Genomic DNA, 55,033 nt, shown 5'->3' with positions numbered 1-55,033 from the left:
CGGCCACCACCTCGGCGAGTCCCCCCGCGTACAGTAGCACCCGCGACAGGGAGGAGAGTTCGTCCTGCAGGTAGATCGACTTGAAGTACTGCCTGGCGACGTCGACGTCCTGGAACCGGTCGACGAGCCGATCGAGCGAGTCCATCACCGGCTCCGGGAGCTCCTCGCCGTGGGCCGACCGGAGCTGTCGGATGCGGTTGATCTGCCGGGCGTAGTTCGTCGCCAGCGTCACCGAGAGCACGTCGAACGTACCCGTCCCCGACCGTTTCAGGAGGTCGTCGACGTGGTCCATGTGTTCGGTGACGTTGTCGACGAGCTCCTCGATCTCCTCGCGTGCCGCCTGCGGGGTCCCGTCGAAGGTGAGGCCGCCGAGGCACTGGGCCTCCTGCCGGGTGTTCTCGACCAGCAGCCGGAGGAACGCCAGCGGCTCCACCGGCGCGATTCGCCCGGCTGCGTCCTCGACCTCGTTCCGGTACTCGATCACGTGTTCGATCTGCGAACGGAGTTCCCCGGGCGTCTGCAGCTCCTGCGAGAGCAGCAGCTGGTTGATCGAGACGACGACGGTGACGAGCGTGAGGTTCCCGCTCACGAACCCGCCGAACAGGTAGGACAGTCCGCCGGACCGCTGCAGGGGAACGACGCCGGCGAGTTCGAGCAGCGCGAAGGTGACGAGCGGGATCATCGAGCCGCCGACGGCGACGTGAAGCCGGTCGCCGTCGAGGAGGAGCCAATCGATCCACCGTCGCTCCGCGTCCGGGGGTTCGGGAACGGCCAGACTGTCATCGTCCCCGGTTCCGTTCCGTTCACGGGTTCCAGTTTCGTCCCCGTCCGCCCCCTGCCCGGGCGCGGTCGACGTGAATTCGGCCGGCGCTGCCGCCGTGTCCCGATCGGTCGTCGGTCCGCCCATCGGCACGGCGCTTGGCAATCGACGAGTGAAAGCCCGACGGCTGATGGCGAAAGTCGCTTTTGGGACCGGGCGAGCGGTCGCCAGCCGGGACCCGAGCGCCGCACGGCCGGACGTGCCGCCTAAAAACCCTTAAACGCGTTCGGCCGGAACGTGGATGCATGAGCACCCAACACGTGAAGGTCCCGCAGGACCGCATCGGCGCGGTCATCGGCGAGGGGGGTGAGACGATGCGCGAGATCGAGGACCGCGCGGAGGTGCGCCTCGACATCGACTCGGAGTCCGGGTCCGTCGCCATCGACGCCGTGGGCGACCCCGTCACGGGCATGGTCGCGCCGGACATCGTCCGGGCGATCGGCCGGGGCTTCACCCCCGAGTCGGCGCTCTCGCTGCTCGATCACGACCTCCGCCGGTTCGACCTCGTCGACCTCGCCGCGAAGACCCGCAACAAGAACGACCTCCAGCGGCAGAAGGGACGACTCATCGGCGAGAACGGCCGCACCCGGCAGCTGATGGAGGAGCTCTCCGGCGCGGAGGTCGTCATCAAGGGATCGACGCTCGGCGTCATCGGTCAGCCCGAGGAGGTCGAGGCGGTCCGCCGCGCGACCGGGATGATCCTCGACGGCGCCCCGCACGGCGCCGTCTACTCGTTCCTCGAGCGCAAGCACAACGAGCTCCACGGCGTTCCGGACCTGTCGCCGGAACCCGAGGAGACACGGTAACCCCTCGGACGCTCCGGCGGTTCGGGGCGCACGTTCTCCGTCCGATTAACTGGTCGAACAGCGACCGCTACTGCTGGTCGAACGAGAGCCACCCTTCTCTCGGACTCGTTCGGCTCACCCTCGAAATACCCTCGAAAAGCCGCCCTCCACGCACGCGAGGCTCGCGGTTCTATCGTCCACCAATCACTTCTGCCGCCCACCACTCACCACCAGAACCCCCCGTTGGGAGCCAGCGACGCCGCTCGCGAAACCGTATATAAATACTCGCGTGTTAGCCAATAGCATACGGCGGAATCGAGGTGTGTGAGGGAGGTTGTCAGCACCTAGCCGAAGGACTTATATAGAACTCCGAACAATCAGAGCATGTCATGTCTCAGCGCCAGCGGATGGGCAACCAGCCCATGATCGTACTCTCGGAGGACAGCCAGCGGACGTCCGGAAAGGACGCGCAGTCGATGAACATCACGGCCGGCAAGGCCGTCGCCGAGTCCGTCCGGACGACGCTCGGCCCGAAAGGGATGGACAAGATGCTCGTGGACTCCTCGGGCGGTGTCGTCGTCACGAACGACGGCGTGACCATCCTGAAGGAGATGGACATCGACCACCCCGCAGCGAACATGATCGTCGAGGTGTCCGAGACCCAGGAGGACGAGGTCGGCGACGGCACCACGACGGCCGTGGTCATCGCGGGCGAACTCCTCGACCAGGCCGAGGAGCTCATCGACTCGGACGTCCACGCGACCACCATCGCGCAGGGGTACCGACAGGCCTCCCAGAAGGCCAGCGAACTCCTCGAGGAGAAGGCGATCGACGTCTCCGCGGAGGACCGCGAGACGCTCGAACAGATCGCCGCCACGGCGATGACGGGCAAGGGCGCCGAGTCCGCCCGCGACACGCTCGCGAAGCTCGTCGTCGACGCCGTGCTCGCCGTCCGCGACGAGGACGGCGTGGACACCGACAACGTCTCCGTCGAGACGGTCGTCGGCGGCGCCATCGGCAACTCGGAGCTCGTCGAGGGCGTCATCGTCGACAAGGAGCGCGTCGACGACAACATGCCCTACCTCGTCGAGGACGCCAACGTCGCGCTGTACGACGGCGCCCTCGAGGTGAAGGAGACGGAGATCGACGCCGAGGTCAACGTCACCGACCCCGACCAGCTCCAGCAGTTCCTCGATCAGGAGGAGAAGCAGCTCCGCGAGATGGTCGACCAGCTCGTCGACGTCGGCGCCGACGTCGTGTTCGTCGGTGACGGCATCGACGACATGGCCCAGCACTACCTCGCCCAGGAGGGCATCCTGGCGGTCCGCCGCGCGAAGGACTCCGACATGAAGCGGCTCGCCCGCGCGACCGGCGGCCGCGTCGTCGCCAACCTCGACGACATCGAGGAGGGCGACCTCGGCTTCGCCGGCTCCGTCGGCCAGAAGGACATCGGCGGCGACGAGCGCATCTTCGTCGAGGACGTCGAGGACGCCAAGTCCGTCACGCTCATCCTCCGCGGCGGCACCGAGCACGTCGTCGACGAGGTCGAGCGCGCCATCGAGGACTCGCTCGGCGTGGTCCGCACGACGCTCCTCGACGGGCAGGTCCTGCCGGGCGGCGGTGCCCCCGAGACCGAGCTCGCACTCGAACTCCGCGACTTCGCCGACTCGGTCGGCGGCCGCGAGCAGCTCGCCGTCGAGGCGTTCGCCGACGCGCTGGAGGTCATCCCGCGCACGCTCGCCGAGAACGCCGGCCTCGACCCGATCGACTCGCTGGTTGACCTGCGCGCGAAGCACGACGGCGGTCAGTTCGACGCCGGCCTCGACGCCTACACCGGCGACGTGGTCGCCATGGAGGAGGACGGCGTCGTCGAGCCCCTCCGCGTGAAGACGCAGGCCATCGAGTCCGCGACCGAGGCGGCCGTCATGCTCCTCCGCATCGACGACGTCATCGCGGCCGGCGACCTGAAGGGCGGCGGCTCCGACGACGGCGGCGACGAGGAGATGCCGCCGGGCGGCGGCGGCATGGGCGGCATGGGCGGCATGGGCGGCATGGGCGGCGCGATGTAAGCGTCGGCCAAGGCCACACACACCCACCGCACACCGTCGCACCGCCTCGCCGAACGAACCCGCGACTTCTTTCGACGCGCTCCGAACCGCTCAGAACAACCCGCCGAGCCACAGCGTCGCCAGCGCCGACAGGACGAACAGGCCGGTCGCGACCACCATCGTCCGCGACGGGCCGCCCGTCACGGCGTCGCTCCCGCCCGTCAACTCCGCCCGGACACCCAGCGCGGTTCGGCGCTCCGCGCCACCGTTCCGGTCGCCACCTTGCGCCCGTGTTCCCTCGATGTACGTCCCGACGAGCACCGACGCGGCGACCATCGAGACGAACAGCACCGCGAGCCCCGCGTCGATACCGGCGAGCCGGGCCGCCCCGGCAGTCGCCACGAGCACGACGACGGGGTAGGCGACGCCGTAGCGGACGTACGCGAGGGCGTCCCGACGCTCCATGCCGGCGGGTCGGACGAGCGCCCTGAAAGCGGTTTCCGTTCCCGACCCGGCGGGCTTTTCCCCGCCTCGTTACGAGGCGGTGGTATGAACGAGTACTGCCGCGCCGATGCGGCCGCGGTCGCGCGAAAGCACCGGGCGGCGCTCGACGCGCTCGCGGCGGATCTGGGTGAAGGGACCGGGTCCGCCTCGGCCACCGACCTCGGCGGCGGTGTGGATGCCGCCTCGGCCACCGACCTCGGAGACGGGGCAGACGGTCAGCTGGTCCGCCCGGACGACTCCACGTCCGACGACGGGACGCCCGCCTACGACGAGGCCCGAACGGTCTGGAACGGCCTGGTCGACCGTTTCCCCGCGGCGGTCGCGTACGCCCGCGACGCGGCCGACGTCGCTCGAATCCTCCGGACCGCGCGCGAGACCGGACTGGGCGTCGCGGTCCGGTCGGGCGCCCACTCGGTCGCGGGGACCTCGGTCTGCGACGGCGGCATCGTGCTCGACTGCGGGGCGATGAACCGCGTGGCGGTCGACGCCGACGCCGGGACCGCCGTCGTGGGCCCGGGCGCGACCTGGGCCGATCTCGACGGAGCTACCGCGGCCGCCTCGCCCACTGACCTCGACGCCGCGACGGCCGCCCACGGGTTCGCGACCCCCGGCGGCGTCGTCTCCGACACCGGCGTCGCCGGGCTCGTCCTCGGCGGCGGAACCGGGTGGCTCACCCGCGAGGCGGGGCTGGCCTGCGACCGCCTGACCCGCGCGGAGGTCGTGACCGCCGCGGGCGAGTGCGTGACCGCGACAGCCGACAGGAACCCGGACCTGTTCCGGGCGCTGCGCGGGGGCGGCGGGAACTTCGGCGTCGTCGTCTCGTTCGCGTTCGACCTCGTGCCGATCCCCGACGAACTCGCGGTCGCGGAGACGTGGTACCCGCTCGCGGAGGCGCCGGGACTGCTCGCCGCGTACCGCGACCTGCTCGCCGACGCGCCGCCGTCGACGACCGTCTCGCCGTACGTCTCGCGCGTCCCGGAGGGGCCGGCGTATCCCGACGCGGTCGCGGGCGACCCTGGGCTCTGTCTCCTGGGTGTCTCCACCGCGCCGGCCGACCGGGGAGCGAACGACCTGCGAGCGTACCGAGACCTGGGCGAACCGCTGGCCGACAGGACGACCCGACCCTCCTACCCGGAACTCCAGTCGATGCTCGACGACGACTCGCCGGCGGGGGACCGCTACTACTGGAAGTCGATCGCGGTCGACCGACTCGCCGACGACGTGATCGCGACGTTCCTCGACCGTGCCCGCGCCGCGCCGGGGGAACGGGACACGGCGCTGATCTGGCCGCTCGGCGGCGCGGTAGCGGAGCTGGCTCCCGACGAGACCGCCTTCCCGCGCCGGGACGCCGCCGCGGTGGTGAACTTCGAGGCGGCGTGGTCGGACCCCGAAGCGGACGACGAGCACGTCGACTGGGCCCGCGACAGCGTCGCGGCGATCCGCGACCTCGGCGGGGAGGGGGAACTGCCCAACTTCGCGGGGAACGAGACCGACGACGCGGCCGCGCGGGCGGTGTTCCGCGACAACTACGGCTGGCTCCGGGACGCGAAGACCGAGTGGGACCCCGAGAACGTGTTCGGACCGTCCGGGCGGCTCTCACCCTGGTAATCGCACCCGGTATTCGCACTTCGTCGTGCGGTTCGAGCCGGACCTCAACACGGTACCACGACCGACGGTGCTCGCACCGAACCGCTCCTACCCGAGCACGTCGTCGTGGTCGGCGATGACCCCGTCGACGCCGACGGCCGCCAGCCGCGACGCCTCCGCGGCCGTCTTCACCGGCCAGACGTTCACGTCGAGTCCCCGACCGTGGGCGGTCTCCACGAGGTCCGCGTTCACGAGGCCCTTCGGCGGGTGGAGGGCGTCGCAGTCGAGAGACAGCGCCTGCTCGACCGGGTCGTCGACGGTCGTGAGGAAGAGGAACGCGAGCGGGAGGTCGCTCCTCGCGTCGACGACGCGGAGCGCCTCCGGCCGGAACGAGGAGACGAGGACGTCGTGCGGGGCCGCCTCGGCGATCTCCGCCGCGGCGGCGGCGACGTCGACGGTCTTGAGTTCGACGTTGACGCCGACGGTCGCGGACACCGCCTCGAAGACGTCGGCCAGGAGCGGGACCCCCTCGCCGGAGCCCAGCACGTCGCAGTCCGTGAGTACGTCGTACGACGTCTCCGCGACGGTACCCCGGCGGTCCGTAAGGCGGTCGAGTTCTGCGTCGTGGAAGACGACAACCTCGCCCGACCCGCACCGCCGGACGTCGAGTTCGATCATGGCCGCCGTTCGGGCCGCCGCGCGGAAGGCGCCCAGCGTGTTCTCGGCGTTGTCGCCGGCGAACCCGCGGTGGGCGATGAGTATCGGCACGGCCGGGACTTCGCTTCCGTGAGCAAAACCGTACGGGGCTCGGTCGCTCCGTGAGCGGCATTCGAGACTGCCGCCGGGAGACCTCCGTCGCAAGAGCTAATCCTCCGCTCTCTGGATTGTAGGGGGTGACGAACAACTTCGAATCGCGCTTCGGGCGAGTGAGTGTTCGGTGACCGATATCGAGGGGGCGATCCTCGACCTCGACGGGACGGTGTACAGGGGAGACGCCCTGATTCCCGGCGTCGAGGCGGCGATCGCCGCCCTCCGCGAACGGGACGTCGACGTGCTGTTCTTCTCGAACAAGGCCATCGAACGGCCCGCGGCCTACCGCGAGAAACTCGCCGGGCTCGGGGTGCCGGTCGACGACGACCGGATCGTCACCTCGGCCACCGTGACCGCGGCGTACCTCCGCGAGCACCACCCCGGCGAGTCCGTGTTCCTCGTCGGCGAGGCGCCGCTGGCCGAGGAACTCTCCGAGGCCGGGGTGCCCGTCGGCCCGCCCGCGGAGGCGGCGGTCGTCGTTGCCTCCATGGACCGCACGTTCGACTACGAGGTCCTGACGGACGCGATGGTCGCGCTCGAGGACGCCGACGCGTTCTACGCGACGAACCCCGACCGGACGTGTCCGGTCGAGGGCGGGGAGATCCCCGACGCGGCCGGGATGATCGGCGCGATCGAGGGCGTCACCGGCCGGGAACTCGACCGCGTCCTCGGGAAGCCGTCGTCGGTCGCCGTCGAGACGGCGATGGACCGCCTCGGCGTCGCCCCCGAGCGGTGCCTGATGGTCGGCGACAGGCTGGAGACGGACGTGCTGATGGGGAACCGGGCCGGGATGCGGACCGCCCTCGTCCTCTCGGGGGTCACCGACGCCGAGGACCTCCGGGAGGCCCGGACGGCGCCGGGACGGACCGACGAAACCCCCTCCCCGGACCACGTCATCGACTCGCTCGCGGACGTGCTCTCCGTGCTGTAGGGTTCGCTCAGAGTTCGAACGGTTCCTCGCCGGGTGCGAGGTGTGCCTCCAGCACGTCGGGATCCAGCGAGAGCCCCAGCCCGGGGGATTCGGGGACGGGGATCTCCCCGTTCTCGATGAGCGGGTCGCCCGTGTGCAGGTCGTCCCACCAGTCGACCTCCCGGGCGTGCCACTCGAGCGCGAACGCGTTCGGAACGGTGGCGCAGGCGTGGACGCTCGCCATCGTCCCGACCGGGCTCGAGATGTTGTGCGGCGCGACCGGCGTGTTGTAGGCGTCCGCGAGCGTGGCGATCTTGCGGAACTCCTGCAGGCCGCCGCACTTCTGGATGTCGGGGGCGACGAGGTCGACGGCCCCCTCGGTGAGGTACGGCAGGAACCCCTCGACCCTGACGAGGTTCTCGCCGGTCAGGATGGGCGTGGTCGTGCTCTCGGTCACCCTCCGGTGGGCCGCGACGGTGTCCGGGGGGACCGGGTCCTCCAGCCACGCGACGTCGAAGGGTTCGAGTTTCCCCGCGAGCCGCGACGCGGAGGGAACCCCGTAGTTCCAGTGGAGGTCGAAGCCGAGGGTCGGGTCGGAGCCGATCGCCTCGCGAACCGCCTCCACGATCGCCACCTTGTGCTCGATCGCCGAGTTGGAGAGCCGCCTCGTCGCCGTGTCCGCCCCGTCGACCCTCACGTCCAGGTCGAACTTGAGCGCCGAGAACCCCTCGTCGACGACCGTCTCGGCGACCTCCGCGTACGCCTCCGGCGAGTACATCTCCCGGGGGTCGGACGAGGACATCCCCGACAGCGCCTCGCCGGCGTGACAGTCCGCGTAGATTTGCACGGCGTCGCGATACTTCCCGCCGAGCAACTGGTAGACGGGGAGCCCCGTGAGCTTCCCCACGACGTCGAACAGCGCGGTCTCGATGCCGCTGACGGCCGCCTGGGAGTACCCCTTCGTGCCGCCGAGCCCCGAGACGAGCTGGGTCATGTGTTCGACGAGGCGGTCGAGGTCGAACGGGTTCTGCCCGACCAGCCCCGGTCCCAGGAACTCGACGTACTCGCCGGCCGGGCCGGTGAACGCCTCGCCGAGCCCGTACTCGCCCGCGTCGGTGCTGACCTTGATCAGGTTCCACGGGAAGTTCCCCGCGACCCCGACGCACTCCACGTCGGTTATCTCGACGTCGCGGCTCTCGGTCCGCCGCCGACCGCCCTCGCTCAGATCACGCCAGCCGACGCCCGCGTTCATGTCCGCGACGAGCGGCTGGTACTTGTTCCGGCTCAAGACGCGTCGGGAGACGGATTCCGGGACGGTAAGCGTTGCCTCGGTCCCCTCCCCCTCGACCGTCCGCGGACGGAGGGTTCTGCTGAAGGCCTCGTCGGTATCGGCGGGACGACGAGACGGATCGGATCGTGGGGAACCAGGGGGCTCGAGGGCTGTCGGCTACGACTCCCGCAGGTAGAGGACGACGAGGACGACGATGAGCGCGACCTGGACCACCTTGTCGACGATGCCCAGCGCCGAGAGGTCGGGGGCGTTCACCACGTACCAGACGACGATCTGACCCGCCGTGAACGGGATTCCGAGGAAGTAGAGCAGCCGACGGCGGTAGTTCGCCAGCACGCCGAGGCAGCCGGCCAGGAAGCCAACGCCGGCGGCGATGAAGCTCCATCCCATCGGCTCGGTGACGAACGAGAACCCGAGGAACAGGTGCAACACGCCGGTGATCGCTGCGAGGACGATACCCGCCCAGTGGAGCGAGCCCACCGTGTCGAGTTCGAGGAAGCCGTTCCCGCGTGTCGCGCTCATGGGAGACACTCGACGGACTCGTACTTAATCCATGTGCCGGGGTCGGCGAGAACAGCGCCCTCGACCCCGAAGGAGGGTTCCTCCGGTCACAGCCGGTCCGCGACGAGCGCCCTGATCCGCCGGTGGAACCGGTCGCGTCCGAACCGGTCGCGCGGAAGCGACGGCTCCCGTCCCGTCTCGATGGCGCGCGAGACCGTCGCCGCGGCGTCGGGAACGGACGAGAAGAGGTGCTCCTCCGCGCCGTCGAGGACGTCGCGCTGGCCGCCCGAGTCCGGCGCGAAGGCGAGCGTGCCCGCGGCGACGTACTCGGCGACGGTCATCCCGAAGTGCTCGTCCGGCTTCGTGGAGAGCCCGTACCGGTGCGTGGTCAACAGGGATTCGAGCCGGTTTCGGGAAACGTCCGTCTCCAGCGAGACGTACTCGCGGGCGTCGGCCGCCGCCGCGACCCGGTCGACGTACGAGCGGTACGCCGGCGCGGCCGTTCCGACCACGTGCAGGTGGACGTCGTGGCCGCGCTCCCGGACCGCGTCGACGATCCGGACGGCGTCGAGCGTCCGCTTGTCCGGGGCGATCCGGCCGGCCGCGACGACGCCGTGCTCGCGCTCGGCCCAGTCCAGTCCGCCCCCTATCGGGTCGACGGGCGGGTGGAGGACGGTCGGCTCCCGCCCGTAGCGCTCGGCGACCGCCTCGGCCGTCCAGGACGAGTTCGTGACGAGCGTGGCGTCGGCCGGAAGCCGACGGTCGCCGAGGCCGGCCAGGCGGGTCCACAGGGGGTCGAGCCGCCCGGCGTCGTCGTCGTCGACGGCCCGGCCGTTGAACTGCGGGTAGTGGACGTACTGGACCGACGGACGGGAGAAGTCGAACTCGTTGGCGGTGCTGACGAGGAGATCGACCCCCTGGGCGTGCCGGCGGACAAAGCAGTCGAGCAGGACGCTCCGCGGGGCCAGCAGCGGTCCGGCATGGTCGGCGACGAGTTCGAGCGCCGGCCCGAGGAACTCGCTGCCGGGCGGCGTCCGGACCGGGACCGCCGCCGCGGTGTCGAACATCCCGTTGAGCGTCGACAGCGGCGGATGCGAGAGCGTGAACAGGGTGACGTCGTGGACGTCCTGGAGCGCCTCGCAGACGTGGAGACAGACCGCGTCGGCGCCGCTCCGCAGGTCGAGCGTGTTGTGCACGACGGCCACCCGCGCCATATCGGTCGGAGGGTGCGCGGCGACAAAACTGCGTGGTCCCTCCACCCGCCAGTCAGCGTGGTCCCGGTCCCGCGTCCGCCGACCCGCCCGGTCCTGCCGTCCGTCGCCCCCCGACCGTGTGCATCAGTGGCACAACAACTTTCCTCGACCGGTCCGGGGTTCCACGTATGGACTGCGCGTTCGTGGGTGCGGGCGCCGTCGCCCGCGAGTACGCCGCCGGACTGCCGGACAGCCCCCTCCGGCTGACGGCCGTCTGCGACCTCGACCTCGACCGCGCGACCGCGCTCGCCGACGAACACGGCGCGGCGGCCTACGCGGACCTCGGGACGATGCTCGAGGCCGAACCCGCCCCCCTGCTCGTCAACCTCACGAGCCACGAGGCGCACGCTGGCGTGACCCGAACCGCGCTCCAGGCGGACCGCCACGTGTTCAGCCAGAAGCCGCTGGCGATGGACGCCGACGCCGCCGCGGAGCTGGTCGCGCTCGCCGAGGACCGGGCGCTGGCGCTCGGCTGTGCACCGACGACACCGGGGAACCCCGCGCAGCGCCGGGTCGCCGCGGCGCTCGCCGACGGCCGCCTCGGTCCCGTTCGGCTGGCGTACGCGCACGCCCACGTCGGACGGGTCACCGAGTGGCACGACGACCCGACGTCGTTCCTCCGGGTCGGGCCGCTGTACGACGGCGCGGTGTACCCGCTGACGCTGCTGGTCGCCTGGTTCGGTCCGATGGAGCGCGTCCGGAGCGCCGACGCCGTGTCGCCGTGGCCCGAACGGGAGGAGCGTCGACCGGAGCGGCCGAGCCACGTCGAGGCGACCCTGGCGTTCGCGGACGGGCCGACGGTGCGCCTGACCGCGAGTCTCTACGCGCCCCACCGGAGCCGCGAGTTCAACTCGCTCGAACTCCACGGCGACGACGGCTCGCTGTACCTCGCCGACTGCGGGGCGATGGCGGACGGGCGCGACCTCGTCCGGTTCGCCCGGTCCGGGCACGAGTACACGTCGATGCCGCCAGGGTACCCCGCCGAGGAGGGGTCGTTCCTCGCCGGCCCGGAGCGGCTCGCCGCCGGAATCGAGCGGGGGCGACCGTCGGTGCGGACGGGACGACGCGCCGCACACGTCGTCGCGACGTGCGCCGCCATCGAAACCCTCGCCACCGAGAACGCCCCCGCCGAGCGCGTCGCCGAGGGGGAACCGTCCGTCCGGATCGACGACGCCGGAACCGAGGCGGAGCCGCGATACGCGCCGGACTTCCGACCGACGTCGACGGGGGTCCCCGACGCCGCGATCCGGCTCCCGCGGGTCGGGTTCGGCTGTGCGCGCTACCGCGACGGGGAGTACGTCGAGCGGGCGGACTCCATCGCGGCCGCGCTCGACGCGGGCTACCGGCTCCTCGACTCCGCGGAACTGTACGGCAACGAGCAGCGCATCGGGGAGATTCTCGCCGCGCCGGGGACGCCGCGCCGTTCGGCGTTGCACCTCACCAGCAAGGTGTGGAACACGAACCACGAGCACGTCGCGGAGGCCTGCGGGACGACGCTCGCCGCGCTCGGCGTGGGGACGCTCGACTCGTACCTGCTCCACTGGCCCGACGCGTGGGAGTACCAGGGTCCGCTGACGGACCTCGCGTCGCTCCCGGCCGACGAGCAGGAGCGGCTGACGTTCCCCCGCGACGAGGACGGGGACGTCCGCGAGGGCGACGTGACCCTGGCGGAGACGTGGCGGTCGATGGAGCGGTTGGTCGATCGCGGCCTGACCCGCGCCATCGGGATCTGCAACGTCCCGCTCGACAGGCTGGAACGACTCGTCGGGACGGCCCGGATCCCGCCGGCGATCGTCCAGGTCGAACACCACCCCCGCGAACCGCGCGAGGCGCTCCGGTCGTTCTGTCACGACCGGGGCATCCGGCTGCTCGCGCACACCCCCCTCGACTCGGGCGACCTGCTGGACGACGACGCGGTCCGGGCGGTCGCCGACGACGCCGGCGTGACGCCCGCGCAGGCGGTGCTGGCGTGGTCGATCCGGCGCGGCGTCGTCCCGATCCCGTCGAGCATCGACCGGGACCACCTGGTCGACAACCTCGCCGCGGGGGGGCTCGACCTCGATCCCGACCTGCTCGCCCGCCTCGACGCCCTCGGGACGTCGGCGGAGGAAGGGGACGAACCGTGAGCGAAGCGACCGGCCTCTCGATCGGCAGGCGGTGCCGCGTCGAGGTCGCGCTCGCCGCGCTGGTCGGGGCGATCGGGTTGCTCGTCGGACTGCACCTGGCCGGGCGGTACCTGACGATGGGGACCGCGCTGCGGTGGACGACGGTGTCGGGGATGGTGGTCGGCTTCGAACTCGGCTACCTCTGGACGCACCTCGACGCGGGCCGCGTCGAACGCGCCGGCGACCGGGTCCGCCGGTCGCTCGGCGTCGCCAACGTCGTGACGCTGACGCGGGGCGGACTGTACGCCGTCGTCGCCGGCTTCGTGGTCGTCCCGCCCCACGAGCCGCTGCTGTGGGTCCCCGCGGCGAGTTACGGCGCCGGTGCCGCCCTCGACTGGTTCGACGGCGTCGTCGCCCGAGAACTCGGCCGGACGACCGAGTTGGGCACGAGACTCGACCTCGCCTTCGACACGCTGGGGTTCGTCGTCGCGCCGCTGGTGGCGGTCGTGTGGGGGCGCCTGCCCGTCTGGTACCTCTCGCTGTCGGCCGCCCGCTACGTGTTCAAGGCCGGCGTTGCGTGGCGTCGACGCCGCGGCCACCCCGTGTTCGCGCTGCCGGAGAGCAGGGTGCGCCGCCCGCTCGCCGCGTTCCAGATGGTCTTCATCACCGTGGCCCTGGCGCCGGTGCTCCCGGCGGGAGTCCTCCGGGTCGCGGCGGCCGTCGCCCTGCTCCCGTCGCTTCTCGTGTTCCTCAGGGACTACCTCGTCGTGTCCGGCCGGCTCGACGGGCGAAACGCCCAATAACGACCGCGGTGACCACTCCATGACCGAACGTCTCGCCATGACCGTCCAGATCACGCTCGTCGGACCGGACGACGACCGACGGCTCGCCGTCCGAGGTGCCGTCGGGGGGGACGACTGAGATGGGCGACCGGGCGCGGACGCTGTTCTTCGACTCGCCCGGGGAGGTGTCGCTCAGGGAACGGTCGATCCCGGAGCCGGGTCCGGAGGAGGTCCTGGTCGAGACGCGGGTCTCGGCGATCAGCGCCGGCACGGAACTGCTCGTCTACCGGGGCGACGTGCCCGAGGAGCTGTCGGTCGGGCCGACGCTCGCGGCGTTCGAGGACGGTGCCGAGGAGTTCTCGTACCCGCTGGCGTACGGCTACGCGGCCGTCGGGACGGTGACGGACCGCGGCGACGACGTCGACGAGGCGTGGGAGGGGCGGACGGTCTTCGCGTTCAACCCCCACGAGAGCCACTTCCTCGCCAGCCCGGACGCGCTGGTCCCCGTCCCGGCGTCGCTCTCGGCCGAGGCGGCCACGCTGCTCCCGACGGCCGAGACGGCGACGTCGCTCGTGCTCGACGCCGCGCCTCGCGTCGGCGAGCGCGCGGTCGTCCACGGCGCCGGCGTCGTGGGGCTGTTCACGACGACGTTGCTCGCCGAGTTCCCGCTCGCGGAACTGGCGGTCGTCGACCCGCTCGCGGACCGGCGGGCGGTCGCCGAGCGCCTGGGCGCCGACACGACGCTGCACCCCGACGAGGTCGGCGAACTCGGCGATCGGCGGGCCGCCGACGAGAATGAGGGGATGGACCTCGCGGTCGAGATCTCGGGCGAACCGGCCGCGCTGGACGACGCGATCGACGCCGTCGGCTACGACGGTCGCGTCGTCGTCGGGTCGTGGTACGGGACGAAGCGGACCGACCTGAACCTCGGCGGGCGGTTCCACCGGAGCCGGATCGACCTGCAGTCGAGCCAGGTGAGCACCATCGCGCCGGAACTGCGCGGGCGCTGGACGTCCGACCGGCGCCTCGACCGCGCGCTCGACGTCCTCGAGGGGGTCCCGGTCGAGGAGGTCGTCACCCACCGCGTTCCCTTCGCGGACGCGCCGACCGCGTACGAACTGCTGGCGGACCAATCCGACGGCTCGCCGCTCCAGGTGCTGTTGACGTACGACTGAGCCGCCCCGAGTTGGATTACCCACGAGTGCTCGGATTCCTCGTTCGGTTCCGGGGCAGGCGACTCGTCGGGATGCCCGATCGTACCAGCTTCCCCGGCTTTCCGGGGGAAACTCCATACCCTCCGCGTCCCTAGTGAGTGTATGAGCACCAACAACAGAACGACCGTCGAGGACGTGATGTCCACTCCCCTGGAGACGATCTCGAAGGACGCTTCGGTAATGGAGGCAGCCCAGCGGATGCGCGAGAAGGAGATCAGCGCGCTGATCGTCCTCACCTCGCCGCGCTCGATCATCAGCAGTACCGACGTGCTCGACGCCGTCGCCGACGGCCGGGACACCTCGGAACTGCAGGTCTCCGACGTGATGACCACGGACGTCGAGACCGCCGCGCCGGAACTCTACATGGAGGAGGCCGCCGCGATGATGGCCACCTACGGCATCAAACACCTCCCGGTCGTCGACGACGACTACGTCGGGATGATCTCCTCGACTGACGTCACCGCCCACCTCTCGTAAGCGTCGACGCGAGCAGAGACGCCCCCGTCCCCGCACCAACCCCACCCTGATTGTTAATACCAATCGCGGCCGTGAATCGGGTGTGTACGAACTCTCCGTCTCCCGCGACTTCGTCGCCCAGCACTTCCTGACGGTGCCGGACCCGGGACCGGAGGGAGCGGTCCACAGTCACCACTACGAGGCCGAGGTGCGCTTCGCCGGCCCGGAACTCGACGAGTACGGCTACCTGGTCGACATCGACGCCGTCGACGCGGTGCTCGACGACCTCGAATCGCGCTACCGCGACGCGCTGTTGAACGACCTCCCGGAGTTCGAGGGGAACCCGAGCGTCGAGCGGTTCGCCCGTGTCTTCGGCGACCGGGTTGCGAGTCGCCTCGACGCCCCCGCGCCCGAGCGGCTCACGACGCGGATGTGGGAGGACGACGTCGCGTGGGCCAGCCACGAGCGTCGGCTCTGAGATGGCGGGCGAGCACGCCCGGGTCAGGTACCTCGACGCGAAGCGCACCGTCGACGAGCGGGCGTTCGACCGGCGCGTCCGCGAGCGACTGCGGTCGGCGCTGCCGCCGGCCCCGTCGGTGTTCGACGCGGGCGCCGGAACCGGCGTCACCGTCCCGCGTCTGCTGGATTGGGGCGTCGACGCCGGGCGCTATCGCGGCGTGGAGCGGTCGGCGGAGCTCGTCGAGCACGCCCGCGAGGCCCGCGCGGCGGAGCTCGAACGGGCGGGCTACGACCCCGACCCGACCGAGTCGGGCTTTCGTGTCGCCGACCTGGAGGTCGCCTTCGAGCGGGGGGACGCGCTCGAGGCGGCCCGGACAGCGGACGCCGACCTCGTCGTCGCGCAGGCGTTCGTGGACCTCGTGTCGCTCCCGGAGGCTGTCGACGCCTTCGAGGCGGCGCTCGCCCCGGGCGGCCTCGCGTACTTCCCCATCACGTTCGACGGCGGCACTATCTTCCAGCCGGACCACCCCGACGACGACGCCGTCGAGCGTGCGTACCACCGTTCCATCGACGATCGGCCGGGTCGCGACAGCCGGGCGGGCAGGCACCTGCTCGACTTGCTCCGACGCGCCGACGGGGACCTCCTGGCAGTCGGCGCCTCCGACTGGATCGTCCGCCCGCACGATGGGTCGTATCCGGCGGACGAGGCGTACTTCCTGGAGTGCATTCTCGGGTTCGTCGCGGACGCGCTCGCGGACGCCGATGTCGACGCGGAGGGGTGGGTCGAGACGCGTCGGGAGCAGCTCGCGGCGGGCGAGTTGAGCTACGTCGCCCACGGGTACGACCTCCTCTACCGCGCCCCATGATGGCGCCCACGCACGTCGCGGTCAGCCTCGCGCTCGCGCTCCCGGTCGCCCTCGTCGCTCCCGAGTTCTCGACCGCCGCGGTCGTCGGCGCGGTCCTCGGCGGCACGGCGCCGGACCTCGACCTGCTGGTCGGCCAGCACCGGCGAACGCTCCACTTCCCGGTGCTCCTCTGGCCGGTCGCAGTCCTCGCGGGCGTCGCTGCGCTCCTCGCCCCGTCCGCGCTCTCCGTCGGCGCGGCACTCGCCGTTGTCGCCGCGGCGGTCCACAGTGCGAGCGACGTGCTCGGCGCCGGCGAGGAACTCCGGCCCTGGGAGCGGACCAACCCGAACGCGGTGTACGACCACGCCCGCGGCCGGTGGCTCGCCGCGCGGTACGTCGTCCGGTACGACGGTGCGCCCGAGGACCTCGCGCTCACGGTCCTGTTCGCGGCGCCGGTCGCGCTCCTGCTGACGGGCCCGCCGCGGTGGCTCGCCGTGGGCGTGATCGCGGTCGCGATCCCGTACGCCGTCCTGCGGAAACGGCTCCCGAAGTACTTCGCGAGGATCGTGTGATCGGCGACGGATCGTCGGTATCCGGCGAGGGAGGTCGTTTACCGCGGTCAACCTCGGTGTCATCGATGTGCCACGGCGTCACCGACGGCGGCAACGCTCACCCGACACGCCCGCTCTAATACGAGGGGAGCCGTATGGCCCCGTATGAGCGACGATTCCGACGACCGCTCGCGCGCCACCGACTCGCTTCACGCCGGCCAGGAGCCCGACCCCGCGACCGGGGCGCGGGCGCCGCCGCTGTACCAGACCACGTCGTACGTCTTCGAGGACGCCGACGACGCGGCCGCACAGTTCGCCCTCGAGGAGCCGGGGTACATCTACTCCCGGCTGATGAACCCGACCCTGGAGACGCTCCAGGAGCGCCTCGCCACCCTCGAGGGCGGCGTCGGCGCCGCCGTCACCGCCTCGGGGATGGCGTCGCTCGACCTCACCACCTTCCTGCTCGCGGAGGCGGGCGACAACATCGTCACCGCCTCGTCGCTGTACGGCGGCACGTACACCTACTTCACCCACACCGTCGAGCGCCGCGGCATCACCACCCGGTTCGTCGACACGCTGGACTACGACGCCTACGAGGAGGCGATCGACGACGACACCGCCTACGTCCACCTCGAGACCATCGGGAACCCGGCGCTCGACACGCCGGACATCGAGCGGGTCGCGGACATCGCCCACGACCACGGCGTCCCCCTGTTCGTGGACAACACGTTCGCGACGCCCCACCTCTGCCGGCCCATCGAGCACGGCGCCGACCTCGTGTGGAACTCGACGACGAAGTGGCTCCACGGCTCCGGGACGACCGTCGGCGGGGTCGTCGTCGACGGCGGCACGTTCCCGTGGGCCGACCACGCGGAGAAGTACCCCGAACTCGCCGAGGACAACCCGGCGTACCACGGCGTCAACTTCGCGGAGACGTTCGGCGAGGCGGCGTTCACCTACGCTGCCATCGCCCGCGGCCTGCGCGACCTGGGTAACCAGCAGGCCCCCTTCGACGCCTGGCAGACCCTCCAGGGGCTGGAGACGCTCCCGCTGCGGATGGACCGCCACTGCGAGAACGCGATGGCCGTCGCCGAGTACCTCGAGGACCACGCGGACGTCTCGTGGGTGAACTACCCGGGGCTCGAGTCACACCCGACCCACGACACCGCCAGCGAGTACCTCGACGGCGGCTACGGCGGCATGATCACCTTCGGGCTGGAAGGGGGGTACAACGCCGCCCGGACGACGGTCGAGTCGACGGAGCTCGCGAGCTTGCTCGCCAACGTCGGCGACGCCAAGACGCTCATCATCCACCCGGCCAGCACCACCCACCAGCAGCTCTCGGCCGAGGAGAAGGAGGCATCCGGCGTGACCGACGACCTCGTCCGCATCTCCGTGGGGATCGAGGACCCGGCCGACATCATCGCCGACCTGGACGCCGCCATCGACGCCGCGACGTAAGCCGTCGGTTCCCCCGGTCGGGGTCCGGATGTGTTCGACGTCGCGTCACGACTCTGCCGGGTTCGCGGCCGCGGGGAGCCGGACCGTGACGAGCGTCCCGTCCCCGCCCGCGTCGGAGACGGACGTGTGACCGCCCGACTCCTCGACCGTCATCTTGAGCAGCCAGAGGCCGGTCCCCCGGCTGTGACCGAGCTGCGACTCCGCGTCGTCGCCGAACACGACCTCCTCCAGCTCCGGGAACCCCGGCCCGGCGTCCGCGATCGTGATCACCACCTGCCCGTCGGCGCGGTCGTCCGACCGGCTGATCTCCACGTCGACGCGCGGCGAGGGGCGGTCGCTGTGGACGACGGCGTTCTCGAGCGGCTCCCACAGCGCCGGGACGATCCCCTCGATCGCCCGGACGCACGCCCGCTCCGGCCCCGTGAGGTCGATCTCCGCGTCCGGGTGGTCGCTTTCGAGGCCCTCGACGTGGCTCCTGACCGCGGCCGCGACGTCGACGGTCGTCAGTTGTTCAGTCCGGATCGCCTCCTCGATCATGCGTGCCCGCTCGGACACGTCGTGGAGGTGTTCCGCGCGGTCGCGAACCACCGCGAGCGCCTCCCGCTCCTCGGTCGACGCGGCTTCGATCCGATCGAGGTAGCCGAAGACGACGTTCAGGTCGTTGCGGATGTCGTGGCGGAGGACGCGGTTGAGGATCGAGGCCTGCTGGCGCGCCCGATCGAGTTTGCGTCGGGTGAGGTGCTGGTGTACGTCGTAGTTCCCCACGAGCAGGCCGATCGCCCCGCCGCCGATCGACCAGTTGATCAGGCCGAACTGGTAGTCGACGATCACGCCGCCCTTCACGATCTGGAAGTAGTAGGTGGCGAGCGCGGCCAACCCGAAGAGCACCGCCCCGCCGGCGAACCACAGGCCGAGGACGAGGACGTCGTCGCCCGTGATGGGCTGGTCCCTCGTCCAGGCGACCGTGTAGGCGAGGACCCCCAGCAGGAGGACGGGGGCGATCCAGCCGAACGCGAAGTCGAGGAGGGTAGTGGAGTCGCGGAACAGGAGCGCGGTGGCGGCGCCGACCAGACCGACCGTCGGGACGGCCAGGAGCGAGACTCCGGCGCCGTACCTCCCCCCCTGGTCCATCATGGATTGAGTGAATTGCGGGTTTAGTATAAATCACCTTCCACGTTCGACGATCCGAGCCCGGGGGACGAATCGGGTGCGGTGAGCCGAACCGGCCGAACGGAAGTACTCCTCGGAGTACGGGTTTTCCGCAGGCGTTCGGCGCGGTGAACGACCCCGGACTCGACAGGAAGACGAACGTGTCACGTAGTTCGCGACCGCATCGAAGCGCTTTTCGCTCGAAATTCGGTATCCGGTTCCCATGGTCCCCGATACCTCCACCTCCCCAACGGTCGACACGTCGACCGCGGACGATAACCGCAGCGCAGCCATCAACGGCTTCCTCGGCGGTATCGTCGGCGCGCTCCTCATGCTCGTCCCGCTATCGACGCTCCTCGGGGGCGCGATCGCCGGCTATCTGGAAGAAGGACGGCCGGAAGACGGCCTCAAGGTCGGCGCGATCGCGGGGCTCCTCATGCTCGTTCCGTTCGTGCTCGTCCTCTCCCTCTCGTTGTACTTTCTCGGGTTCGGCGGGGTGTCCGCCGTGTTCGGATTGATGGGCCTCGTCGGGCTGCTCTTTAGTGCACTGTACACCGTCGGGTTGAGCGTTCTCGGCGGGTACCTCGGCGTCTACCTGAAAAACGAGCGATAACCGGCTGAGTTCGGGCCGACGGGACGAAGACGTCCTCCTCGTGCAGCAGGTGCAGTTCGCGGCCTCTCGTTCGGCGAAGGGCTGTCAGTTCGTCGCACTCGCCTCGCTCGTCGGTGTGGTGGCGCGAAAACGGACGGGCGGTGAGGGATCGTGAACCACGTCGAGACGGTCGCCTCGCTGCGCTCGGCGCTGCGTCTCGTCTACTTCAAATCCCTCTTGCAGAACGGTTCCGGTCGCTCACTGCGTTCGCGACACGGAACACGGGCGGCGAGGGATTTGAACCCCCGACCTTTTGGTCCGGAACCAAACGTTCTGTCCGCTGAACTAGCCGCCCTCATCGTCCAGTATCGGCCGTTCGACGTTAAGGCTTCGGAAAGCCGCTCTAGCTCCCCGCGGGCGCCCCCTCGTCGTCGACGAGCGTCCGCTTCCACGTCCCGCGGGTGAACCACGCCGCCGCCGCGATGGCGCCGATGATCTGCCCGACCGCCATACCGATCCAGATCCCCTGCTCGGCGAAGCGGAGGTGGAACGAGAGCACGTAGACGATCGGCACCCGGCCGAGCCACAGCGCGACCAGCGAGAACGCCAGCGCAGTCTTCGTGTTCCCCGCGCCGCGGTAGGCGCCGAGGACGACCTGGAGCACGCCGATGAACGCGAACTCGACGGCCCGGACGCGGATGTAGTCCGCGCCGTAGGCGATGGTCGCCGCCGCGGCGTCCGTGCCGGTGGCGATGAAGGCGCCGACGATGGGCGCCGCGAACAGGAACGCGACGACGGCGACGCAGAGCATCACCGCCGTCCCGGCCTTCGCCGCGAGCCAGACGGCCTGTTCCGCGCGTTCGGGCTTCTCCGCGCCGAGGTTCTGCCCGACGATGGTGTTCGTGGCCCGCCCGAGCCCCAGCGCGGGGAGGAACACCAGCGAGACGAGCCGGTTCCCCAGCCCGTAGGCGGCGACGACCTCAGGCGCGAACGTCGCGACCATCGCGGTCAGGGCGATCAGCCCGAGCGCGGACGCGGACTGCTCCAGCGCCGAGGGGACCCCGATCGTGACGATCTTCCGGATGTACTCCAGCCGCGGCCGGAAGTCGGGCAGCGCCACCGTCGGCCCGGCGTCGGTGCCGAGCAGGACGTACAGCCCGACGACGGTCGCGAGGCCGCGCGAGACGACGGTCGCCACCGCCGCACCCTGCACGCCCGCGCCGTCGAACCCCGTCGCGGCGAGGAGGCTCGCCTCCAGTCCGCGGCCGCCGACCACGCCGAACACCGGGTTCCCCTCGAAGCCGAAGATGAGGATCGGGTCGAGCACGACGTTCACGGCGACCGAGAGCGCCATCACCAGCATCGGCGCCCGCGTGTTGCCGTAGCCGCGCATCAGCGCGGAGAAGACGAAGAAGCCGAAGAGGAACGGCATCCCGAGGAAGAACACCCCCATGTAGCCGCTCGCGAGGGGGATGACCTGCGTCGCCGTGGCCGCGCCCGCCGGGAGCACCCCGAGCAGCCGGTCCACGAGGAGGAAGCCGAGCAGGCCGACGGCGACCGCGATGGCGGTGATGAACGAGAGCGTCTGCCCGGCGACCGTGCCGGCGGCCCGGCGGTACTCGCCGCCGAGCGCAGGCGGGTCGTCCGCGTCCGTATCCGCGTCGTCCACCTCCTCGCCGTCGTCCCCGGCCGGTTCCGTCCCGTCGTCCCCGTCCACGTCGTCGTCCGCCCGTTGACCCGCGCCGGTGTACTGCGCGACGAGCGTCGCGCCGGCGACGTTGAAGCCGCCGCCGACGCTGATGAACAGGAAGATGAGCGGGAACGCGAGGCTCAGCGCGGCGACCGCGTCGGTGGAGTAGCGCCCGAGCCAGAGCGTGTCCGCCAGGTTGTACGCGACCTGGAGGAGCTGCGTGGCGACGATGGGCCACGCGAGGGCGAACATTGGGCGGGCGAGGTCGCCCTCGGTGAGCGACCCGCTCGCGGGGACTTTGCTCGACACTTTCGGTTCGTAGTACCGGCTCTCGGCGGGGGGTGTTGAACGCGTCGGAACGATTCTCGGGTGGTCCGTTTGCCGCTTTTGCCGCCGGGATCGGCTCGGTAAGCGCGACTGCTTCCGTGGTAGCGACCGCGGAAGCCCCCATGGCTCTTGGCGTTCACGAGGGCTATTCTCTAGCGAACGAGGGGGCTTCCTGGGTGGTCGCGGTCGTGGCTAACTCCGCCTTGACCGACCTGTTCACAGCGCAGTTGCCACTACGAGCACAGAACCCAGAACGGAAGAGAATCCCCGAAAATCAGGGCGCTTCGCCCGTCTCGATCGTGAAGTCCGCACGCGGGTAGGCGACGCACGTCAGCGTGTACCCCTCGTCCAGTTCGGTGTCGTCTAGCATCTGCTGGTTGTCGTGGACGACGTAGTCCTCGGCGTTGCCGCCGTCGGTGATCTGGCCCGCACAGGAGACGCACTGCCCCTCGCGGCAGGCGTACGGCAGGTCCCAGCCCTCCTCCTCGCCCTGTTCGAGCACCGTCTCGTTGTTGGCGAGTTCGATCGTCGCGCCCTCCTTCACGAACTCGACCTCGAAGTACTCCACCTCGTCCTCCGGAATGTCCGCCGGGCTGGACGACTCCTCGGCCGCGCCGCCCTCCTCGAGTTCGCCCTCCTCGCCGGCCGGGACCGCGCCAACCGCGCCGCCGCCCCCGCCGATGGCCCGGTTTCCGGGCTCGGGGAAGTCGGTCTCCGGAACGGTGGAGGCGCGTTCCTCGAGCACCTCCTCGGAGATGTCCGCGGTCGGCTCCCAGCCCGTCCCGCGGGCGAAGTGCAGGGCGACGAAGACCAGGACGAGGCCCGCGCCGAACCCGACTGCAACGGGGTCAACCATACGAGCGGCTACGGAGTGGGGGTTGAATAGGATTGTGATGTGTTCGGGACCCGTCGTGGGGCGATTCCCGGCGCGGAGCGTCGCGTACCCCGCCGATGCTCACTCGCGCTGGACCTCGTGCCGCCCGAAGCCGTACCGCAGCCGGTTCGCCAGCCGCCGGGAGAACCGCCCGTCGCCCCGCGAGCTGAACCGCTCCGCGAGCGCCTGGTAAATGAGCGGGAGCGGCACCTCCTGTTCGAGCGCCTCCTGCACGGTCCACGTCCCCGTCGACCCGCCCTCGATCCGGTCGGCCACGTCGCCGAGGTCGCTCCCCTCCTCGCGGAACGCCTCCTCGCACAGTTCGAGCAGCCACGACCGGATGACAGCGCCGTTGTTCCACGTCCGCGCGACCGCCTCCAGGTCGAGGTCGTACCGCCCCTCGTGGAGCAGTTCGAATCCCTCTCCATAGGCCTGCATCAGCGCGTACTCCACGCCGTTGTGGACCATCTTCACGTAGTGGCCGGAGCCGGCCTCGCCCATCCGGTCGTGGCCAGCCGGGCCGGTCGCGACGGCGTCGAAGACGGGCGTCAGTTCCTCGTAGGCCCACGCCGGCCCGCCGACCATGAGCGAGAAGCCGGCCTCGGCGCTGGCGGGCCCGCCGGAGGTGCCGCAGTCGAGGTACGCCGCGGGACACGACTCCGCGCGGCGGACGGAGTCCTCGAAGTGCGAGTTGCCGCCGTCGACGACGACGTCCTCGGCGTCGAGGTGCGGTTCGAGTTCGTCGAGGGTCGCGTCGACCGCGTCGCCGGCGGGGACCATGAGCCAGATCCGTCGCTCCTCGCCGAGCCGATCCGCGAGGTCCGACACCGAGTCGGCGGGGGTCGCGCCCGCCTCCGCGGCCGCGGCGGTCGCCTCTGCGTCGAGGTCGAACGCGACCACGTCGTGGCCTGCGTCGAGCGAGCGGTCCACCACGATGCGTCCCATCCGACCGAGGCCGATGACGCCGAGTTCCATACCGGCGCGTCGGTCAGGTGGGGGGTAGGCGTTCCGGTTCCGCAACTGGGCGAGTTTCGGCTTCAATTTCAGGCCCCGTTCTCACCCGAATCCTTCCAACCGTCCGAGTTCACCCGAAGTCGCGTCCGTTGCGGATGAACACGCCCCGACTTCCAGCAGGACGTTCGGTCGGGCTGACGGTCACGAGTCGTTCAGCATACTCCCGACAAGGATCGTCGCTACGCCGTGAAGCGATACCCCCGATTGGACGTACTGGATGACGTAGCCGTTGAAGAAGGGGTCGGCCAGGATGGTCAACACGTACACGGCGACAACCCACCCCGGAACGAATCCGAACGTCCGGAGTACATACTGGGTATACGTGAACCCCGCCCAGAACAGGAGTAGCCCCGCGGCCAGTGGCAGCGCCAGAACGAGGGCGCCGAATACGATCCGCGTGCTGACGTAGTACATCAGTAGGCCGCTCACAGAAACGATGGCTAGACCAACGAGACAGGCGAGCAACGGCCCACCAATGTCGACCGCTCTCGGTCTCAGGTACGACCGAAGTGAGACGATTCCGGCACCCAAAACGAGGGAGACGACCGTCAGCAGTAGCATCCATTCGTTCGACCTGTTGACGACGGGTAGTACCGCCATGGTCGCCCCTCCGGTGATGAGGAAGATCCTCGCGAGAGAGAGCAGGAGCTCGCTATCGCCGGTCGTCGATTCTGTGCGTGTTCGCATGCTATCCCGACTGAAGGTGTCATCGGTCTCACCTGGTTCCATCGGTACTTCTCGGAGCCATGTAGTACTGCACGCGGGACCGTCGGGGTTATCCCCGACCCCACCACGGTCCGCATATGGACGACCGAGTGTGGGAACACGCGGAGGTACTGGTCGACTGGAGCGCCCGTGTCGACGAGGGCGACCGGGTCGTGATGGACGTCGCCGAGGACGCCCACGACCTCGCCGTGGCCGTCGCCGGGAAACTGGGCGAGCGCGGCGCGACCCTCCTCGCGACCTACGGGAGCGACGAGGTGACGCGGGCGTACCTCCGCGGCCACGACGACGAGTTCGCCGAGAACGACCCGAAACTGTCGATGCTCGAGGCCGCGGACGTCTACCTCAGGCTCGCCGGCGGGCGCAACACCACCGCAACGGCGGACGTGCCCGCCGAACGACGCCGCGCAGCCGCGAAGGCGAACGTGGCCGTCCGCGAGGCGCGGATGGCCACCGACTGGGTCAGCACGGTCCACCCGACGCGGTCGCTGGCCCAGCAGGCTGGAATGGCGTACGAGGAGTACCAGGACTTCGTGTACGAGGCGGTCCTCAGGGACTGGGAGTCGCTGGCCGACGAGATGGCGAACATGAAGGAGGTGCTCGACGAGGGGAGCGAGGTCCGCATTGAGACGGACCGGACCGACCGGGACGGCGGTCGAGGGCCGTCCCGTCGCACCGATCTGACGATGAGTATCGAGAACCGCACCGCGGTCAACTCCGCCGCCTCGGTCGCCTACGACTCGCACAACCTCCCCTCCGGCGAGGTGTTCACGGCGCCGTACGCCACGGGGGGCGAGGTCTTCTTCGACGTGCCGATGACCATCGACGCGACCAGGGTCGAGAACGTGTGGCTGGAGTTCGAGGGCGGGGAGGTCGTCGACTTCGAGGCCGAACAGGGAGCGGACGCGATCGCGAACGTGCTCGACACCGACGAGGGCGCCCGCCGACTCGGGGAACTCGGCATCGGGATGAACCGCGGGATCGACCGCTTCACCGACTCCATCCTCTTCGACGAGAAGATGGGCGACACCGTCCACCTCGCACTGGGGCGGGCCTACGACTCGTGTCTCCCGGAGGGCGAGACCGGGAACGACTCGGCGGTCCACGTGGACATGATCACGGACGTGAGCGAGGACTCGCGACTGCTCGTCGACGGCGAGGTGATCCAACGGAACGGGACGTTCCGGTGGGAGGAGGGGTTCGAGGAGTAGACGATCGGGAATCGACGGGCAGCCGCCGGAATACGGGCGGTGGGGAGGCTGACCGCCGGGGTGGCCGGCAGTGGACGTTTTCACTCGCCGTGCGGACGGTTTCCGTCGCACCGCTGCTGTACCAGTCCGGCGTCGCGCACTCGCCCGACGGCGTCCTCGCGAACCTCGAACACCGGATGGACGACCCGCCGTCCGGGAGGCGCTCGACGCCATGCGCGAGCGGGACTTTGTCCGCCGCCTCGACGACGGGGACGCGTACTACCTTCTCACCGAGCGCGGGCAGGAGTACGTCGAGACTGAGGTCGATCAGGAGGGGGTCGGGTTCGTCGACTGAGTTCGGGCTCCTTCGGCTCGGTGCTCACCGCGGCTCGTCAGTCACTTCGGGTCGTGGACGTGCCCGCACTCCGGGCACTTCACCTCCTCGCCGCGGACCTCGGCGCTCGCCTCCCGCACGTCGCGCATCACCTTCGAGATGCGGTCCTCCGCTTCCAGTTCGTCCTCCACGGCCAGGTCGACGCCCTCGACCTCCAGCAGGAACTTGGCGACCTCCGTCACCTCGTACATCATGTCGTCGAGCTGTTCGGCGGTGAAGAAGCCGCACATCGCGCCGTAGAGGAACGTCGCGCCGGCCTTGTTCACCTTCTCCTCGAAGGACGCCCGCGCCTGGTTCACCGCCTGCGGGGTGTACGTGTCCGTCATGAACGGCACCAGCCGCGGGAGGTTCTTTCCGATCTTCGTCATCTCGACGCCCGTCTCCGTCCGGAAGTCGGCGCACAGTCGCGCGATGGCCCACTCGCGCGCCGTGACGTACGTGCGGTCGCGCAGGAACTGGTTCACGCGGTCGTACTCCGCGCGCTCCATCTTCTGGAAGCGGTCGTACTTCCGCACATCCGCCGGCACGTCGGCGTCGACGTCCGGCCCGGGGACCGACGAGGGGTTGGAGCCGGCATCGGCGGTCTCCGGCCCGGCGCGTCCGGCATCCCCTTCGGAACGCTCGCCGTCCCCGGCACGCTCGGCATCCTCGCCGATGTCGGCATCCTCGTCCGTGTCGACATCCCCGACAGTTCCGGTGTCCTCGAGACGGCTGGCCGCTTCGTCGACGTCCCCGACGGGTTCGGAACCGAGTTCACCTTCATTGGGTTCGTCGTCTGCGGGTTCGTCGTCCGCGGGCCGGGGTTCGGTGTCGACGTTCGAGGCCCCGTCGCCAGGGCCCGAGTCCGCCTCGGCGCCGGTTCCGACGGTGTCGCGTTCGGGGCCCCCCTCGGAGTTGATCCCGCCGTCGGCTTCGTCCTCGAGCGTGTCGTCGGCTTCGCCTTCCCCCCCGACGTCGCGTTCCGGCGTCCCCTTCGACTCCGGTAGCTCCTCGTCGTTGTCGTCCTCGTCGACGGGCCCTCGTCCCTCCTCGTCCTCGGCGCGTCCCCCGTCCCCTTCGGGCGGTTCCTCCCGCCCTCGTCCGGCGTTGTCGGCCATACCCCCCGTATCCGGCCCGCTCGTAAAAACCCGTTCCCGTGCGTCAGACACCCGGCCGGCGGCCGGTCCTCCGGAGGGATCGCGCGGTGCCGCTCCCGGCGGGAACGCGGGAGAGTACGCCGAACCGGCCGCGGCGGCACGCTTTTGTCCGGCGCTTCCGACCTCGGTTGCATGAAAGTGCTGCTGGGGATGGGCGGGAGCGACGACTCCCTCACCGCGCTCGAGAGGACGGTCGAGCGCACCCGGGTCGCCGGCGACGACCTCACCGTCGCCGTCGTGGAGAACCCCGAGGTCGACGCGTCGCTGGCGGACGTCGAGTCCCACGCCCGGTCCGTGCTGGACGAGGCGGGGCTGGACGCCGAAGTGCGATGCGTGAGGGGGGACGCCGGGAGCCGACTCGTCGACATCGCCGAGTCCGAGGGGTTCGACTGCATCGCAATCGGCGGCGGACAGCGGAGCCCGATGGGGAAGATCAACCTCGGCCAGATCGCCCAGTTCGTCCTCCTGAACTCGCAGGTGTCGGTGATGCTGGTCAGATGAGCGACCGCATCTACCCCGACGAACCGGCCGGCCCGTTCCCCGACCCGCCGTTCTCGTTCACGGACGGCGAGGGTCGCGAGATCGAGATCCGGCCGTACGACGGGAGCGACGGGGAGTTCGAGGCGCTCGTGGAGATGTACGACGCGTTCGACCCGGCGGACCGCGCGCAGGGAATCCCGCCGAGCAACGAGGAGCGCGTGCGCGACTGGCTCGACACGATCCTCGGCAGCGGGGGCTACAACGTCGTCGCCTGGGACGGGGACGCGGCGGCGGGCCATGCTACGCTCGTCGCCGACACCGACGCGTACGAACTCGCCATCTTCGTGCTCCAGGCGTACCAGGGCGCCGGAATCGGGACGCGGCTCATCGAGGGACTGCTCGGCCACGGCGCCGCGAACGGCGCAGAGAACGTATGGCTCACCGTCGAGCGCTGGAACCGCCCCGCGGTGGCGCTGTACAAGAAGGTCGGCTTCGAGACCACCAGCTCCGAGTCGTTCGAACTGGAGATGACCGCGCGACTCGCGGACTCCGACGGGGATACCTAGCCGGTTCAGACCGAGAGGACCGGCTGACTCGCGTACAGCAGCACGTACTCTGCGGCCTTCTCCAGCACCTCGCCGGGTTCGCCCGTGAGGGGTTCGCGGGGGATGACGATGAAGTCGGCAGAGATCTCCTCGGCGGTGTCGAGGATGACGCTGCCCGGGTGGCGCGACTTCCGGTTCGTCGAGAAGCCGTAGGCGATGGAGGAGGAGATGCCGACGTCGTGCTCCTCGGCCAGCTCGCGCACGGTCCCCGTGAACGCCTCGGTGTCCTCCGCGACCTCGGACTCGTCGACTGCGTCGGTCTCGATGGCCCGGACGACCTCCTCGCCCAGCACGTAGACGGCGTGGACGGACGCGTCGTAGCGTTCGGCGACCGCGACGGCGTACTCGACGGCCTCCAGCGACTCGTCGCTCCCGTCCACCGGGGCCAGTACGCGCTCGACGGTCAGGCTCATGGGGGTCACTCCGGCGGAACGAGTGAAAGGTGTTCCCCTCCTCTGTGTTCGTGTTCGTTTAAGGTATCTCGGTCGTTAGTGGGGTGTCGATTTCTGCTTCCACTAGCGTAGTGACGACTGCGGAAGCCCCCGCGGCTCTCGGGTCGGTGCGGCCGCTGTCGTTCGAAAGACTGCGCTTTGCGCAGTCTTTCGTGATGACGAAAGGCGCGGAGCGCCTTTCGAACCACGCTCCTCGGTCGGCTCGCTTCGCTCGCCTCCCTGCGGTGCTTTTCGGTCCGCGCTTACGGAAGACTCGCTCCGCTCGACTTCCGAACTCTCGTTCGCTGCGCTCACGAGAGCTTCCCCGAGAGCCGCGGCCCCTTCCAGTCCCACCCGCCGGACTTTCGGTCGAGCAAAGCGGCCTGACTACCGACCGCGTGCGCACTCGGTAGTCCACTGGAACGTTCGCCAGCCGATGGTCAGGGGGATGCGGCGGGCGCACCGCGAGCGAACGAAGTTCTCGTGAGCGAAGCGAACGAGAGCACGCGGGTCGAGCGAAGCGAGTCCTGCGAAGTGAGCGAGCCGCGCCCGCCGGGGAGGCGTGGGGAGTAAACACGACGCTCGATCGACCATCCAGCAGGGTGGGACTTTCCAAGTCGCGGTAGTGGTAGCAGAAGCGCCGAAACCAGCCGAACAATCGCCGCCCCCTACTCCGAATCAGAACCGAATCCGGTCAACTCCGCGTCCTCCAGCGCCCGCTCGGCGGCGTCGTCGATCGAGAACTCCCGCACGATCTCCCCGTCCCGGATCAGCGGCTCCAGCAGCGCCTCGCCGTCCTCGGGTTCATCGCGCCCGCGCAATCCGACCAGATGCTCACCCGCGGAGGTCCGGTACACCTCCTTCGCGCCCGAGAGCTTCCCGCGTTTCGCCGCCGGTTCGCCGTCGACCTCGACGATGTCCAGCGCGAAGTCCACCGGGTCCGCGTTGCTGACGTAACCGCCGACGCCGAAGCCGTCGCCCACGTCCCGGAGCTTCCGGAGGTCGTCCGGACCGAGCCCGCCCGAGAGGAACACGTCCACGTCGCCGAGCTCGCGCGCGTCCAGTTCCCACTGTACCTCGCGGATGATGTGCCGGAAGTCGCCCCGGCGCGAGCCGGTCGTGTCGAGCCTGACGCCCGAGAGCCGGTCACCGAGCGTCTCCACTGCCCGGATCACCTCGTCCTTCTCGTCGGAGTAGGTGTCACAGAGGGCGATCCGGGGGGTGTCTTCCGGCACCGCCTCGTCGAATGCGCGCCAGGCGGCCTCCTGCTCGCCACGGCCGAAGATGATGAGCAGCGCGTGGGGCATCGTCCCCGACGCCTCCCGGCCGATGACCTCGCCGGCGGCGACGTGCGAGAAGCCGTCGAAGCCGCCGACGAGCGCGCTTCGCTCGATCATCGCGGCGACGCTCGGGTGGACGTGCCGGGCGCCGAACGAGAGCACGTTCGCGTCGGGCGCCGCACGGCGACACTCCAGCGCGGCGGTGGCGACGCCGGAGGCGTGCGAGAGGAAGCCGAGCAGCGACGTCTCCGCCCGCGCGAACGAGAGGTAGTCGCCCTCGATGCGCATCACGGGGCCGCCGTCGAACAGCGTCCCCTCCGGGAGCGCGTCGACGTCGACGTCGTGGCCCGCGAGCAGCGCGGCCGCGTCCTTCACGCCGGCGAGGAGTTCGAACTCGCCGTCGGGGAACTGGTCGGCCGTCACCTCGGCGACGACGCTGGGGTTACGGCCCGCGTGTCGAAGCGTCTCCTCGGTCCGGGCAAAGTAGGCGTCCGTCGCGCGACCCTCCCGGATGGCCGCGGGGGTGACGACGTCGAAATCCGGCGCGGAGGAATCCATTGTCGGCCGTTCACCGGGCCGGGCCAAAAAAACACGCTTCCGACCGCGTCCGGTTCCGAGTCGTGGTTGCCGCTCGCGTCCCTAGCTCCGGCGTGCGAGCAGGCCGGCGACGCCGACGGCGATGACCGCGACGAGGAAGCCGAACCCGGCGCCGGTCGTCTCGGTCGTCGGGCTCTCCGGCATCGGGTCCGCGGTCGTGTCGCTCCCACCGTTCGGGTCCTCGTCCGTCCCGGGGGCCATCGTCGCGGTCTCGCTCAGCGTCTCCGTCGGCGGGGCGAGCGACGGGCGGATGTCCTTCACGGCGTCGACGTTCGGCCCGTTGACGACGACGATCTGGGTGCCGTTCTGGACGACGAGGAACGCGTCCGCGAACGGGCCGTCGGGGACGACGTAGTAGCCCTCGTCGGTCTCCCGGGCGTCGTGTGCGTCGAGCATCCGCAGGTACGCGTCGCGGAACTCCGTCGCGTCGGACTCGGTGTCCCAGGCGGTCTTCCAGACGTAGCCGTACCTCGCGTTCTCACCCTCGCCGTTGCGGTACGGGAACACCCGGTCGTTCGCCCAGCCGTTCGAGGGCGCCGCGTCGTAGTTGTACACGTCGTACTGGCCCTCCGTGGCGAACAGCGTCTGCGGATCGATCGTGTCGGCGTTGTACTCCGACGCCTGGTACCAGAACATCGAGTAGATCGACGCCTCGCCGACGGTGTCGGAGCCGTTCTCGCCCTGTCCGGGGAACGTCTCCCAGCCGTTCCGCGCGGAGTCCTCGAATTCGATCGGCTCCGGCTCCTCGTCGGTCACGTGGATGACCTGCTCGGTGGAGGCCGGGGGGTTCCGCATGCGCTCCTCGTAGGCCGCCCAGCCGCCCTCCTGGACGAGTTCGTCCACGTACACCGGGCCGTCGGAGTACGGGTTGAAGATGGTGAGGAGGATGCCGAGGTTCGGCGGGCTGCCGCCGCCGGCCTCGCTGCCGGGCGTCTCCACGCAGTCCCACTCGTTGCCACAGCGCTGGGAGTAGCGCGCCTCGACGTAGTTCGCCCCGCCCTCGACGATGCCGTTGATGGCGAGGTTGCCGTCCTGCGTCTGCCCCCTGTACGTCTCGTTCGTCAGGTCGTACTGCTGGTCCTGGAGCGCGTGGACCAGTTCGTGGACGAGCGTCGCGTTGCTGACCGTCGGCGAGTCGGGCGAGTCCGTGATGATCTTGATCTGGTCGTCGGCGGGGGAGTAGAAGCCGGCGACCGACGACCCCTGCGTCTCGCTGAGCGCCTCGGCGGAACTGGTGTCCTCGCCGACGATGAACAGCGACTCCCACACCTGGTCGTTCCACCGGTTGTACGCCGTCCCGTTCCCGGCGTCGGTCGCGGTGCGGTTGCGGTACTCCTCGCGGGAGATGACCTCGACGGGGACGGTGGCCTCGAACTCCTCCTCGCGGATGTACTCCACGCGGGCCATCGACCGCGCCACGAACAGGTCGAGTTCCCTGTCGGTGAGGCCGTCCGACTGGTTCACGTCGATGCTCTCGTTGTGCCAGACGCCGTTCTCCCACCCGATGGTGTCGTTCTCGGGGTCCGGCGGGCCGTCGCCCTCCCCGTCGGACTGCGCCTTCGGCACTTCGCTCGGGACGGCGGCGGCGGTGGCCGGTGCGACCACCGACAGCACGAGGAGGGCGGCGAGGACGAGCGCACCGAACCGCCGAACGGGTTCGGACGGGGAGGAACGTCGCATATGTCGGCATGGTACTGGGGGTGTAAGTACCTTGTCCGGGGTTCACGGGGGCGAGCGCTTTTCTTCGCGGACCGCGAGGCCTCACGTATGTCGTTCGACCCCGACATCACCGCCGTCATCGTGGTCGACATGCAGAACGGGTTCTGTCACCCGGACGGCAGCCTGCACGCGGAACCGAGCGAGAACGCCATCGAGCCTGTTCGGACGCTCGTCGAGCGCGCGTCCGCCGCCGACGTTCCTGTCGTCTACACGCGGGACGTCCACCCGCCCGAACAGTTCGAGGACGCCCACTACTACGACGAGTTCGAGCGCTGGGGCGAGCACGTGGTCGAGGGCTCCTGGGAGGCCGAACTGATCGACGACCTCCCGACCGAGGACGCCGCCCACGTCGTCGACAAGCACACGTACGACGCCTTCTACCGGACGAACCTGGAGGGGTGGCTCGACACGCACGGCGTCGACGACCTGGTGTTCTGTGGCACCCTCGCGAACGTCTGCGTCCTCCACACCGCCGCCTCCGCCGGCCTGCGGGACTACCGCCCGATCGTCGTGGCCGACGCGCTCGGCTACATCACCGAGGACCATAGGGACTACGCGGTCGAGCACGCCGACTGGCTGTTCGGCGAGACGACGGAACTGACGGACGTCTCGTTCGACTGACTCCTCCTCGTCAGCGTTGGTGCCGAAGGTTCAAACCCGAAAACGGGACCAGACCCCACGTGCGGTAACTCGCAACCCGGGGCGGGCAGCGGTCGTGCGACGCCGACGCCCCGCGGATTCGCAGGCGTCGCCTGTTCGCCATCCGTGCCATCCGTGAGCCGTCGTTCCCCTACTCCTCGTCGGTCGATTCTCCGTCCTCCACGTCACCCGACTCCCCCTCCTCGTCCCCGTAGTCCGCCGGTAGGAGGTTGTCGGGTTCGTGCTGCGAGAAGACGACGCGCCGGGAGTCGTCGAGCGGCCGGAGGTACGTCCACATCTCGCCGCGCGCGGCGACCCGCTTCAGCATCTCCCCAGCCTCGCGGAGCGCGTAGTACACCGGGAACACGACGACCAGTCCCTCGTCGGGCGCCTTCATCGCGACGACGAGGAAGACGACGTCGCCCTCCTGGCCCCGGTAGGCGTCGTACTCGTCGAACGCCGCGTCCTCGACGAGCTCCTCCAGATCACGGAACTCGTCGCCGGGGAGGAGCACGTCGAGGCCCGTCCGGTCGGACTCGACGGCGGCCGAGGCCGTCGGGAGCGCCGTCACGTCGCCGGGGTGGAGTTCGAGCGCCTCCCAGCCCGCCTCGCGGTACTCGTCGGCGGTCGCCTCCATGTCCTCCACGACCGCCTCCCAGCGGTCCTGCACGCCCGAGAGCGGGTGACTACCGGCCATAGGAGTGGCTCGGGGTACGCCGCGTGAAAACGGTTGCCTTCGGCGGCCACCGGGCCGCATCGAAAGGTATTCCGGAAGGGGCGAGCCATGCCAGGGCATGGACCTGCTGTCGGTTTCGGACCTCCGGACCCAGTTCGCCACCGAACGCGGGCAGGTGAAGGCCGTCGACGGCGTCGACCTGTCGGTGCGGGAAGGCGAGACGGTCGGGCTCGTCGGCGAGTCGGGGTCCGGCAAGTCGGTGACGGCCCTCTCCGCGATGGGGCTCGTCGACGACCCGGGCGAGGTCGTGGGCGGCGAGGTGACGCTCCGGAGCCCGTCGCTCGCGGCGCGGCTGCTCCCGCGGTTCGCCGACGGTGTCGCCACGTATCCCAAGGTGCTCGTCGACGCCCTCCACGAACTCGCGGACGCCTGCCGGGACGGCGACCTCGGCGGCGTTGCGGCCGAACTCGACGGGATCGCGGAGGACTGCACCGCCCTGGCGGACCCGAATGGGATTGGGAAGACCGCCCGCGACGCCGCCGAGGAGCTCCGGGCCGCGGCCGACCCCGACGCAGTCGCCGCGGATCTCGACGCGGCCGCCGACCGCGCGGCGGACGGCTACATCTTCCTCGAGGAAGCCCGACTCGTGGACCCACCTGAATCGTTCGACGGCCGCGACCCGCGGGTACTGACCGCCGAACGCCCCGAGGGCGCGGTCGATTGCCTCGAGGTCGAGGACGCGGTGATCGAACTGACCGCCGCGCCGGAGGAGGCGATGCGGGCGGTCCGCGGCGGCGAGATGAGCATGATCTTCCAGGACCCGATGACGTCGCTGAACCCGGCGCTCACCGTCGGCGAGCAGGTGGCCGAGTCGCTCCGACTCCACCAGTTCGACGGGCGGACCGACGACACCTGGCTGAACGCCGTCCGGGAGATCCTCCCGAAGGTCGGGGGCGGCGAGGTCGACGAGACCGTGCTGGAGCGGACGATCGAGGTGCTCTCGGAGGTCGGCATCCCCGAGCCGGCGTCGCGCGTCGAGGAGTACCCACACGAGTTCTCCGGGGGGATGCGCCAGCGCGTCCTCATCGCCATCGCGCTCGCGTGTCGCCCTCGGCTGCTCGTCGCAGACGAGCCGACCACCGCGCTGGACGTGACCATCCAGGCGCAGATCCTGGACCTCATCGGTGACCTCCAGGAGGAACTCGGCATGTCGGTGCTGATGATCACCCACGACCTCGGCGTCGTCGCCGAGACGTGCGATCGGGTGGCCGTGATGTACGCCGGCGAGATCGTCGAGGAGGGTCCGGTCGAGGAGATCTTCACGAACCCCTCCCACCCGTACACGTACACCCTGCTCGAGTCGGTTCCGACCGAGCAGAAGGAGCGACTCCAGCCCATCGAGGGCAACGTTCCCGACCTCATCGACCTCCCCGATGGGTGCCACTTCGCACCCCGGTGCCCGTGGGCTCACGAGGAGTGTCGCGGGGGCACGATCCCGTTCCTCCAGCACGGCCCCGCGGACGTGGACCACCGTTCGAAGTGCGTGCTCGAGGAGTTCGACACGGCCGAGTACGGCGACGACGACGCGCTCGGTGCCGGGAGTCATGAGATCGGCGACCGGCTGGTCGAGGTCGACGGGCTGAAGAAGCACTTCTCCCGGGCCGACGGCTACCTGGACCGACTCCTCGCCGACGAGCGGAAGAGCGTGAAGGCCGTCGACGGCGTCGACTTCGACGTGTACGAGGGCGAGACGCTCGGACTCGTCGGCGAGTCCGGCTGCGGGAAGTCAACGACGGGTCGGGCGCTCCTCCGGCTGCTCGAACCGACCGACGGTCGGGTGGTCTTCGCCGGCGAGGACCTCACGGAGCTGTCGAGCGACGAGCTTCGGGAACGTCGGCGGGACGTCCAGATGATCTTTCAGGACCCGATGTCGAGCCTCGACCCCCGGATGACGGTGGGCCAGATCGTCGCCGAACCGCTCCAGATCCACGACCTCCCCGCGGAGGACCCGCCCGAGGGTAGCTCCCGGCGCGAGCAGCGACGCCGTCGAGTCGACGAACTTCTCGAGGCCGTCGGGCTCGACCCCGGCCAGCGCGGCCGGTACCCACACGAACTCTCGGGCGGGCAGCGCCAGCGCGTCGGCATCGCCCGCGCCCTCGCGGTTGACCCGGACTTCATCGTCTGTGACGAGCCGGTGTCCGCGCTCGACGTCTCGGTACAGGCCCAGATCCTCAACCTCCTCGAGGACCTCCAGGCGGAGTTCGGGCTGACGTTCCTGTTCATCGCCCACGACCTCTCCGTCGTCCGGCACATCTGCGACCGCGTCGCGGTGATGTACCTCGGGAAGCTAGTCGAGGTGGCCGACACCGACGAACTGTTCCGCGATCCGCGGCACCCGTACACCCGGGCACTTCTGTCGGCGATCCCCGTGCCGGATCCGACCGCCGACACCGACGACCGGGTCATCCTCGAGGGCGACGTTCCCTCGCCCATCGACCCGCCGTCGGGCTGCAACTTCCGCACGCGGTGCCCGCAGGTCATCCCGCCCGACGACCTCGACGTCGAACAGGAGGAGTTCCGTGCGGTGATGAACTACCGGCAGCGGGTCGAGGACCGGGCGCTCGATCTCGAGGGGATCCGCGAGGAGGCCGCGCTCGTCGAGGGTGGCGGATCGGAGCAACCCGCCGCCACCGACGGCGGACGGACGGTGGACGCGGACGTACCCATCGCGGAGGCGCTTCGAGCCCGGTTCGGCCTCACCGGTCTCCCCCGGCGGGCGGACGAGGCGGTCGCGGAGAGCGCCGAACGGCTGGCCGCCGACGACTGGGCGGCCGCCGAACGCGTGCTCCGGGAGACGTTCGAGAGCGTCTGCGAACGCGAGGAGCCACCACTCGACGAGCGGGACCACCCCGCGGCGTGTCACCTGGTCGAGTAGATTTTTGCGGGGGTGTGGTACATTACCACATGGACTGAACGGCTAATCACAAACCTTTTCTTGGCAGTTTTTGCATGAACCCTCATGGCACAGGACTCACTCGACAGACGCAGTTTCCTCAAGGCGACCGGCGGGGCGGCGGCCGGCGTCGCCGTGACCACCGGCAGCGCGGGCTGTCTCGGCGGCGGTGGCGGGGGCGGCGGTGGCGGCGGCGGAGAACTCGTGTACGCCCGGGGCGACCACCCGGCGAACTACGACCCCCAGCAGACCACGAGCGGCGAGGTCGCGAAGGTCACGAACCAGGTCTTCGACCAGCTCATCAAGTTCGGCGCCGGCAGCGGCGGTGAACTGGTCGACGGCCTGGCGACCGACTACTCGCTCGACGGGCAGACGGCGACGCTGACGCTCCGGGAGGGCGTCACGTTCCACAACGGCGCCGAACTCACCGCCGCCGACGTGCGTGCGACCGTCCGTCGGTTCACCGACTCCGAGTACGACTACTATCTCGGCGACTCGAACCGGTCGGGATACGGGGCGTTCACGTTCGGCGACTGGGTCGAGAGCGTCGACGCCTCGAAGGACCTCGAGGTGACGTTCGAACTCACCCAGAAGTTCGCGCCGTTCCTCCGGAACCTCGCGATGTTCGCGGCGGCCATCCTCTCGAAGCAGCAGATCGAGGAACTGGGGTCCTCCCCCGACAAGCAGACCGACCTCGGTGGGAACCCGCAGGGGACGGGCGCGTTCACGTTCGACACGCTCGACAACGAGAACAACCGCCTCCGCCTCGCCGCCAACGACGACTACTGGGGCGACGGCCCCCAGCTCGACGCGGTCATCTTCAAGGCAATCAAGCAGAACTCCACCCGGGCGCAGGACGTCATCAACGGCGACTCCCACATCACCGACAACCTCGACTCCCAGTCGTCCACGCAGGTGGAGAACTCCGACTCGGCGACCCTGGCGTCGAAGAACGGCATCAACGTTGGCTACATGGCGTTCAACATGGACCGGAAGGAGGCGTTCCGGAACAAGCAGGTTCGCCAGGCCATCAGCTACGCGGTCGACACCGGGAGCATCGTCGACGACATCTACGAGGGCTTCGCCGAGCAGGCCGACCAGCCGCTCCCGCCGGACGTCCTCGGGCACAACGACGACCTCGAACCGTACCCGCACGACCCCGAACAGGCCCAGTCGTTGCTCGAGGAGGCCGGCGAGACCGACCTCGAGTTCGAACTCGCCACGTTCTCGAACCCCCGCGGCTACAACCCCAGCCCGGTCGAGACGGCGAACCAGGTGCGCTCGGACCTCGAGGAGGTCGGCATCACCGTCGAGATCAACCAGTTCTCGACGTTCTCGTCGTACCTCGAGTACACGGACGCCGGCAAGCACGACGCCTGCTTCCTCGGCTGGTACACCGACAACGCCGACCCGGACAACTTCCTGTACGTCCTGCTCGACCCGAAGGTCGAGATGGACCAGGTACCGGACGGACAGGACTGGGTGAGCTTCGACACGGAGGGGTACAGTCCCCTCAACGTGTCGGCATGGGCCAACTCGGAGTTCATGAAGAAGGTCCGTGAGGCCCAGTCCACCTACGACGAGGGTGCCCGAGAGAAGCTGTACAAGGAGGCGAACGCGCTCGCCCGCGAGGAGGCTCCCTGGGTGTTCATCGACTACGCGCAGACGCTCCGCGCGGTGAACTCGGCGGTCGTCGGCGACAGCTACACGGTGAGCTCCGTCGGCGGCCCCCACCTCGACACCGTCGAACTCGAATAGGTCGGCCCCCGCGGTCGGATGAAAACCGTTTACCTCGGCCACCCGCGACACGATAACCTACATCGAAATGGTCTCCAAGCGGTTCGTCCTGAAGCGGCTGTTGTTGCTCGTCCCCGTGCTGTTCGGGGTGGCGACGTTCGTGTTCGCCATCCTGCACCTCGCGCCGGGCGACCCGGCGAAGATTATCGTCGGGCAACGCGCGTCGACCGAACAGGTCGCGCAGGTTCGCGCCGACCTCGGGTTGAACGACCCCATCCTCGTCCAGTACGGGCGGTTCCTCGTGGATGCGGCCCAGTTCGACTTCGGCGACTCCTACCAGATCGCCCGCGGCACACCCGTTCGCGAGGTGCTCGCGGACCGCCTGCCGGTCACCATCGAACTCGCGCTGTACGGCCAGGCAATCGGCGTCCTGCTCGGCATCCCGCTCGGCGTGCTCTCGGCGGTGAAACAGGACACGCTCACCGACCACGCGACCCGGATCGGCGCGCTCACCGGGCTCTCGGTCCCCATCTACTGGTCCGGCCCGCTGCTCATCCTCCTGTTCGCGACGTTCCTCGGCCTGTTCCCGACGAGCGGGCGCATCGGCTCGACGGTGTTCCTCTCGGACCACTGGACGCTGCTCGGGATGGAACTCCCGCTCACCGGGATGGTAACGGTGGACACGCTCCTGCTCGGCGACCTCGACGCGTGGTTCTCGGCGGTCCACCACCTGTTCCTGCCCGCGGTCACCATCGGCGTGTACTCGATGGCGCTCATCTCCCGGATGATGCGCTCCTCGATGCTCGAGGTCGTCCGCCAGGACTACATGCGGACCGCCCGCGCGAAGGGCCAGGGCGCGAAGATCACCGTGATGAAGCACGGCTTCCGCAACGCGCTCATCCCGGTGATCACCGTAATCGGCATCCAGTTCGGTTCGCTGCTCGGCGGCGCCGTCCTCACGGAGACGGTGTTCGGCATCGGCGGCATCGGCACTATGCTGGTCGCCGCAATCGGCGCGTCCGACTACCCGCTCGTGCAGGGCGCCGTGCTCACGTTCGCGCTGCTGTTCACGCTCGTGAACCTCGGCGTCGACATCACGTACAGCTACCTCGACCCCAGAATCCAGCAGTAAGATGGCATCAGAACACCCGAACACGTCCGAACGGGCGTCGCGTCGCGGACTCCTCGACAGGCTCCGCGCCTCGCCGTTCCTGACACAACTGCTCTCGAACCGCCTCGCGCTGGTCGGCATCGGGATCATCCTCGGGATGGTGCTGATCGCCGTCTACGCGCGCGTCTTCTACGACGTCGGCGCGCTGGCCGACTCCAGGCTCGGGGGGACGATCCCGAGCCGCGCGCCGCCCTCGTGGGCCGGCGGCACCGCCCAGACCGGCCTCTTCGGCACCGACGCGGCCGCCCGCGACATCTTCAGGCGGACGATGTACGGCGCGTGGCTCGCCCTGAAGTTCGGCACTGTCACGGTCGCCGCGTCGACGACGCTCGGCATCTCCCTGGGCATCCTCGCCGCGTACTACGGCGACGTGGCCGACAACGTCATCATGCGGACGATGGACGTGCTGCTCGCGTTCCCCTCGCTGCTGCTCGCGCTCGCGCTGGTCGCCATCTTCGGCGCGGGGCTGTGGAAGGTGACGATCGCGCTCACGCTGGTCTACACGCCGCGGTTCGCCCGAGTCGTCCGCGGAGCCGCGCTGAAGGTGCTCGAGGACGAGTACATCGACGCCACCGTGGCGCTCGGAGCGAAGGACCCTAGAGTGCTGGTGCGCCACGTCCTGCCGAACTCGCTGGCGCCCATCACCGTCCAGTCCACGCTCAACTTCGGGCTGGCCATCATCGACATCGCGGCGCTGTCGTTCCTCGGTTTCGGCGCGCAGGCCGCCACCCCGTCCTGGGGACTGATGCTGGCCCGCGGCGTCGAGAACGGCCTGCTCACCGGGAAGTGGTGGATGTCGTTCTTCCCGGGGCTGTTCCTCGCGCTCACCGTCCTCGGCTTCAACCTGCTCGGTGACGGGATGCGCGACGCGCTCGACCCGCGGATGCGCGACACGGTGGACTGACCGCCGATGGCGGCCGCCGGCACCGTCGACTGGCTCCGCCCCCGGCTTCGCCTCGTCGGGGGCGCGGTCCTCGTCGGCACCGCACTCGGCCTCGTGGCAGGCGGCGCAGTTGCCGTATTCCTCTCCTTGCGGGCTGTCCGCAGCGTCTTCGCGCTCGGCGCGCTCGTGCTGGGCGTTGGGGTGCTCGGCTGGTCGGGGTCGGCGATGGCCGGCCGCGGGATCGAGACGATGCACCGGTACATGGACACGGGGTCGGACTGGACCGAGGAGAACTCGCGGCGAGCGATGGCCCGCGTCGGCGGCGCCGGCGCTGGCGTGATGCTCGGCTCCGGTCTCGTCGAGGTCGTGATGTTCGTCTAGAAACGGACGTTCCGACCCGCCGATCAGTCGCGGACGTTCCGGCCGACCGCGTCGCCGAACGACTCGCTGTCGCCGTCGTCGCGACCGTCGTACACCACGTTCCCCCGAACGAGCGTCAGCGACGGGAAGACGCCCTCGAACCCCTCGAACGGCGTCCAGCCGCACTTCGAGTGGAGGTCGTCGCCGCGGATCTCCCGGACGTCGTCGAGGTCGACGAGCACGAGGTCGGCGTCCCGACCGACCTCGATTCGGCCCTTCCGCGGGAGAGCGAAGATCCCGGCGGGATTCGCCGCGGTGAGGTCGCGCACGCGTTCGAGTCCCAGCCGACCCTCGCGGACCTCGTTCAGCAGGAGCGGCAGCATCGTCTCGACGCCCGGGACGCCCGATGGGGCATCCCAGATGCCTGCGTCTTTCTCCTCCCGAGTGTGGGGCGCGTGGTCGGTGGCGACGATGTCGACCGTGCCATCCCGGACGCGCTCCATCAGGGCCTCGCGTCGTTCCTCGTCGCGGAGCGGCGGGTTCATCCGGCCGAGCGTTCCGAGGTCGGGGAGGTCCTCGCGCGAGAGGAACAGGTGGTGCGGGGTCACCTCGCAGGTCGCGCCAGCGTCGCTGGCGGCGTCGACGCCCTCCGGGGTGGAGGTGTGCGCGATGTGGATGTCGGCGCCCGAGTCGGCCCCGACCTCCAGGGCTCGCTCGACCGCGGCGGCCTCGGCTTCCGGAGTCCGGAAGGCGCTCCACGCGTCGGCATCGTCTCGCTCCGTCGCGCTCGCTCGCGGATCTGTTCCCTCCCCGCTCGCGTGTTCCGTGCTCCCGGGGAGCACGCTCTCGTCGAACAGGTCCGCGTCCTCCGCGTGCACCGTGACGGTCACGCCGTGGTCGGCCGCCCGCTCGACCGCGTCGGCGAACAGGTCGGCCTCGATGCCCATGTCGCCGGTGGAGTCGGCGAGGAACACCTCGCCGAGCGCGAACAGCGGCCGGTCGAACAGCGACTCGGGGTCCCAGTCGGCCGTGACGCCGCCGTTCAGGCCGTAGTCGACGAGCGACTTCGCGGCGAGGTCGGCCTTCGCGTCGAACGCCGCACCCGTCGTCGTCGTCGGGTCGGTGTTCGGCTGGTCGACGACGGTCGTCACGCCGCCGGCCGCGGCCGAGCGCGACCCGGTCGTCCAGTCCTCCTTGTGCGGGAACCCCGGCTCCCGGAAGTGGACGTGGGCGTCGATGGCGCCCGGGAGGAGGTACTCGTCGGCTGCGTCGACGACCGCCTCACCGTCCTCGGGGTCGAGTGCTCCCGCGTCCGCGACGTCGGCGATCTCCCCGTCGGCGACGCGGACGTCCCGGACCCGGCCGTCGGCGAGCGTGGCCTGCGTGAACAGCATCTGGCCTGTGTGGGCGGCGGCGGGCCGTAAGTGCCGCGGTCGGTTACGAGTACGAATGGTGCCGCTGCGACCGAGAGATATGGCTCGAAAGCCCCCGCGGCCCCTTTCAGTCCCACCCGTGGTGTGCCTGATCGAACGTCGCGGGCCGGGGTACCGCTCGTACCGCGGTCGGTACCCGGCATCGCGCTCACCCGTCGTCGGTCGGGAGTTCGGCCGCGTCAAGCCGGACGGCCTCGCGGTCGGCGACGAAGGCGGCCTCCAGCGCGTCGCGGACTGCGTCGGGATCGGAGGGACCGCCAGCGGCCGACACGGAGCCGACCGACTCGGGGTCGAAGGGGACGCCGAGCGCGTCGTACACCGGAACGAGCACGTCCCGGATCGCCCCCTCCTCGGCCACCGTCACGCACCCGGAGACGAGCGCGGCCCCCTGCCGGACGCGCTGGGCGATCCCCGCGACCTTCCCGCCGTCGACGACGCGGACGGAGTGGGCCCCTGGGCAGTACGAGTCCGGCGGCTCCCCAGGTTCCACGTCGGCGCCGACGCTCCGCAGGGCGTCGACGACGGTGTCGACGGCCGCGTCGTACCGGTCGTCCATCCCCCGGCGCATGTCCGCCAGCGGGACGGCGTGTGCGAACGCCAGCGTCAAGTCGGCGTAGGCGACCGCCCGGCCGCCAACCGACCGCTCGCTCGGTGGAAAACCGCGTTCCTCGGCCGCGCGCTTCGCGTCGGCGTACCCGTCCTCGCGGGCGTCCCGTCGCCCGAAGGCGATCTGTCGGCCGGGCGCCCACACTCTGAGCGACGGCTCGCCGGCCTCGGCCGTCTCGGCGAGCATCGCCGCCGTCGCCTCCCGATCGCGTTCCCGCGTCAGGAGCGCCCCGCGGTACACCCGGAACACGCCCGCCGGTCGGAGTCGCGGCGCCTAAGCGCTTCCGCCACCGACTCGCGGTATGACCGGGGACGCGGGGGTCGAGGGGGACGGACGGGACGAGCGGGTGGTGCTCCCTACCAACGTGGTCGAGCGGTACCCCCGCTTCTCGCTGTACAACTCCCCGTACCCCGCCCACGACCACGGCCACGCCATCGACCTCTACCCCGACACCGACGTGGGGATTTCGCCGGTCTCGGGGGAGGTGCTGGACACGCGGACGGTCCGCTGTCCCGACCGGCCGTACGCCGTTGACGAGGACCACCTCGTCGTCGTGGACGTCGGCGAGTACGTGGCCCGAATCCTCCACGTCGACCCCACCGTCGAACCGGGCGACCGGGTCGCAGTCGGCGACTCGCTGGGCCGGATGGTCCGCTCCGGGTTCTTCGGCCGCTGGGTCGACGACCACGTCCACCTCGAGTTCCGCGACGCCGACCGGAACCCCTACCGCGCCTCCGGGTCGCTCCCGATCGACGTGGACGTGCCCGTCCGTCCGCTCGACTGGGACGGGACGGGGACGGTCGTCGAGACGGGCGACAGCTACGCGCTCCTGGATTCGCCGGCCCACCCCGGCGACGGCTACGCCGCGCTGGCGTCCGACGCGGGTACACCCCTGGACGGCGGGCTGGCCCACTACGGCGCCGGCGGGCTGTTCGGGTCGCCAGAGGGGGCGGGACCGGCGACGGTCGAACTGCTGGGCGAACGCGTCGGCACTGCGACGGGTCGGGACGTCGCGTGGGGCGACGTGGCCGTGCTGGCGAACGGCGAGCGGGTCACCGGGCTCTCGCTGTTCGCGTCCCGCGGCCCGGCGTGGGGCGCCAAGTTGGTAACCCGTCCCGAGAGCGGCGACCCCGCGTTCGCCGTCGGCGACAAGGTCCGGGTCTCGATCCGACCGGCGGCCGATCCGGTCCGACTCGACTGACCGCCCCGTCGGGCGGTCCGTCACCCTTCCGCGACGACCGCCTTTTTGCTGCTCCCCCGTGTCCGTGCCGTCGATGGACCGTCGCCTCGAGATCGCCCTGGTCGCGGTCGCCGTCGTGCTCGTCCTCCTCGTCGGTGTCGTCGCGGTCGGCTTCTACCAGTTCACGCGGCCGATCCCTGACTCGTACACCCACACGTACGAGTACCGGACGTACATCCAACCGGACGAGACGCTCACGAACGTCACGCTCTACCTCCCGCTGCCGGTCGAGAACGGGAGCAGCCCTGCCGGCGACGCGCTCGTCGGCGGATCGCCCGGCGTGACGGACGCGCCGCCCGGGTGGTCGTTCGCAGTGGAGGACACGAGCGCCGGCCCGATGCTCGCGCTCTCGTTCCCAGAACTGGCGCCGACGTACTACGAACGGCAGCCGCCGCGAAGCCTCGAACCCGGCGCGGGGACGCCGACACGGGGCGAGACGCCGACGGGAACGCCGATCCGGTCGCTCGACTACTACCTGGTGTCGGTCGAGTGGGCGAGCGAGGAGCCGATCGACACCCGGTCGCCAGTCGGGAACGAGCCGACGCTCCAGCCGCGCCTGAACGCGACGGAGACGCCCTGCGACGGTCCGACGACGGAGGGGCAGGCCTGCCGCCGGTTCGGCTCCTGGATGTACCTCTCGTACGACGCGCCGGCGAACGCGACCCTCGACGTGCTCGTCACGTACGAGGGGTACAACGAGTGGTTCGCCGGCGGCTGGACGGGGACCTTGTTCCGGCAATCCACCCGGACCGTCGTAGTGGGCGACGGACCCGGCTGGATCGCCGCGGACGGCGAGGAGGAGGTCGGCGTCGGCACTTACCGCGGCGCGCCGCAGGCGGTTCCGGCGCAGGCGGCCTGACGGTGCAGGCAGCTTGACGGTTCTGGCCGGTGGACCCGCCGGCCTCGTCGGGTCGTTCTCACGGCCCCACCGCTTCCTCTCGCTCGGCCTCGCTTTCGACGCTCTTTTCTCCAACCGCCGAGTTCGTTCCCGTAATGGCTGAATTCAAAGTCGTCGTCGGCGACTCGGCCGGCGACACCCGGCAGTTCGACGTGGACGGACAGGACGCGAACCGATTTCTCGGGCTCGACATCGGCGACGAGGTCGACGGCACGGTCGTCGACGCCGACGGCATGACGCTCGAACTCACCGGCGGGTCTGACAAGGCCGGCCGGCCGATGCGCGAGGACGTGCCCGGCGCGGCCCTGAAGGAACTGCTCCTCGACGGCGGCGTCGGCTACGAGCCGTCCCGCGACGGCGAGCGCAAGCGCGTCACCGTCCGCGGCCGCCAGGTCTCCGAGGAGACCGTCCAGATCAACGCCCACCTCGTCGACGGCACGTTCGAGGGCGGCGCCGAGGAGGTCGAGGAGGACGTCGAAGAGGCCGACGCGGTCGAGGAGGACGTCGAAGAGGCCGACGCGGTCGAGGAGGAGGACGTGGACGAGGCCGAGGAATCCGAGGAATCCCAGGAGGCTGAGGAGGCCGACGAGGCCGACGAAGCCGACGAGGAGGAAGAAGCGGAAGCCGAAGACGAGGCGGACGAGGAGGAAGACGAAGCCGCGGAAGAAGCGGCCGAATCGGACGAGGAAGCCGAGGACGACGAGGAGTAACGCCTTCTTCGCTCCCATGTCCGACAGAGTCGCCAGCGACGCCGCGGCCGTCACCTCCCTCCGCGCCCACCTCGCGCGTTCGGGGGGAACCCGCCTCCCGTGTCTCCGCGTCCCCGACGAGGCGGACCTCGAGGCGGGCGACGAGATCCGGCTCGTGCTCGACGGCGAGTCACGCCACGCCCGGGTCGAGGGCGACGCAAGCGGTCGCCTGATCCGCGGGGCGTACGACAACCGGCGGCTGGCGCGTCAGCCCGGCGACGGAGAGAACCGGCTCGTCGAGTGGTGCCGCGAACACGACCGCGAGGCGGACGACGCGGTCGAGTTCGACGAGGTGGACCCCGGGTATCTCTACGGCGTCCGGGTGCCCGGCGAGCGCGTCGTGTACGAGGTGACCGGGCGGCCGAACGAGAGCCTGCAGAACATCGCGGATTCGCTGCTGGGCGACGAGTAGTTCCTTCGTTGCTGTGTGCGGCGGTGTCGTCTGGAGTAGAGCGGTTCAACTGCTGGTAACGGGGTGACGATCGGCCAGAAAGCTCCCGCGACGCTCGACTCGGTGCGACTGCTGCGCTTCTCGCTCCCTCCGGTCGCTGTGGTGCTTGACAGTCGCGCATTCGCCGACCGCCGCGGCCCCTTTCAGTCCGACCCGACCGCACCGCGACCTCTCCCTCCCCAGCCTCTTGCGCTTCTCGCGCTCCCTGCAGTCGCGCTGCGATGCTCATCCCTCGCGCGCGTCGGCTACGCCCTTCGGGCTCGCCGTCACGCGCGCCATCCGCCAGAACACGCTCGACCGAACTTCCGGGGCGACCGTCACTGCGGACTACCGACTACGTGCACACTCGGTAGGCGGCTCGCGACGCTCGGCCGACCTTCCCAAAGTGGGGCTTTCGAGGTCTCTGCAGTCCCGTAGACGGCCGACCCACACATGACCGGACGGGATTCCGACGAACAGCTCTTTTATCCCTACACCCGCCACTCGGTGTATGAGCAAACTCGACGAGTTCCTCGCGGGCGAGCGACTCGACGACGTCGCCATCTTCCTCACGCACGAGTTCCTCGACTCGCAGGGGAAGATCGCCAACATGGGCGAGGCCGTGGAGGACGGCGTCGTTCTCGTCGTCCCCGGCGACGAGGGGCGCAAGGCGTTCGCCTCCGGCACCGGCATGGACCCGATGGACTTCGCCCGCCGAGCGATGGACGAGGAGGGGCCGATCGACCCGAACCTCGGCGGCGGCGATTGTCCGGCACGGGACGAGAAACCCGACGAGGAGCACGAGGTCGAGTTCGTGTTCGCCTTCGCCGAGGAGCAGAACGAGGGCGTCGGCGGACTATACGAGGAGGGCGACGTGATGCACGCGTACGCCCACTGCGCGTGCGGGACGAACTTCTCCCGGAAGTGGGTGATGGGGGAGCGCGAGGCCGAGCGATAGCGAGGCCTCGATGAACGGCGGGGAGCTCTTGGGCGAACCGCCATCTCGAGGAGAGCGCGAGGTCGAGCGATAGCGAGGCCTCGAACGGGAACCCGAAGCCGACCGAACCGACCGGTTACTCCGCCGCGTCGCCGTCGTCAATCGCCTCCCGGTGTTCGGCCTCCTCCTCGGCGAGGCGCTCGAACTCCCGGAGGAGCACGCGCTTGGTCGCGCGACCCTCCGTCGTCCAGTGGTGCGCGTAGTCCAGCATGTCGTCGTAGATGTCCGGCTTGCAGCCGGCGGCCTGCGGGTGCCCGCCGCCGCCCACCGCGCCGGCGACCTCGTGGCACCGGCGGAACCCCTCCGAGCCGCGGACCGAGACGCTGCCGGCGGGTTTTACGATCACCGCGGCGTCCATCCCCTGCTGGCGGAGCGTCTCAGCGACCTCGTTCTGCGAGCAGCGGCCGTAGGTGACGCCGACCGACCAGTCGCCGACCTCGTGCTCGTCGGCCCGCCCGACCGCCTTCTCGATGAGCAGTTCCTTCTCGACGCGGCGCTCGGTGATGTACTCCTCGACGGCCGGCGGGAGGTCGACGCCGTAGGCGCCGACGACGGCGGCGTACTCCTCGGCGTCGGTCCAGTAGGCGTAGTCGGCGACGTCGTCGCTGCGCTCGTCGGCCTTCAGCCAGAGGTCGTGGTCCCGCGTGACCGCCGCGAGTTCGGCGAACCGCTCCGGGAAGTCGTAGTCGAGCGAGCGGAGCGTCACGTCCGTCGAGCACTCCTCCTCGCTGTCGCCGACGACGAGGTCGATCCCCAGCGCCCGGACGGATTCGGCGAGTTCCTCGTCCCACTGGTGGTGGTCGAACCACCGCACCTCGTCCGCGCGCCGCACGACCGTCCGGAGGTCCTCCTCGACGTACTCGAACGCGTCCGGGGCGATGTCGCAGACGAACACGTCCGCGTCGGGTTCGAGGTACTCGGCGGCGTACTCCAGGTCCTCCTCGAAGGAGTGGGGGCCCGAGGGGAGTAGCGCGACGGGGGACTCCTCGAACTCCTCGTCCTCCTCGGCCTCCGTGGATTCTCCCTCATCCACGGCGTCGTCGTCGGCCGTCGCGTCGTCGCCGTCGTCCTCCCCGGCGAGGCGTTCGCGCAGGCGCTCCTCGAACGGCGCGACGTCGAGCGCGGCGTCGTACGCCTCGCGGATCAGCGCGACGCAGCCGAGGCCGTCGGCGTCCGAGTCGGTGATGACCACGACCTCGGCGCCCTCGAGCGCCTCCTTCGCGCGCTCCTCCTGGCGATCCTCGTCCAGCGAGTCGGGGTAGAAGAACCCCTTGCCGGGGAGCTTCGACTTGCGCTCCAGCGAGAGGGAGTCCGTGTCGATGAGTGCGTCGTCCATACCACTCGTCCACGTCCGGGGAAGAAAACACCGGCGTTAGCCCCGCCGGTCCGGTTCGGTCGCTCGATCAGGCCGCGTCCGCCGCGTCGCCGCCCTCCAGTTGCCGGACCGTCAGCACCGGCGTCGGACAGGTACGGACGACGCGCTCGGCGACGCTGCCGATGAGGAACCGGTTCTCGCCGTGTCGGCCGCGCGTGCCGGTCGCGACGAGGTCGGCGTCGATCTCGCGGGCGTACTCGGAGATCTCGTTGGCGGGTCGTCCCTCGCGGACGACGGCGGTCACGTCGCGCTTGGCCCGCTTCTGGACGCCGACGATGGCCTCGCCGCCGCGCTCCTGGAGGGCGTGGCGCATGTCCTCGCGCACCGCGTCGGGCGAGGAGTCGACCTCGCTGGCGTCGACGACGTACAGCGCGTGGACCGCCGCGTCGAACTTCTCCGCGAGGTCGAGCGCCACGTCCACCGCCCGCCCGACGCTCTCGGAGCCGTCCGTGGCGACGACGATGGTGTCGAACATCGTGCGCCGTAACGCCCGTTCGCGCCTTAAATCCCGGCGGGTTCGACCGCCGCCGGACGCCCGCCCGTCGTCCCGATTGCGTCGCCCTCGACTGTCTCCACCCCCGCAGCCCCTCCACGAGACGACAGGCGTTATCCCCCTCGCGCCCGCAGCCGTGAGCATGGGATACGCCTGTCCGGTCTGCGATGTCCCCCAGCAGGACGGCGAGCACCTCGCGAACCACCTCGCGTTCACGGCGATGCTCCGGGAGGACGAACACGAGGCGTGGCTCGACGAGCACGTCCCCGGCTGGGGCGGGGAGACGCCCGCCGAACTCGCGGACCGCGTCACCGACCACGCCGAGGAGACGGAGTACGACGAGGTGTTCGAGGACACCACCGGAGGGGGCGGCCACGGTCACGACCACGGGAGCGCCCCCGACTTCGACCAGGGCGCTCCGGGCGGCCGGGGACCGGCCGGTGCGGGCACCGGGGGGTTCGAGGGGATGGCGCAGGGCGTCGCGGACGAGGCTGTCGAGTCGGTGCTCCAGGACGCGCAGGAACTGACCGAGGAGATGTACGGACTGGACGAGGAGGAGGGGGAGGACCGGGGAGGGGAGACGGACGACGAGGCGGACACCGAATCCGACGCCGAACCGGACGAGGACGCCGCCGAAGGGAACGACTCTTGATTCGGCCGTCCGCCTAGCCGGACATGGACACCGAGGGGACGCTGGCGCCCGAGACGCCGGACGAGGCGCGGGAGGAGTACGACGAGCTCGTGCCGGCGGCGAAAGTCGCCGTCCGCGAGGCCGCGAAGGCGATGGAGTTCGACCGCGAGGAGTACGGCGAACGCGTCACCCGCGAGGTGATCGAGACGGTCCGGGACGCGCTGTTCGCCTCGCTCCTCCGCGTGCACGTCGGCACGAGCGAGGAGTTCGAGGAGTGGCTCGACTCACACCCCGAGTACGAGTCGGACGTCGCCGGCAGCGAGAACGTCGAGCGGGTCGTCTGGCACCCGGTGCCGTTCGCCGGCGAGGGCGGCGTGGCTGTCGCGGCGACGTTCCACGAGGAGCGGGAGGCCGCGCTGGGGACGCTCCGCCGTCGGGCGTTCGGTCGGGTGTACCGCGAACACGTCTCGACGGGCGATGACGGGGAGAACGGGACCGTCGAGGACGGGGGGGACGGAACCGACGCGGACGGCCTCGAGGACGAACGCGAGGGCGACGACGAACAGTCCGGGACCGACGACCGCGAGGCGTAACCGGTTTGCGACGGCCCGCCGAAGCCGACGTATGCGACCCATCGCCCGGAACGGGCTCCTCCTCCTCGTCGGCGTCGTCGTCGCGCTGCTGGCGCTGGGGGCGCTCCCGCAGTTCCTCGCCGCGGGGGACCCGTACTACCTCGCCGCGAACGAGGCGGACGACGGCCCGGCGCTCGACGTGGGCAACTTCTCGCAGCAGCAGTACCCGTACCTGTTCGAGGCGCTGGCGAGCGACGACGGCCGGTCGTCGGCCTACCGGCGCGGGCCGTGGGGACTCAAGGAGGCGTTCACGAACTCGCCGTTCGACGAACTCCAGTCGCTCCGGGAGTTCGCGCCGGCTGGCGCGACGACAGAGGACGCCGCGTTCGTGACGTACGAGGGGACTAGATACCGCATCGAGGTGATCCAGGAATGAGCGACGACCCGACCGACGACCGCGACCCGACCGAAGACACCGACGGGTCCGGCGACAGTGATCCGACCAACGACCGCGATCCCACCGAACCGCCGGCGTTCGACGACGGCCGACGACACTCCTGGCCCGGCGAGCCCGAGTGGCCGGTCGTCGAGAGCGCCGTGGAGTACGAGACGGGCTGGGTGACCGCCGGCTACGACCTCGTCGAACAGCCGAACGGTTCCCGGAAGCGCTACTACTGGGCCGAACTCGCCAGCGCGGTCGTCGTCGTCGCCCGCGCCGACGATCAGTTGCTGTTCGTCGAGCAGTACCGGCCGACGATCCGGCGGACGCAGCTCGAACTCCCGGCCGGCATCGTCGAGGCCGGCGAGTCGTACACGGCCGCCGCGGAGCGCGAACTCCAGGAGGAAACCGGGTTCCAGGCAGGGAGCACCGCGCTCCTGCAGGAGGTGTGGTGCTGCACGGGGCTGTTGCGCCACCGCCGGGCGTTCGTGTTCGCCGAGGACCTGACGCCGGCCGAGCAGTCGCTCGACGACAACGAGTTCCTGACGCCGCGGTCGGTGCCGGTGGCGGAGGCGGTCGAGGTGGCGCGGGAGGGGTCGACGAACGACGCTACTATAGAGGGCGTATTGCTGGCGAGCGAGGAAGATCTTCTCTGAATTCCCGGTGTCGTCGAGGTTCGGGTAGGTACGTCGTCGCTTCGGTTAGGGAGTAGTGGTGGACAACTGCTTGGCGTGACGAGACACCACCGGCCTCCCCAGCCGACTGCGATGCTCGCTCGCTGACGCTCGCTGTGCTTCTCATCCCTCGCGCGCGAGTGCTCGCCCTCCGGGCTCGCAGTCACGCGCGCCACCCGCAAGAATGCGCTGACCGTGCGTCCTTCATCGGAACGAGCCGATTGGGCTCCAACGTACTCGGCGACGTACTTTTCCTCCCCGGCCGACTTCACACGCCCATGGACGGCGAACTCTCCCCGACCGACGTCGAGGAACTCCTCGAGGACGGGGCGGACGTGCGCGTGGTGGACATCAGGTCCCCGCGGGCGTTCGCGGGGGGACACATCCCGGACTCAGAGAACGTCCCGTTCCAGGAACTCCCCGACCGCGTCGAGGGGCTCAGCGGCGCCGAGCGCATCGTCACTGTCTGCCCGCACGGCAAGGCCAGCGTGCAGGCCGCGCGGCTCATCAAGTCCTTCGAGGGCACCGCCGACGCCACCGTCGAGAGCATGGCCGGCGGCCTCACCGAGTGGGAGGGCGACCTCGAGACCGACGCCCCCGAGGGCGAGGCCGACGAGGGACCGCAGTCGCCGTTCTGACCGCGACCGCTAGCGCGACTCGTCTCCCCTTTCCCGACTGGCGTCGTCTCCTTCCCCTATCGATCTCGCCGTCGTCGCCCCGACAGCGCCGACAGCACCGCCCCGAGTACAGCGACCGAACCGAGCGCCCCGAGCGCAGTTGCCGCCCCGAATCCGGGCATCGTCACGTCGGTTCCGACGACACCGTCGCCCCGCACGGTCACGGTCGTGCCCTCGTCGTCGAACGAGACGCGGTGCTCGCCGGGTTCCGAGAACCGGACGAGGACTGACAGCTCCCGCGTCGCGTTCGGCGCCAGCCGGACCGCCTCGGTCCGGACGCGCTCGCCGTCGACGACCACCGGCACCTCGCCCCCGGCCGGCACCGCCGCGTCGTTGGACACCGTCGCGGTCACCCTGACCGTCTCGTTCGTCCCGACCGTCGTCCGGTTCGCCCGGACCGAGACGACCGACGGGTCGGCCGGTTCGTGCACCTCGACCCGATAGCTCCGCCCCGCGACAGACACCGTGTACGTCCCCGGTTGCTCGAAGGTGTGCGAGACCGAGACGTTCGTCCGCTCGCCGGGGTCGAGCCGACCGGTCGCCTCGGCCGCCGGCTCGCCGTCGACCCGGAGCGTGAGCAGGTACTCGCCGGTCGCGCCGCCGACGTTCTCGGCCGCCGTCCGGAGGGTCAGCGTCTCGCCGGTCGCGAGCGACAGCGGCGCGGCGCGGGTCCCGTTCCGGTACGGCCCGCTCACGACCGCGGCGTCGGGCGGGGTGAACGCGACGCGGGCCGGGAGCTCCCCGAACGCCTCGTCGTGGTCGGGCTGCGACCACATCTCGGGCACCGACGAAGTTTGGGTGTACCTGTCCGCAGTATCAGCGACCCCGTCGCCGCCCACCTCCTCGACGGCGTTCAGGAACATCTCGCTCGTCACCGGCTCGGACCGGGCGTTCAGCCGCGCGAGCACCGAGCCGAACGTCCCGCCGCCGTCGGTCGCGAGGCGGGTGCGGCGGTCGAGTTCGCCCGTCACGAGCGACCCCTTCACGTACTGCGCTCCCGCGCCGTGTTCGGTCCCCCACGTCCCCGGCTCCGTGAGCACCGCGTCGGCGTACGGGTCCCGGTGCCCGCGCGCCAGGTCGGCGGCGAACTCGGAGAAGCCAATCCGTTCCTGTCGGAGCGTGAACAGCGCCGCGTAGTAGTCGGCGCTCCCCTCGACGACCCACCTCGCCGAGGTCGTCGTCTCGAACCCCTGTCTCATGTGGACGTACTCGTGGATCCAGGCGTTCTGCGGCGTGTCCAGCCGCTCCTCGGCCCCGACCCAGGCGTCCGCGTCGCCCGTCTGGAGCCCGCGGACACCCCAGTTCGGTCCCGCGGGCGCGGCGATCAGGAACACAGTCTCGTCGCGGTCGCCCACCCGGAGTGATCCCGAGACGTCCGCCAGCGAGTCCAGCACCGTCTCGGGGTCCTCGGCCATGTCGGCCGCCTTTGGGACGACGAGCCGGAACGTCTGGCCGTTCGCCCGTCTGGTGTGGGTCTTCTGGCTCCCGAGGAACGCCATCCGGTCGCCGGCCGCGCCCTCGCCGGCGACGGTCGTCGTCCGGTTCAGCGAGAGCGCGTCGCCCCGATAGCGCCACTGGACGCCGGGGTTCGGCGTCCCCACGAGCGCCCAGGGGCCGGTGTCGACGAACAGGTAGCCGGCGGACTGGGCTCCCGTCGCGTCGACCGACTTCGCAGGACCCGCTCTCGGGACGCCGGTTCGGTTCGTCGCCCCCGCGTCGCCGGCGAACCGCACGGTTTCGGTCGTTCGGTTGGCCGGGATCCGGTAGGTGAGCGTCGGCGCCTCGGTCCGCTCGTCCCACTCGTACCGGTTCGTCCCCTCCCCCGCGGAGAAGCCGGACGTGGAGACGACCTCGGCGCTCGGCGAGAGGGTGGTCGAGAGCGACGAGACCTCCTCGGGGACGGTGAACCGGAGCGTGACGTCGATCTCGCCCGGCCGGTCGGGCGTCAGTTCCAGCGTCGAATCGAGGCGGATCTCGCGGGTGGCGGCGGTGGCGTCCGCCCCGTCGACGACCGTCGCGTTCGCGAGATCGGTCGACGCCGTCGACGACGTGGTCGACCCGGGCGGGGAGGCGGGGCCGACGGGCGCGGTGGCACCGGCCGCCGGCGCGACGGTCGAGAGGACGAGGAGGGCGACGAGGACGGGAGTCCAGGGACGCATTCGTCGACGGGTTCGGCTCCGCGTCGGAAATACGTTCCTCGACGGAACGCAGACCGGACGTCGGCGGAACGGGGGGCGGCGCGTCCGCTGGCGGACGGTGTCGTTCGAAAGAAGACGCTCGACGGGCGGGTGTTCAGGTACCGGTCACGCGACGTTGAACCCCTTCTCGCGGAGGAAGTCCTCGACGCGACCGCTGTGGTTCCCCTGCAGTTCGATGGACTGGTCCTCCACCGTACCGCCGCAGGCGAACTTCGACTTCAGGTCGCTCGAGAGCGAATCCATATCCACGTCCTTGGGGTCGAACCCTTCGATGACCGTTACCTCCTTGCCGTACCTTCGCTCGTCGATGCGGATCGTGATCTCCTGGGACTCCTTCGCGACGTCCTCGCAGACGCAGAGTTCCTGGGGTAACCCGCACGTCGAGCATACCTCGGACATTTCCAGGCGGACCTACAGGACCACCATATTAAACAGTGTCGGGTAGCCCGGTTCCCGGCCCGAGGAGGCCCGAATCGGCGGGTTCCGTTCCGTCCCGGTCAGGAGGCGAACCGGCGGAGCACCGGGGCGTAGCGGCGCACGAGCGCGTCAGTCGTGTCGACCGCGTCGTCCGCCTCCCCGTCGCTCGCGCCGCCGCCGTACCGGGCGTGTTCGTACGCG

General features: G+C 70.3%; 55 protein-coding genes, 1 tRNA gene and 1 pseudogene (2 of these 57 cut by a window edge). 33 read left to right on the top strand and 24 right to left on the bottom strand.

All coding sequences use genetic code 11. The annotated features are described in order from the left end of the window. Positions 1-907 carry the 5' portion of a hypothetical protein gene (locus HUG10_RS11490; RefSeq protein ID WP_218780588.1) on the bottom strand. The gene continues 248 nt to the left of window position 1, outside the view, so the window shows 907 of its 1,155 coding nt (coding positions 1-907); it begins with the start codon at positions 905-907; its stop codon lies off the left edge, out of view. 158 nt (positions 908-1,065) lie between these two features. Here HUG10_RS11490 and HUG10_RS11485 point away from each other — a divergent pair, with 158 nt between their 5' ends. Together HUG10_RS11485 and thsA are read left to right on the top strand one after the other, a co-directional pair. After that, on the top strand, positions 1,066-1,626 hold the full coding sequence (locus HUG10_RS11485) for a KH domain-containing protein (RefSeq protein ID WP_179169708.1): 561 nt from the start codon (positions 1,066-1,068) through the stop codon (positions 1,624-1,626). A 401-nt stretch (positions 1,627-2,027) separates the two neighbouring features. After that, the gene (thsA, locus tag HUG10_RS11480) at positions 2,028-3,674 is read left to right on the top strand and encodes a thermosome subunit alpha (RefSeq protein ID WP_179171066.1); all 1,647 of its coding nucleotides are present in this window, start codon (positions 2,028-2,030) and stop codon (positions 3,672-3,674) included. 90 nt (positions 3,675-3,764) lie between these two features. Here thsA and HUG10_RS11475 read toward each other — a convergent pair whose 3' ends face one another. Next, positions 3,765-4,118, bottom strand: a complete 354-nt coding sequence (locus tag HUG10_RS11475) for a hypothetical protein (RefSeq protein ID WP_179169707.1) — start codon at positions 4,116-4,118, stop codon at positions 3,765-3,767. 84 nt (positions 4,119-4,202) lie between these two features. On the opposite strand from HUG10_RS11475, the gene HUG10_RS11470 reads away from it, so the two are divergent. After that, positions 4,203-5,765 (top strand): FAD-binding oxidoreductase, encoded by a 1,563-nt coding sequence (locus HUG10_RS11470; RefSeq protein WP_179169706.1) that lies wholly within the window; start codon positions 4,203-4,205, stop codon positions 5,763-5,765. 87 nt (positions 5,766-5,852) lie between these two features. On the opposite strand, the gene HUG10_RS11465 is transcribed toward HUG10_RS11470, so the two are convergent. After that, entirely contained in the window at positions 5,853-6,512 is a 660-nt protein-coding gene (locus tag HUG10_RS11465; RefSeq protein WP_246310134.1) for a glycerophosphodiester phosphodiesterase, read from the bottom strand. Between the two features lie 169 nt (positions 6,513-6,681). Here HUG10_RS11465 and HUG10_RS11460 point away from each other — a divergent pair, with 169 nt between their 5' ends. After that, positions 6,682-7,485, top strand: coding sequence for an HAD-IIA family hydrolase (locus tag HUG10_RS11460; RefSeq protein ID WP_179169705.1), 804 nt, complete (start codon positions 6,682-6,684; stop codon positions 7,483-7,485). Between the two features lie 7 nt (positions 7,486-7,492). Here the strand turns inward: HUG10_RS11460 and HUG10_RS11455 are convergent, their stop codons facing one another. The 3 genes from HUG10_RS11455 to HUG10_RS11445 form a co-directional block, all read right to left on the bottom strand. Next, complete coding sequence (locus HUG10_RS11455) at positions 7,493-8,716, bottom strand: mandelate racemase/muconate lactonizing enzyme family protein (protein ID WP_179171064.1); 1,224 nt, start codon at positions 8,714-8,716, stop codon at positions 7,493-7,495. A 195-nt stretch (positions 8,717-8,911) separates the two neighbouring features. Beyond that, complete coding sequence (locus HUG10_RS11450) at positions 8,912-9,277, bottom strand: DUF7475 family protein (RefSeq protein WP_179169704.1); 366 nt, start codon at positions 9,275-9,277, stop codon at positions 8,912-8,914. Positions 9,278-9,363: 86 nt separating this feature from the next. Continuing rightward, positions 9,364-10,470: a glycosyltransferase gene (locus tag HUG10_RS11445; RefSeq protein WP_179169703.1), complete on the bottom strand. Its 1,107-nt coding sequence runs from the start codon at positions 10,468-10,470 to the stop codon at positions 9,364-9,366. Positions 10,471-10,637: 167 nt separating this feature from the next. Between HUG10_RS11445 and HUG10_RS11440 the strand changes: the two genes are divergently transcribed. The 8 genes from HUG10_RS11440 (at position 10,638) to HUG10_RS11405 (ending at position 18,382) form a co-directional block, all read left to right on the top strand. Then, positions 10,638-12,635 (top strand): aldo/keto reductase, encoded by a 1,998-nt coding sequence (locus HUG10_RS11440; RefSeq protein WP_179169702.1) that lies wholly within the window; start codon positions 10,638-10,640, stop codon positions 12,633-12,635. Next, on the top strand, positions 12,632-13,417 hold the full coding sequence (locus tag HUG10_RS11435; protein ID WP_246310133.1) for a CDP-alcohol phosphatidyltransferase family protein: 786 nt from the start codon (positions 12,632-12,634) through the stop codon (positions 13,415-13,417). The genes HUG10_RS11440 and HUG10_RS11435 overlap by 4 nt, the downstream gene beginning before the upstream one ends. A 119-nt stretch (positions 13,418-13,536) precedes the next feature. Next, positions 13,537-14,571: a zinc-dependent alcohol dehydrogenase gene (locus HUG10_RS11430; protein WP_179169701.1), complete on the top strand. Its 1,035-nt coding sequence runs from the start codon at positions 13,537-13,539 to the stop codon at positions 14,569-14,571. Between the two features lie 141 nt (positions 14,572-14,712). Next, positions 14,713-15,087, top strand: coding sequence for a CBS domain-containing protein (locus HUG10_RS11425; RefSeq protein ID WP_179169700.1), 375 nt, complete (start codon positions 14,713-14,715; stop codon positions 15,085-15,087). 82 nt (positions 15,088-15,169) lie between these two features. Continuing rightward, positions 15,170-15,544, top strand: coding sequence for a 6-pyruvoyl trahydropterin synthase family protein (locus HUG10_RS11420; protein WP_179169699.1), 375 nt, complete (start codon positions 15,170-15,172; stop codon positions 15,542-15,544). Position 15,545: 1 nt separating this feature from the next. Continuing rightward, a complete protein-coding gene (locus HUG10_RS11415) occupies positions 15,546-16,391 on the top strand; it encodes a class I SAM-dependent methyltransferase (RefSeq protein ID WP_179169698.1) in 846 nt (281 codons plus the stop codon). Further along, entirely contained in the window at positions 16,388-16,942 is a 555-nt protein-coding gene (locus HUG10_RS11410) for a metal-dependent hydrolase (protein ID WP_179169697.1), read from the top strand. The genes HUG10_RS11415 and HUG10_RS11410 overlap by 4 nt, the downstream gene beginning before the upstream one ends. A gap of 144 nt (positions 16,943-17,086) precedes the next feature. Beyond that, the gene (locus tag HUG10_RS11405) at positions 17,087-18,382 is read left to right on the top strand and encodes an O-acetylhomoserine aminocarboxypropyltransferase/cysteine synthase family protein (protein ID WP_179169696.1); all 1,296 of its coding nucleotides are present in this window, start codon (positions 17,087-17,089) and stop codon (positions 18,380-18,382) included. A gap of 45 nt (positions 18,383-18,427) precedes the next feature. Here the strand turns inward: HUG10_RS11405 and HUG10_RS11400 are convergent, their stop codons facing one another. Further along, a complete protein-coding gene (locus HUG10_RS11400) occupies positions 18,428-19,516 on the bottom strand; it encodes a sensor histidine kinase (RefSeq protein ID WP_179169695.1) in 1,089 nt (362 codons plus the stop codon). A gap of 238 nt (positions 19,517-19,754) precedes the next feature. Here HUG10_RS11400 and HUG10_RS11395 point away from each other — a divergent pair, with 238 nt between their 5' ends. Next, on the top strand, positions 19,755-20,144 hold the full coding sequence (locus HUG10_RS11395) for a DUF5518 domain-containing protein (RefSeq protein ID WP_179169694.1): 390 nt from the start codon (positions 19,755-19,757) through the stop codon (positions 20,142-20,144). A gap of 261 nt (positions 20,145-20,405) precedes the next feature. On the opposite strand, the gene HUG10_RS11390 is transcribed toward HUG10_RS11395, so the two are convergent. The 5 genes from HUG10_RS11390 to HUG10_RS11370 all read right to left on the bottom strand — a co-directional run bounded on the left by HUG10_RS11390 (position 20,406) and on the right by HUG10_RS11370 (position 24,757). Beyond that, positions 20,406-20,478, bottom strand: a tRNA-Arg gene (locus HUG10_RS11390). 48 nt (positions 20,479-20,526) lie between these two features. Next, positions 20,527-22,065, bottom strand: coding sequence for an MATE family efflux transporter (locus HUG10_RS11385; RefSeq protein WP_179171062.1), 1,539 nt, complete (start codon positions 22,063-22,065; stop codon positions 20,527-20,529). Positions 22,066-22,414: 349 nt separating this feature from the next. Continuing rightward, positions 22,415-22,996 carry a 2Fe-2S iron-sulfur cluster-binding protein gene (locus HUG10_RS11380; RefSeq protein WP_179169693.1) on the bottom strand — a complete coding sequence of 194 codons (582 nt, stop codon included), beginning with the start codon at positions 22,994-22,996 and terminating at the stop codon, positions 22,415-22,417. Between the two features lie 99 nt (positions 22,997-23,095). Then, positions 23,096-23,989, bottom strand: coding sequence for a phosphogluconate dehydrogenase (NAD(+)-dependent, decarboxylating) (gene gnd, locus HUG10_RS11375; protein WP_179169692.1), 894 nt, complete (start codon positions 23,987-23,989; stop codon positions 23,096-23,098). A gap of 180 nt (positions 23,990-24,169) precedes the next feature. After that, positions 24,170-24,757, bottom strand: coding sequence for a hypothetical protein (locus tag HUG10_RS11370; protein ID WP_179169691.1), 588 nt, complete (start codon positions 24,755-24,757; stop codon positions 24,170-24,172). Positions 24,758-24,831: 74 nt separating this feature from the next. Between HUG10_RS11370 and HUG10_RS11365 the strand changes: the two genes are divergently transcribed. Both HUG10_RS11365 and HUG10_RS22025 read left to right on the top strand, forming a co-directional pair. Continuing rightward, on the top strand, positions 24,832-25,962 hold the full coding sequence (locus HUG10_RS11365) for an aminopeptidase (RefSeq protein ID WP_179169690.1): 1,131 nt from the start codon (positions 24,832-24,834) through the stop codon (positions 25,960-25,962). 211 nt (positions 25,963-26,173) lie between these two features. Next, on the top strand, positions 26,174-26,296 hold the full coding sequence (locus tag HUG10_RS22025) for a hypothetical protein (RefSeq protein ID WP_281375633.1): 123 nt from the start codon (positions 26,174-26,176) through the stop codon (positions 26,294-26,296). Positions 26,297-26,337: 41 nt separating this feature from the next. Here HUG10_RS22025 and HUG10_RS11360 read toward each other — a convergent pair whose 3' ends face one another. Next, positions 26,338-27,234, bottom strand: a complete 897-nt coding sequence (locus HUG10_RS11360) for a DUF5806 family protein (RefSeq protein ID WP_218780701.1) — start codon at positions 27,232-27,234, stop codon at positions 26,338-26,340. A 369-nt stretch (positions 27,235-27,603) separates the two neighbouring features. Here HUG10_RS11360 and HUG10_RS11355 point away from each other — a divergent pair, with 369 nt between their 5' ends. Both HUG10_RS11355 and HUG10_RS11350 read left to right on the top strand, forming a co-directional pair. After that, positions 27,604-27,972, top strand: a complete 369-nt coding sequence (locus HUG10_RS11355) for a universal stress protein (RefSeq protein ID WP_179169689.1) — start codon at positions 27,604-27,606, stop codon at positions 27,970-27,972. Further along, entirely contained in the window at positions 27,969-28,517 is a 549-nt protein-coding gene (locus HUG10_RS11350) for a GNAT family N-acetyltransferase (RefSeq protein ID WP_179169688.1), read from the top strand. The genes HUG10_RS11355 and HUG10_RS11350 overlap by 4 nt, the downstream gene beginning before the upstream one ends. A 5-nt stretch (positions 28,518-28,522) precedes the next feature. On the opposite strand, the gene HUG10_RS11345 is transcribed toward HUG10_RS11350, so the two are convergent. The 3 genes from HUG10_RS11345 to HUG10_RS11335 all read right to left on the bottom strand — a co-directional run bounded on the left by HUG10_RS11345 (position 28,523) and on the right by HUG10_RS11335 (position 32,544). Beyond that, a complete protein-coding gene (locus tag HUG10_RS11345) occupies positions 28,523-28,969 on the bottom strand; it encodes a universal stress protein (protein WP_179169687.1) in 447 nt (148 codons plus the stop codon). 686 nt (positions 28,970-29,655) lie between these two features. Beyond that, positions 29,656-30,825, bottom strand: a complete 1,170-nt coding sequence (locus HUG10_RS11340; RefSeq protein ID WP_179169686.1) for a nicotinate phosphoribosyltransferase — start codon at positions 30,823-30,825, stop codon at positions 29,656-29,658. Positions 30,826-30,906: 81 nt separating this feature from the next. Continuing rightward, entirely contained in the window at positions 30,907-32,544 is a 1,638-nt protein-coding gene (locus HUG10_RS11335; RefSeq protein ID WP_179169685.1) for an Hvo_1808 family surface protein, read from the bottom strand. Positions 32,545-32,631: 87 nt separating this feature from the next. Here HUG10_RS11335 and HUG10_RS11330 point away from each other — a divergent pair, with 87 nt between their 5' ends. Next, complete coding sequence (locus HUG10_RS11330; RefSeq protein WP_179169684.1) at positions 32,632-33,204, top strand: cysteine hydrolase family protein; 573 nt, start codon at positions 32,632-32,634, stop codon at positions 33,202-33,204. A gap of 169 nt (positions 33,205-33,373) precedes the next feature. On the opposite strand, the gene HUG10_RS11325 is transcribed toward HUG10_RS11330, so the two are convergent. Then, positions 33,374-33,919 carry a DUF7529 family protein gene (locus HUG10_RS11325; RefSeq protein ID WP_179169683.1) on the bottom strand — a complete coding sequence of 182 codons (546 nt, stop codon included), beginning with the start codon at positions 33,917-33,919 and terminating at the stop codon, positions 33,374-33,376. 97 nt (positions 33,920-34,016) lie between these two features. On the opposite strand from HUG10_RS11325, the gene HUG10_RS11320 reads away from it, so the two are divergent. The 5 genes from HUG10_RS11320 to HUG10_RS11300 all read left to right on the top strand — a co-directional run bounded on the left by HUG10_RS11320 (position 34,017) and on the right by HUG10_RS11300 (position 41,023). Then, positions 34,017-36,833 carry a dipeptide ABC transporter ATP-binding protein gene (locus tag HUG10_RS11320; RefSeq protein ID WP_179169682.1) on the top strand — a complete coding sequence of 939 codons (2,817 nt, stop codon included), beginning with the start codon at positions 34,017-34,019 and terminating at the stop codon, positions 36,831-36,833. An 84-nt stretch (positions 36,834-36,917) separates the two neighbouring features. Next, positions 36,918-38,609, top strand: a complete 1,692-nt coding sequence (locus HUG10_RS11315) for an ABC transporter substrate-binding protein (RefSeq protein WP_179169681.1) — start codon at positions 36,918-36,920, stop codon at positions 38,607-38,609. A 67-nt stretch (positions 38,610-38,676) separates the two neighbouring features. Continuing rightward, entirely contained in the window at positions 38,677-39,720 is a 1,044-nt protein-coding gene (locus HUG10_RS11310; RefSeq protein WP_179169680.1) for an ABC transporter permease, read from the top strand. Between the two features lies 1 nt (position 39,721). Then, entirely contained in the window at positions 39,722-40,663 is a 942-nt protein-coding gene (locus tag HUG10_RS11305; RefSeq protein WP_179169679.1) for an ABC transporter permease, read from the top strand. Positions 40,664-40,669: 6 nt separating this feature from the next. Continuing rightward, a complete protein-coding gene (locus tag HUG10_RS11300) occupies positions 40,670-41,023 on the top strand; it encodes a DUF7268 family protein (RefSeq protein ID WP_179169678.1) in 354 nt (117 codons plus the stop codon). A gap of 23 nt (positions 41,024-41,046) precedes the next feature. On the opposite strand, the gene HUG10_RS11295 is transcribed toward HUG10_RS11300, so the two are convergent. Next, positions 41,047-42,396, bottom strand: a complete 1,350-nt coding sequence (locus HUG10_RS11295) for a dihydroorotase (RefSeq protein WP_179169677.1) — start codon at positions 42,394-42,396, stop codon at positions 41,047-41,049. A gap of 187 nt (positions 42,397-42,583) precedes the next feature. Continuing rightward, on the bottom strand, positions 42,584-43,228 hold the full coding sequence (locus HUG10_RS11290; RefSeq protein WP_179171060.1) for a lipoate--protein ligase family protein: 645 nt from the start codon (positions 43,226-43,228) through the stop codon (positions 42,584-42,586). Between the two features lie 115 nt (positions 43,229-43,343). On the opposite strand from HUG10_RS11290, the gene HUG10_RS11285 reads away from it, so the two are divergent. From HUG10_RS11285 to HUG10_RS11265, 5 genes and pseudogenes are all read left to right on the top strand, one after another. Continuing rightward, positions 43,344-44,243 (top strand): hypothetical protein, encoded by a 900-nt coding sequence (locus HUG10_RS11285; RefSeq protein ID WP_179169676.1) that lies wholly within the window; start codon positions 43,344-43,346, stop codon positions 44,241-44,243. Positions 44,244-44,316: 73 nt separating this feature from the next. Beyond that, positions 44,317-45,141 (top strand): hypothetical protein, encoded by an 825-nt coding sequence (locus tag HUG10_RS11280; RefSeq protein ID WP_179169675.1) that lies wholly within the window; start codon positions 44,317-44,319, stop codon positions 45,139-45,141. A 134-nt stretch (positions 45,142-45,275) separates the two neighbouring features. Continuing rightward, a pseudogene (locus HUG10_RS21780) lies at positions 45,276-45,668 on the top strand (30S ribosomal protein S6e); the annotation flags it as partial. Positions 45,669-45,906: 238 nt separating this feature from the next. Then, positions 45,907-46,341 carry a DUF7112 family protein gene (locus HUG10_RS11270; protein WP_179169673.1) on the top strand — a complete coding sequence of 145 codons (435 nt, stop codon included), beginning with the start codon at positions 45,907-45,909 and terminating at the stop codon, positions 46,339-46,341. A gap of 529 nt (positions 46,342-46,870) precedes the next feature. Then, entirely contained in the window at positions 46,871-47,317 is a 447-nt protein-coding gene (locus tag HUG10_RS11265) for a DUF5807 family protein (protein ID WP_179169672.1), read from the top strand. Between the two features lie 115 nt (positions 47,318-47,432). Here HUG10_RS11265 and HUG10_RS11260 read toward each other — a convergent pair whose 3' ends face one another. Further along, positions 47,433-48,692 carry a DHH family phosphoesterase gene (locus HUG10_RS11260; RefSeq protein WP_179169671.1) on the bottom strand — a complete coding sequence of 420 codons (1,260 nt, stop codon included), beginning with the start codon at positions 48,690-48,692 and terminating at the stop codon, positions 47,433-47,435. Positions 48,693-48,759: 67 nt separating this feature from the next. After that, positions 48,760-49,206, bottom strand: coding sequence for a universal stress protein (locus HUG10_RS11255; protein ID WP_179169670.1), 447 nt, complete (start codon positions 49,204-49,206; stop codon positions 48,760-48,762). 160 nt (positions 49,207-49,366) lie between these two features. On the opposite strand from HUG10_RS11255, the gene HUG10_RS11250 reads away from it, so the two are divergent. From HUG10_RS11250 to HUG10_RS11230, 5 genes are all read left to right on the top strand, one after another. Then, positions 49,367-49,876 carry a DUF5810 domain-containing protein gene (locus tag HUG10_RS11250; RefSeq protein WP_179169669.1) on the top strand — a complete coding sequence of 170 codons (510 nt, stop codon included), beginning with the start codon at positions 49,367-49,369 and terminating at the stop codon, positions 49,874-49,876. Between the two features lie 23 nt (positions 49,877-49,899). Continuing rightward, the gene (locus tag HUG10_RS11245) at positions 49,900-50,448 is read left to right on the top strand and encodes a DUF5809 family protein (protein ID WP_179169668.1); all 549 of its coding nucleotides are present in this window, start codon (positions 49,900-49,902) and stop codon (positions 50,446-50,448) included. A 31-nt stretch (positions 50,449-50,479) separates the two neighbouring features. Continuing rightward, positions 50,480-50,863: a hypothetical protein gene (locus HUG10_RS11240; protein ID WP_179169667.1), complete on the top strand. Its 384-nt coding sequence runs from the start codon at positions 50,480-50,482 to the stop codon at positions 50,861-50,863. Beyond that, positions 50,860-51,522 carry an NUDIX hydrolase gene (locus HUG10_RS11235; RefSeq protein ID WP_179169666.1) on the top strand — a complete coding sequence of 221 codons (663 nt, stop codon included), beginning with the start codon at positions 50,860-50,862 and terminating at the stop codon, positions 51,520-51,522. The genes HUG10_RS11240 and HUG10_RS11235 overlap by 4 nt, the downstream gene beginning before the upstream one ends. A gap of 296 nt (positions 51,523-51,818) precedes the next feature. Beyond that, complete coding sequence (locus HUG10_RS11230) at positions 51,819-52,178, top strand: rhodanese-like domain-containing protein (protein ID WP_179169665.1); 360 nt, start codon at positions 51,819-51,821, stop codon at positions 52,176-52,178. Between the two features lie 56 nt (positions 52,179-52,234). On the opposite strand, the gene HUG10_RS11225 is transcribed toward HUG10_RS11230, so the two are convergent. From HUG10_RS11225 to HUG10_RS11215, 3 genes are all read right to left on the bottom strand, one after another. Further along, positions 52,235-54,376: a hypothetical protein gene (locus HUG10_RS11225; RefSeq protein WP_179169664.1), complete on the bottom strand. Its 2,142-nt coding sequence runs from the start codon at positions 54,374-54,376 to the stop codon at positions 52,235-52,237. 144 nt (positions 54,377-54,520) lie between these two features. Further along, positions 54,521-54,814 (bottom strand): stress response translation initiation inhibitor YciH, encoded by a 294-nt coding sequence (gene yciH / locus HUG10_RS11220; protein ID WP_179169663.1) that lies wholly within the window; start codon positions 54,812-54,814, stop codon positions 54,521-54,523. A 98-nt stretch (positions 54,815-54,912) separates the two neighbouring features. Beyond that, positions 54,913-55,033, bottom strand: partial view of a DUF3488 and transglutaminase-like domain-containing protein gene (locus HUG10_RS11215; RefSeq protein ID WP_246310132.1) — the 3' end only. 2,183 nt of this gene lie beyond the right edge of the window; the window shows 121 of its 2,304 coding nt (coding positions 2,184-2,304); its start codon lies beyond the right edge, outside the window; the stop codon is at positions 54,913-54,915.

Origin of the sequence: Halorarum halophilum, from assembly GCF_013401515.1 — an archaeon.
Taxonomy (GTDB): domain Archaea; phylum Halobacteriota; class Halobacteria; order Halobacteriales; family Haloferacaceae; genus Halorarum; species Halorarum halophilum.
The sequence above is the reverse complement of the archived record's forward strand: the minus strand, read 5'-3'. Positions and strand labels throughout refer to the sequence as shown.

What these genes read in the sequence shown, in the direction of transcription:
- HUG10_RS11485 (WP_179169708.1), top strand. Translation starts at nt 1,066, where the DNA reads ATGAGCACCCAACACGTGAAGGTCCCGCAGGACCGCATCGGCGCGGTC.
- thsA (WP_179171066.1), top strand. Translation starts at nt 2,028, where the DNA reads ATGATCGTACTCTCGGAGGACAGCCAGCGGACGTCCGGAAAGGACGCG.
- HUG10_RS11475 (WP_179169707.1), bottom strand. Translation starts at nt 4,118, where the DNA reads ATGGAGCGTCGGGACGCCCTCGCGTACGTCCGCTACGGCGTCGCCTAC.
- HUG10_RS11470 (WP_179169706.1), top strand. Translation starts at nt 4,203, where the DNA reads ATGAACGAGTACTGCCGCGCCGATGCGGCCGCGGTCGCGCGAAAGCAC.
- HUG10_RS11455 (WP_179171064.1), bottom strand. Translation starts at nt 8,716, where the DNA reads ATGAACGCGGGCGTCGGCTGGCGTGATCTGAGCGAGGGCGGTCGGCGG.
- HUG10_RS11450 (WP_179169704.1), bottom strand. Translation starts at nt 9,277, where the DNA reads ATGAGCGCGACACGCGGGAACGGCTTCCTCGAACTCGACACGGTGGGC.
- HUG10_RS11445 (WP_179169703.1), bottom strand. Translation starts at nt 10,470, where the DNA reads ATGGCGCGGGTGGCCGTCGTGCACAACACGCTCGACCTGCGGAGCGGC.
- HUG10_RS11440 (WP_179169702.1), top strand. Translation starts at nt 10,638, where the DNA reads ATGGACTGCGCGTTCGTGGGTGCGGGCGCCGTCGCCCGCGAGTACGCC.
- HUG10_RS11430 (WP_179169701.1), top strand. Translation starts at nt 13,537, where the DNA reads ATGGGCGACCGGGCGCGGACGCTGTTCTTCGACTCGCCCGGGGAGGTG.
- HUG10_RS11425 (WP_179169700.1), top strand. Translation starts at nt 14,713, where the DNA reads ATGAGCACCAACAACAGAACGACCGTCGAGGACGTGATGTCCACTCCC.
- HUG10_RS11415 (WP_179169698.1), top strand. Translation starts at nt 15,546, where the DNA reads ATGGCGGGCGAGCACGCCCGGGTCAGGTACCTCGACGCGAAGCGCACC.
- HUG10_RS11410 (WP_179169697.1), top strand. Translation starts at nt 16,388, where the DNA reads ATGATGGCGCCCACGCACGTCGCGGTCAGCCTCGCGCTCGCGCTCCCG.
- HUG10_RS11405 (WP_179169696.1), top strand. Translation starts at nt 17,087, where the DNA reads ATGAGCGACGATTCCGACGACCGCTCGCGCGCCACCGACTCGCTTCAC.
- HUG10_RS11400 (WP_179169695.1), bottom strand. Translation starts at nt 19,516, where the DNA reads ATGATGGACCAGGGGGGGAGGTACGGCGCCGGAGTCTCGCTCCTGGCC.
- HUG10_RS11395 (WP_179169694.1), top strand. Translation starts at nt 19,755, where the DNA reads ATGGTCCCCGATACCTCCACCTCCCCAACGGTCGACACGTCGACCGCG.
- HUG10_RS11385 (WP_179171062.1), bottom strand. Translation starts at nt 22,065, where the DNA reads ATGTTCGCCCTCGCGTGGCCCATCGTCGCCACGCAGCTCCTCCAGGTC.
- HUG10_RS11380 (WP_179169693.1), bottom strand. Translation starts at nt 22,996, where the DNA reads ATGGTTGACCCCGTTGCAGTCGGGTTCGGCGCGGGCCTCGTCCTGGTC.
- gnd (WP_179169692.1), bottom strand. Translation starts at nt 23,989, where the DNA reads ATGGAACTCGGCGTCATCGGCCTCGGTCGGATGGGACGCATCGTGGTG.
- HUG10_RS11370 (WP_179169691.1), bottom strand. Translation starts at nt 24,757, where the DNA reads ATGGAACCAGGTGAGACCGATGACACCTTCAGTCGGGATAGCATGCGA.
- HUG10_RS11365 (WP_179169690.1), top strand. Translation starts at nt 24,832, where the DNA reads ATGGACGACCGAGTGTGGGAACACGCGGAGGTACTGGTCGACTGGAGC.
- HUG10_RS22025 (WP_281375633.1), top strand. Translation starts at nt 26,174, where the DNA reads ATGCGCGAGCGGGACTTTGTCCGCCGCCTCGACGACGGGGACGCGTAC.
- HUG10_RS11355 (WP_179169689.1), top strand. Translation starts at nt 27,604, where the DNA reads ATGAAAGTGCTGCTGGGGATGGGCGGGAGCGACGACTCCCTCACCGCG.
- HUG10_RS11350 (WP_179169688.1), top strand. Translation starts at nt 27,969, where the DNA reads ATGAGCGACCGCATCTACCCCGACGAACCGGCCGGCCCGTTCCCCGAC.
- HUG10_RS11345 (WP_179169687.1), bottom strand. Translation starts at nt 28,969, where the DNA reads ATGAGCCTGACCGTCGAGCGCGTACTGGCCCCGGTGGACGGGAGCGAC.
- HUG10_RS11340 (WP_179169686.1), bottom strand. Translation starts at nt 30,825, where the DNA reads ATGGATTCCTCCGCGCCGGATTTCGACGTCGTCACCCCCGCGGCCATC.
- HUG10_RS11335 (WP_179169685.1), bottom strand. Translation starts at nt 32,544, where the DNA reads ATGCGACGTTCCTCCCCGTCCGAACCCGTTCGGCGGTTCGGTGCGCTC.
- HUG10_RS11330 (WP_179169684.1), top strand. Translation starts at nt 32,632, where the DNA reads ATGTCGTTCGACCCCGACATCACCGCCGTCATCGTGGTCGACATGCAG.
- HUG10_RS11325 (WP_179169683.1), bottom strand. Translation starts at nt 33,919, where the DNA reads ATGGCCGGTAGTCACCCGCTCTCGGGCGTGCAGGACCGCTGGGAGGCG.
- HUG10_RS11320 (WP_179169682.1), top strand. Translation starts at nt 34,017, where the DNA reads ATGGACCTGCTGTCGGTTTCGGACCTCCGGACCCAGTTCGCCACCGAA.
- HUG10_RS11315 (WP_179169681.1), top strand. Translation starts at nt 36,918, where the DNA reads ATGGCACAGGACTCACTCGACAGACGCAGTTTCCTCAAGGCGACCGGC.
- HUG10_RS11310 (WP_179169680.1), top strand. Translation starts at nt 38,677, where the DNA reads ATGGTCTCCAAGCGGTTCGTCCTGAAGCGGCTGTTGTTGCTCGTCCCC.
- HUG10_RS11305 (WP_179169679.1), top strand. Translation starts at nt 39,722, where the DNA reads ATGGCATCAGAACACCCGAACACGTCCGAACGGGCGTCGCGTCGCGGA.
- HUG10_RS11300 (WP_179169678.1), top strand. Translation starts at nt 40,670, where the DNA reads ATGGCGGCCGCCGGCACCGTCGACTGGCTCCGCCCCCGGCTTCGCCTC.
- HUG10_RS11295 (WP_179169677.1), bottom strand. Translation starts at nt 42,396, where the DNA reads ATGCTGTTCACGCAGGCCACGCTCGCCGACGGCCGGGTCCGGGACGTC.
- HUG10_RS11290 (WP_179171060.1), bottom strand. Translation starts at nt 43,228, where the DNA reads ATGCTCGCCGAGACGGCCGAGGCCGGCGAGCCGTCGCTCAGAGTGTGG.
- HUG10_RS11285 (WP_179169676.1), top strand. Translation starts at nt 43,344, where the DNA reads ATGACCGGGGACGCGGGGGTCGAGGGGGACGGACGGGACGAGCGGGTG.
- HUG10_RS11280 (WP_179169675.1), top strand. Translation starts at nt 44,317, where the DNA reads ATGGACCGTCGCCTCGAGATCGCCCTGGTCGCGGTCGCCGTCGTGCTC.
- HUG10_RS11270 (WP_179169673.1), top strand. Translation starts at nt 45,907, where the DNA reads ATGTCCGACAGAGTCGCCAGCGACGCCGCGGCCGTCACCTCCCTCCGC.
- HUG10_RS11265 (WP_179169672.1), top strand. Translation starts at nt 46,871, where the DNA reads ATGAGCAAACTCGACGAGTTCCTCGCGGGCGAGCGACTCGACGACGTC.
- HUG10_RS11260 (WP_179169671.1), bottom strand. Translation starts at nt 48,692, where the DNA reads ATGGACGACGCACTCATCGACACGGACTCCCTCTCGCTGGAGCGCAAG.
- HUG10_RS11255 (WP_179169670.1), bottom strand. Translation starts at nt 49,206, where the DNA reads ATGTTCGACACCATCGTCGTCGCCACGGACGGCTCCGAGAGCGTCGGG.
- HUG10_RS11250 (WP_179169669.1), top strand. Translation starts at nt 49,367, where the DNA reads ATGGGATACGCCTGTCCGGTCTGCGATGTCCCCCAGCAGGACGGCGAG.
- HUG10_RS11245 (WP_179169668.1), top strand. Translation starts at nt 49,900, where the DNA reads ATGGACACCGAGGGGACGCTGGCGCCCGAGACGCCGGACGAGGCGCGG.
- HUG10_RS11240 (WP_179169667.1), top strand. Translation starts at nt 50,480, where the DNA reads ATGCGACCCATCGCCCGGAACGGGCTCCTCCTCCTCGTCGGCGTCGTC.
- HUG10_RS11235 (WP_179169666.1), top strand. Translation starts at nt 50,860, where the DNA reads ATGAGCGACGACCCGACCGACGACCGCGACCCGACCGAAGACACCGAC.
- HUG10_RS11230 (WP_179169665.1), top strand. Translation starts at nt 51,819, where the DNA reads ATGGACGGCGAACTCTCCCCGACCGACGTCGAGGAACTCCTCGAGGAC.
- HUG10_RS11225 (WP_179169664.1), bottom strand. Translation starts at nt 54,376, where the DNA reads ATGCGTCCCTGGACTCCCGTCCTCGTCGCCCTCCTCGTCCTCTCGACC.
- yciH (WP_179169663.1), bottom strand. Translation starts at nt 54,814, where the DNA reads ATGTCCGAGGTATGCTCGACGTGCGGGTTACCCCAGGAACTCTGCGTC.